This is a genomic window from Streptomyces sp. NPDC002701 (assembly GCF_042889045.1).
Lineage (GTDB): Bacteria > Actinomycetota > Actinomycetes > Streptomycetales > Streptomycetaceae > Streptomyces.
In genome coordinates this window covers 1-57,671 of sequence record NZ_JBIAQL010000004.1, presented here as the reverse complement: position 1 = coordinate 57,671, position 57,671 = coordinate 1, and the positions used below count along the sequence as shown (strand labels likewise).

General features: G+C 68.0%; 47 protein-coding genes and 7 pseudogenes (1 of these 54 running past the window's edge). 28 read left to right on the top strand and 26 right to left on the bottom strand.

Features of this window, described 5'->3' with window-relative positions:
* The 3 genes and pseudogenes from ACFYXC_RS12705 to ACFYXC_RS12695 form a co-directional block, all read left to right on the top strand.
* On the top strand, positions 1-46 hold the 3' portion of the coding sequence (locus tag ACFYXC_RS12705) for a helix-turn-helix domain-containing protein (RefSeq protein WP_389550190.1). 878 nt of this gene lie to the left of the window's left edge; only the last 46 of its 924 coding nucleotides appear in the window; its start codon lies off the left edge, out of view; the stop codon is at positions 44-46.
* An 89-nt stretch (positions 47-135) separates the two neighbouring features.
* Positions 136-1,128: an aldo/keto reductase gene (locus ACFYXC_RS12700; protein ID WP_389550187.1), complete on the top strand. Its 993-nt coding sequence runs from the start codon at positions 136-138 to the stop codon at positions 1,126-1,128.
* A 142-nt stretch (positions 1,129-1,270) separates the two neighbouring features.
* Positions 1,271-2,448: pseudogene (locus ACFYXC_RS12695) on the top strand (IS701 family transposase).
* Positions 2,449-2,696: 248 nt separating this feature from the next.
* On the opposite strand, the gene ACFYXC_RS12690 reads toward ACFYXC_RS12695, so the two are convergent.
* A complete protein-coding gene (locus ACFYXC_RS12690) occupies positions 2,697-3,977 on the bottom strand; it encodes an ISAs1 family transposase (RefSeq protein WP_389550184.1) in 1,281 nt (426 codons plus the stop codon).
* Positions 3,978-5,452: 1,475 nt separating this feature from the next.
* On the opposite strand from ACFYXC_RS12690, the gene ACFYXC_RS12685 reads away from it, so the two are divergent.
* The 3 genes from ACFYXC_RS12685 to ACFYXC_RS12675 all read left to right on the top strand — a co-directional run bounded on the left by ACFYXC_RS12685 (position 5,453) and on the right by ACFYXC_RS12675 (position 12,661).
* Positions 5,453-5,617 (top strand): MbtH family protein, encoded by a 165-nt coding sequence (locus ACFYXC_RS12685; RefSeq protein WP_389550181.1) that lies wholly within the window; start codon positions 5,453-5,455, stop codon positions 5,615-5,617.
* A gap of 81 nt (positions 5,618-5,698) precedes the next feature.
* A complete protein-coding gene (locus ACFYXC_RS12680; protein WP_389550178.1) occupies positions 5,699-11,449 on the top strand; it encodes an amino acid adenylation domain-containing protein in 5,751 nt (1,916 codons plus the stop codon).
* Between the two features lie 372 nt (positions 11,450-11,821).
* Entirely contained in the window at positions 11,822-12,661 is an 840-nt protein-coding gene (locus ACFYXC_RS12675) for an alpha/beta fold hydrolase (protein WP_389550176.1), read from the top strand.
* Between the two features lie 179 nt (positions 12,662-12,840).
* Here ACFYXC_RS12675 and ACFYXC_RS12670 read toward each other — a convergent pair.
* Positions 12,841-13,644, bottom strand: a pseudogene (locus ACFYXC_RS12670) (IS630 family transposase); the annotation flags it as partial.
* A gap of 646 nt (positions 13,645-14,290) precedes the next feature.
* On the opposite strand from ACFYXC_RS12670, the gene ACFYXC_RS12665 reads away from it, so the two are divergent.
* Positions 14,291-15,367, top strand: coding sequence for a sensor histidine kinase (locus ACFYXC_RS12665; protein ID WP_389550173.1), 1,077 nt, complete (start codon positions 14,291-14,293; stop codon positions 15,365-15,367).
* Entirely contained in the window at positions 15,364-16,047 is a 684-nt protein-coding gene (locus ACFYXC_RS12660; protein WP_389550170.1) for a response regulator, read from the top strand. Before ACFYXC_RS12665 ends, ACFYXC_RS12660 begins: the two co-directional genes overlap by 4 nt.
* Positions 16,048-16,138: 91 nt before the next feature.
* Here the strand turns inward: ACFYXC_RS12660 and ACFYXC_RS12655 are convergent.
* Positions 16,139-17,646 (bottom strand): annotated as a pseudogene (locus ACFYXC_RS12655) (ISL3 family transposase).
* Between the two features lie 393 nt (positions 17,647-18,039).
* Between ACFYXC_RS12655 and ACFYXC_RS12650 the strand changes: the two are divergent.
* Entirely contained in the window at positions 18,040-20,307 is a 2,268-nt protein-coding gene (locus tag ACFYXC_RS12650; protein WP_389550168.1) for an MMPL family transporter, read from the top strand.
* A 96-nt stretch (positions 20,308-20,403) separates the two neighbouring features.
* Here the strand turns inward: ACFYXC_RS12650 and ACFYXC_RS12645 are convergent.
* Together ACFYXC_RS12645 and ACFYXC_RS12640 are read right to left on the bottom strand one after the other, a co-directional pair.
* A pseudogene (locus ACFYXC_RS12645) lies at positions 20,404-20,724 on the bottom strand (aldehyde reductase); the annotation flags it as partial.
* Between the two features lie 338 nt (positions 20,725-21,062).
* Positions 21,063-21,323: a hypothetical protein gene (locus ACFYXC_RS12640; RefSeq protein ID WP_389550165.1), complete on the bottom strand. Its 261-nt coding sequence runs from the start codon at positions 21,321-21,323 to the stop codon at positions 21,063-21,065.
* 44 nt (positions 21,324-21,367) lie between these two features.
* Between ACFYXC_RS12640 and ACFYXC_RS12635 the strand changes: the two genes are divergently transcribed.
* Positions 21,368-22,078, top strand: a complete 711-nt coding sequence (locus ACFYXC_RS12635; RefSeq protein WP_389550162.1) for a Tn3 family transposase — start codon at positions 21,368-21,370, stop codon at positions 22,076-22,078.
* Between the two features lie 22 nt (positions 22,079-22,100).
* Here ACFYXC_RS12635 and ACFYXC_RS12630 read toward each other — a convergent pair whose 3' ends face one another.
* On the bottom strand, positions 22,101-22,985 hold the full coding sequence (locus ACFYXC_RS12630; protein ID WP_389550159.1) for a DMT family transporter: 885 nt from the start codon (positions 22,983-22,985) through the stop codon (positions 22,101-22,103).
* 139 nt (positions 22,986-23,124) lie between these two features.
* Between ACFYXC_RS12630 and ACFYXC_RS12625 the strand changes: the two genes are divergently transcribed.
* From ACFYXC_RS12625 to ACFYXC_RS12600, 6 genes are all read left to right on the top strand, one after another.
* Complete coding sequence (locus tag ACFYXC_RS12625; RefSeq protein ID WP_389550156.1) at positions 23,125-24,048, top strand: LysR substrate-binding domain-containing protein; 924 nt, start codon at positions 23,125-23,127, stop codon at positions 24,046-24,048.
* An 84-nt stretch (positions 24,049-24,132) separates the two neighbouring features.
* Complete coding sequence (locus ACFYXC_RS12620; RefSeq protein ID WP_389550154.1) at positions 24,133-24,417, top strand: cupin domain-containing protein; 285 nt, start codon at positions 24,133-24,135, stop codon at positions 24,415-24,417.
* An 8-nt stretch (positions 24,418-24,425) separates the two neighbouring features.
* Positions 24,426-24,671, top strand: coding sequence for a hypothetical protein (locus tag ACFYXC_RS12615; RefSeq protein WP_389550151.1), 246 nt, complete (start codon positions 24,426-24,428; stop codon positions 24,669-24,671).
* A gap of 664 nt (positions 24,672-25,335) precedes the next feature.
* Positions 25,336-26,157 (top strand): ParB/RepB/Spo0J family partition protein, encoded by an 822-nt coding sequence (locus ACFYXC_RS12610; RefSeq protein ID WP_389550149.1) that lies wholly within the window; start codon positions 25,336-25,338, stop codon positions 26,155-26,157.
* 296 nt (positions 26,158-26,453) lie between these two features.
* Positions 26,454-26,651, top strand: a complete 198-nt coding sequence (locus ACFYXC_RS12605) for a hypothetical protein (RefSeq protein ID WP_389550146.1) — start codon at positions 26,454-26,456, stop codon at positions 26,649-26,651.
* Positions 26,652-26,791: 140 nt separating this feature from the next.
* The gene (locus ACFYXC_RS12600; protein ID WP_389550143.1) at positions 26,792-27,277 is read left to right on the top strand and encodes a hypothetical protein; all 486 of its coding nucleotides are present in this window, start codon (positions 26,792-26,794) and stop codon (positions 27,275-27,277) included.
* On the opposite strand, the gene ACFYXC_RS12595 is transcribed toward ACFYXC_RS12600, so the two are convergent.
* On the bottom strand, positions 27,262-27,447 hold the full coding sequence (locus ACFYXC_RS12595; protein ID WP_389551683.1) for a hypothetical protein: 186 nt from the start codon (positions 27,445-27,447) through the stop codon (positions 27,262-27,264). The genes ACFYXC_RS12600 and ACFYXC_RS12595 overlap by 16 nt on opposite strands.
* Positions 27,413-27,853 carry a replication-relaxation family protein gene (locus ACFYXC_RS12590; RefSeq protein ID WP_389551603.1) on the bottom strand — a complete coding sequence of 147 codons (441 nt, stop codon included), beginning with the start codon at positions 27,851-27,853 and terminating at the stop codon, positions 27,413-27,415. Before ACFYXC_RS12590 ends, ACFYXC_RS12595 begins: the two co-directional genes overlap by 35 nt.
* A gap of 226 nt (positions 27,854-28,079) precedes the next feature.
* Between ACFYXC_RS12590 and ACFYXC_RS12585 the strand changes: the two genes are divergently transcribed.
* Complete coding sequence (locus tag ACFYXC_RS12585; protein ID WP_389550140.1) at positions 28,080-28,907, top strand: alpha/beta fold hydrolase; 828 nt, start codon at positions 28,080-28,082, stop codon at positions 28,905-28,907.
* An 84-nt stretch (positions 28,908-28,991) separates the two neighbouring features.
* On the opposite strand, the gene ACFYXC_RS12580 is transcribed toward ACFYXC_RS12585, so the two are convergent.
* The 5 genes from ACFYXC_RS12580 to ACFYXC_RS12560 all read right to left on the bottom strand — a co-directional run bounded on the left by ACFYXC_RS12580 (position 28,992) and on the right by ACFYXC_RS12560 (position 34,152).
* Positions 28,992-29,969, bottom strand: coding sequence for an ABC transporter permease (locus tag ACFYXC_RS12580; RefSeq protein WP_389550137.1), 978 nt, complete (start codon positions 29,967-29,969; stop codon positions 28,992-28,994).
* Positions 29,966-30,967, bottom strand: coding sequence for a hypothetical protein (locus ACFYXC_RS12575; protein WP_389550134.1), 1,002 nt, complete (start codon positions 30,965-30,967; stop codon positions 29,966-29,968). Before ACFYXC_RS12575 ends, ACFYXC_RS12580 begins: the two co-directional genes overlap by 4 nt.
* Entirely contained in the window at positions 30,964-31,860 is an 897-nt protein-coding gene (locus ACFYXC_RS12570) for an ABC transporter ATP-binding protein (RefSeq protein WP_389550132.1), read from the bottom strand. Before ACFYXC_RS12570 ends, ACFYXC_RS12575 begins: the two co-directional genes overlap by 4 nt.
* Positions 31,857-32,252 carry a GntR family transcriptional regulator gene (locus ACFYXC_RS12565; protein ID WP_389550130.1) on the bottom strand — a complete coding sequence of 132 codons (396 nt, stop codon included), beginning with the start codon at positions 32,250-32,252 and terminating at the stop codon, positions 31,857-31,859. The genes ACFYXC_RS12570 and ACFYXC_RS12565 overlap by 4 nt, the downstream gene beginning before the upstream one ends.
* Positions 32,253-33,549: 1,297 nt before the next feature.
* Positions 33,550-34,152 carry an RRQRL motif-containing zinc-binding protein gene (locus tag ACFYXC_RS12560; RefSeq protein WP_389550127.1) on the bottom strand — a complete coding sequence of 201 codons (603 nt, stop codon included), beginning with the start codon at positions 34,150-34,152 and terminating at the stop codon, positions 33,550-33,552.
* 264 nt (positions 34,153-34,416) lie between these two features.
* Here ACFYXC_RS12560 and ACFYXC_RS12555 point away from each other — a divergent pair, with 264 nt between their 5' ends.
* Positions 34,417-34,950 (top strand): EF-hand domain-containing protein, encoded by a 534-nt coding sequence (locus ACFYXC_RS12555; protein WP_389550125.1) that lies wholly within the window; start codon positions 34,417-34,419, stop codon positions 34,948-34,950.
* A gap of 148 nt (positions 34,951-35,098) precedes the next feature.
* Here ACFYXC_RS12555 and ACFYXC_RS12550 read toward each other — a convergent pair whose 3' ends face one another.
* The 7 genes and pseudogenes from ACFYXC_RS12550 to ACFYXC_RS12520 form a co-directional block, all read right to left on the bottom strand.
* Entirely contained in the window at positions 35,099-36,004 is a 906-nt protein-coding gene (locus ACFYXC_RS12550; protein ID WP_389550122.1) for a class I SAM-dependent methyltransferase, read from the bottom strand.
* A 79-nt stretch (positions 36,005-36,083) separates the two neighbouring features.
* Positions 36,084-37,190 (bottom strand): NAD(P)-dependent alcohol dehydrogenase, encoded by a 1,107-nt coding sequence (locus tag ACFYXC_RS12545; RefSeq protein ID WP_389551600.1) that lies wholly within the window; start codon positions 37,188-37,190, stop codon positions 36,084-36,086.
* 2 nt (positions 37,191-37,192) lie between these two features.
* A complete protein-coding gene (locus tag ACFYXC_RS12540; protein ID WP_389550120.1) occupies positions 37,193-38,596 on the bottom strand; it encodes an aldehyde dehydrogenase family protein in 1,404 nt (467 codons plus the stop codon).
* 8 nt (positions 38,597-38,604) lie between these two features.
* The gene (locus tag ACFYXC_RS12535; RefSeq protein ID WP_389551597.1) at positions 38,605-39,360 is read right to left on the bottom strand and encodes a (5-formylfuran-3-yl)methyl phosphate synthase; all 756 of its coding nucleotides are present in this window, start codon (positions 39,358-39,360) and stop codon (positions 38,605-38,607) included.
* A gap of 560 nt (positions 39,361-39,920) precedes the next feature.
* Positions 39,921-41,010: pseudogene (locus tag ACFYXC_RS12530) on the bottom strand (IS701 family transposase); the annotation flags it as partial.
* A gap of 373 nt (positions 41,011-41,383) precedes the next feature.
* A complete protein-coding gene (locus tag ACFYXC_RS12525) occupies positions 41,384-42,370 on the bottom strand; it encodes an NAD-dependent epimerase/dehydratase family protein (RefSeq protein WP_389550117.1) in 987 nt (328 codons plus the stop codon).
* A 512-nt stretch (positions 42,371-42,882) separates the two neighbouring features.
* Entirely contained in the window at positions 42,883-43,620 is a 738-nt protein-coding gene (locus ACFYXC_RS12520) for a class I SAM-dependent methyltransferase (RefSeq protein ID WP_389550114.1), read from the bottom strand.
* 413 nt (positions 43,621-44,033) lie between these two features.
* Here ACFYXC_RS12520 and ACFYXC_RS12515 point away from each other — a divergent pair, with 413 nt between their 5' ends.
* Complete coding sequence (locus ACFYXC_RS12515) at positions 44,034-45,002, top strand: AraC family transcriptional regulator (protein WP_389550111.1); 969 nt, start codon at positions 44,034-44,036, stop codon at positions 45,000-45,002.
* Positions 45,003-45,044: 42 nt separating this feature from the next.
* Entirely contained in the window at positions 45,045-45,290 is a 246-nt protein-coding gene (locus ACFYXC_RS12510; protein ID WP_389550108.1) for a transposase, read from the top strand.
* A gap of 626 nt (positions 45,291-45,916) precedes the next feature.
* Here ACFYXC_RS12510 and ACFYXC_RS12505 read toward each other — a convergent pair.
* Positions 45,917-46,885, bottom strand: coding sequence for a LysR family transcriptional regulator (locus tag ACFYXC_RS12505; RefSeq protein ID WP_389550105.1), 969 nt, complete (start codon positions 46,883-46,885; stop codon positions 45,917-45,919).
* Positions 46,886-46,977: 92 nt separating this feature from the next.
* Here ACFYXC_RS12505 and ACFYXC_RS12500 point away from each other — a divergent pair, with 92 nt between their 5' ends.
* From ACFYXC_RS12500 to ACFYXC_RS12475, 6 genes and pseudogenes are all read left to right on the top strand, one after another.
* Positions 46,978-47,823, top strand: a complete 846-nt coding sequence (locus tag ACFYXC_RS12500) for an alpha/beta hydrolase (RefSeq protein ID WP_389550102.1) — start codon at positions 46,978-46,980, stop codon at positions 47,821-47,823.
* Positions 47,820-49,229 (top strand): MFS transporter, encoded by a 1,410-nt coding sequence (locus ACFYXC_RS12495; protein ID WP_389550099.1) that lies wholly within the window; start codon positions 47,820-47,822, stop codon positions 49,227-49,229. Before ACFYXC_RS12500 ends, ACFYXC_RS12495 begins: the two co-directional genes overlap by 4 nt.
* A gap of 67 nt (positions 49,230-49,296) precedes the next feature.
* Positions 49,297-49,599 (top strand): annotated as a pseudogene (locus ACFYXC_RS12490) (IS5/IS1182 family transposase); the annotation flags it as partial.
* Positions 49,600-49,934: 335 nt separating this feature from the next.
* Positions 49,935-50,582, top strand: a complete 648-nt coding sequence (locus ACFYXC_RS12485; protein WP_389550096.1) for a hypothetical protein — start codon at positions 49,935-49,937, stop codon at positions 50,580-50,582.
* 362 nt (positions 50,583-50,944) lie between these two features.
* Positions 50,945-51,598 (top strand): DUF1963 domain-containing protein, encoded by a 654-nt coding sequence (locus ACFYXC_RS12480; RefSeq protein ID WP_389550093.1) that lies wholly within the window; start codon positions 50,945-50,947, stop codon positions 51,596-51,598.
* 139 nt (positions 51,599-51,737) lie between these two features.
* Positions 51,738-52,220 (top strand): annotated as a pseudogene (locus ACFYXC_RS12475) (transposase); the annotation flags it as partial.
* Positions 52,221-52,411: 191 nt separating this feature from the next.
* Here the strand turns inward: ACFYXC_RS12475 and ACFYXC_RS12470 are convergent.
* A complete protein-coding gene (locus ACFYXC_RS12470) occupies positions 52,412-52,762 on the bottom strand; it encodes a winged helix-turn-helix transcriptional regulator (RefSeq protein ID WP_389551594.1) in 351 nt (116 codons plus the stop codon).
* A 107-nt stretch (positions 52,763-52,869) separates the two neighbouring features.
* Here ACFYXC_RS12470 and ACFYXC_RS12465 point away from each other — a divergent pair, with 107 nt between their 5' ends.
* Complete coding sequence (locus ACFYXC_RS12465) at positions 52,870-53,706, top strand: enoyl-CoA hydratase/isomerase family protein (protein ID WP_389550090.1); 837 nt, start codon at positions 52,870-52,872, stop codon at positions 53,704-53,706.
* Between the two features lie 191 nt (positions 53,707-53,897).
* A complete protein-coding gene (locus ACFYXC_RS12460; RefSeq protein WP_389551591.1) occupies positions 53,898-54,122 on the top strand; it encodes a transposase family protein in 225 nt (74 codons plus the stop codon).
* A gap of 307 nt (positions 54,123-54,429) precedes the next feature.
* Here the strand turns inward: ACFYXC_RS12460 and ACFYXC_RS12455 are convergent, their stop codons facing one another.
* The 4 genes from ACFYXC_RS12455 to ACFYXC_RS12440 all read right to left on the bottom strand — a co-directional run bounded on the left by ACFYXC_RS12455 (position 54,430) and on the right by ACFYXC_RS12440 (position 57,586).
* Positions 54,430-54,993, bottom strand: coding sequence for a YcxB family protein (locus ACFYXC_RS12455; RefSeq protein WP_389550087.1), 564 nt, complete (start codon positions 54,991-54,993; stop codon positions 54,430-54,432).
* Positions 54,994-55,069: 76 nt separating this feature from the next.
* Positions 55,070-55,426 (bottom strand): hypothetical protein, encoded by a 357-nt coding sequence (locus ACFYXC_RS12450; protein WP_389550084.1) that lies wholly within the window; start codon positions 55,424-55,426, stop codon positions 55,070-55,072.
* A 401-nt stretch (positions 55,427-55,827) separates the two neighbouring features.
* Positions 55,828-56,631 (bottom strand): class I SAM-dependent methyltransferase, encoded by an 804-nt coding sequence (locus tag ACFYXC_RS12445; protein WP_389550081.1) that lies wholly within the window; start codon positions 56,629-56,631, stop codon positions 55,828-55,830.
* A 340-nt stretch (positions 56,632-56,971) separates the two neighbouring features.
* A complete protein-coding gene (locus ACFYXC_RS12440) occupies positions 56,972-57,586 on the bottom strand; it encodes an IS630 family transposase (RefSeq protein ID WP_389551588.1) in 615 nt (204 codons plus the stop codon).
* Between the last annotated feature and the right edge of the window lie 85 nt (positions 57,587-57,671).

The following is a 57,671-nucleotide window of genomic DNA, read 5'->3' as shown; positions in this document are numbered from 1 at the left end:
CTCCCGCCGGCCTGACCCGCCAGCGGGGGCCGGTCCTCCGGCTTGACTTCGAGCGCGCTCCAAGTCCTAGCGTCGGAGGCGTTCGTCAGCCCTCGAGGTACCGCCCGGTCCGCTGGGCAGGAGGAGTATCCGCGCATGATCACCCGAACCACGCTCGGCTCGCCCGGTCTTACCGTCAGCGCGATGGGCCTGGGGTGCATGGGGATGAGCGAGAGCTACGGAGCCGCCGACTGGGACGGCGGCCTGGCCACCATCAACCGGGCCCTGGAGCTGGGCATCACGTTCCTGGACACCGCCGACGCCTATGGCACCGGGCACAACGAGGTGCTGGTGGGCCGGGCCATCCACGGCCGCCGGGACCAGGTGCAGCTGGCCACCAAGTTCGGCATCGACCGCAGCGCCGGTGACCGGGCACGCCGCATCCGCGGTGCCCGGGACTACGTGCTGCGCGCCTGCGACGCTTCGCTGCTGCGGCTGGGCGCCGAGGTGATCGACCTGTACTACGCCCACCGCCCGCCCCAGGACGTGGAGATCGAGGAGACCGTCGGGGCGATGGCCGAGCTGGTCGAGGCGGGCAAGGTCCGCCATCTGGGCCTGTCCGAGATCGACGGCGAACTGCTGCGCCGGGCGCACGCGGTGCACCCGATCACCGCGGTGCAGAGCGAATACTCGCTGTGGACCCGCGACGTCGAGGCGGTCACCCCGGTGATGGCCGAGCTGGGGATCGGGCTGGTGCCGTACTCGCCGCTGGGGCGGGGGTTCCTGACCGGCACCCTGGACCGCTCCACGCTGGGCGAGAAGGACTTCCGGCGCACCAACCCCCGCTTCGCCGGCGAGGCGGGCGAGGCCAACGAGAAGATCGCGCAGACCGTGCGCGAGGTGGCCGACCGGCTGGGTGCAACCCCGGCCCAGGTGGCGCTGGCCTGGGTGTACGCCCAGGCCGAGCGGCTCGGGGTGGCGGTGGCGACCATTCCGGGCACCCGCAGCCCGGCCCGGCTGGAACAGAACGCGGCCGCGCTGGAGCTCACCCTGGACGCCGAGGCACTGGCCGCGCTGGACCCGCTGAGCGACCAGGTGATGGGCGAGCGCTACACCCCCGCGCACACCGCTGAGGTCGCTCGGGGTTAGGACTCCAGTCTGACTTGGCGATGTTGTCGCGGACCCGGCCGGGAACGGGTGCGGCCACCGCGTGATCATCGGGGTTGTGTGGACTCCTGAAGATCGTGCGGTGGCCGCGGGCCATAGCGTAGACGCTGACCGCTGGTGGGCGATGTTCGACCGGGTCACGGCCCGGATCGCGGGCCGGTTCGGGCGGGTTGAGCCGCAGAGGACGGCCCGCGCCTATCTGCTCGGGCTGTTGTCGGGCGTTGAGCGGAAGAACTGCTGGCAGCTGGCCGAACAAGCCGGTCACGTCCGGCCCGGGCCGATGCAGCGCCTGCTGCGCTTCGCCCGCTGGGACGCCGATGCCGTCCGCGACGACCTGCGCGCCTACGCCGCCGAACACCTCGGCACCGATGGCGGCGTCCCGGTCGTGGACGAGACCGGCTTCGTGAAGAAGGGGTCCGCCTCGGCGGGTGTGGAACGGCAGTACACCGGCACCGCCGGACGCATCGAGAACAGCCAGGTCGGTGTGTTCCTCGCCTACGCCACCCGTCGGGGACGAGCGTTGATCGACCGCCGCCTCTACCTGCCCGAGCACTCCTCGTGCACCGATCCCGAGTGCCGCCGGGGTACCCGACGAGGTGGACTTTGCCACCAAGCCCCGCCTGGCCGGTGAGATGATCGCTGCCGCGCTCGACGGCGGTATCACCGCCTCCTGGGTGACCGGCGACGAGGCATACGGCCAGGACCCGCAGCTGCGAACACCCCTGGAAAAACGTGGCATCGGCTACGTCATGGCCATCGCCTGGTCGATTCGGGTCCGCATCAACTGCGGCCGCACTCCCCTCCGCGCGGACACCATCGCTGGCCGTCTGCCCGCCATGGCCTGACACCGCCACAGCGCCGGCAATGGAGCGAAAGGCCCGCGCTACTACGACTGGGCCTGGAAGCACATCGGCGCCAGCAGCCGCCGCCACCTGCTCATCCGCCGCAACCGGACCACCGGCGAACTCGCCTTCTACCTGTGCTGGTCACCCGCCCAGGCGCCCCTGTCCGAACTGGTCCGCGTCGCCGGAGCGTGGAGGAATGCTTCCAGGCCGCCAAGGGCCAGGTGGGACTCGACCATTACCAGGTCCGCAACTGGACCTCCTGGCACCAGCACGTCACCCTCGCCCTGGCCTTCCTGACCGCCCTCGCCGCGGCCCCCGACCGGCCCGCCGATCCGCACCATCCCGCCCGCAGCCGAGACCCTATCGCGCTGACCGTCCCGGAAATCCGCCATCTGCTTGCCGTCGTCTTCCACCTACCGGCCCTGTCAGTGGCCAAGTGCTGCACTGGTCCACCTGACGCAGACACCACCAGGCAACAGCCCGGCGCAGCCACTACCGACGACGGGCCACCGACGAGCCAGCTGGATAGATCACGAAATGGCACTGGAGTACTAGCGCGTTCCGCGCTCGCGGCGGCGGGTCCGTAGCCGGGCGGCAAGGAACCGCAGGGTGGAGCTGGACACGTCGGTACCGGACGGGTAAACAAGCGCACGAAGCTCCTGGTGAAGAAGATTCTCTTGGTCGAAAACCCACCTACCAGGGGCTTCACCTGCCTGTCAGCCCAACTGCCCAGCTCAGCCAGCAGGCTGAAAACAGCTGACTGGCACACCACGGCCTCCGGGCAGACCCGCAGCAGGGCGGCTTCAAGTTCCCGGTAGGAGTGGGCTGTCGGTGATGCCCTAGGTCCAGAGGGCGTGTTCGGGTGCGTCCCGGATGGCTCGGGTGGTCTTGGCGATGTTGTCGGCTCCCAGCAGTCGCAGTCTGCCGATGGCCAGGTTCCGCAGAGCGGTCATCGCCCGTGGCGCGTTGCCGGTGTGGACGGTGGAGGCGTCCTCGGCGAACACGACATCTCTGACGTGGTGGCTGAAATTTTCGATTCCCCCAGTGCCCGCGCACGTATCCGCCCAGGTCGGCAGGGGTGGCCTGGTGGGTGTCGAGGCTGGTGACGGCGTAGACCGTCTCCCGGGTCTGTCGCTTGCCGCTCTCCTGGCGGCGCCGGTGGCTGCGCAGGGCCAGCCGTGCTTCGGGGAAGGCGATGCCACCCAGGTTCGCCGCTATGGCCATGGTCTTGACCGAGCGGGACTCCCGCCGGCCGTGCCCGGTGCCGGAGACGGTGCGTGCCACGGGCACCTGTTCCCACGGCAGGGCCTTGAGCTGGGCCGACGCGATCGGCTGGTTTCCCTTGATCACCGCGATGTGGTGGGCTTTCTTCTCTTGTACCAGCCAGCGCACCTGGTCCACGCTGTGCAGGGCGTCGAAGGTGACCACGGTGCCGGCCAGGTCGAGAGGTTCCAGCAGCGGGCGGAAAGCGGCGGTCTCGTTGGTCTTGGCCCTCACCTCGCGCTGGGCCAGGGTCACGGCGGGGGCGTGGGTGACGGCGGACAGCAGGTGCCGGTGGCGCTGCTGCCGGTGCGCGGAGCCTGACAATGCCTTGCCATCCACCGCGATCGCCGGCCGCGGCGCCAAGCCGGTGCCGGTGTGGTTGTGGTTATGTCCGGCCAGGTAGGCGCCGATCGCGGCGTCCAGGGCATCGCCGTCGAGAGCGGCCAGGAGCCGGGTGAAAGTGGCATGGGACGGGGCGCGCCGGCGTCCGGGCAGATGGCGGCGGATGCCGAGGTGTTCCAGCACCGTGGTGGTGGCGCGCTGTCCCCACTCGCAGATCTCGGTGATGGCCCAGGCGCCGGAGACGACTGCGCAGGCGCAGATCAGCAGCAGGCCGACCTGGGGATACCACTGCCCGCGACGCGAACGCAGGTCGGGTACGCGCTGGAGGTGGGCGCGCAGGCGGCCGGTGTCGTTCTGGTGAAGGGGGCCCAGTTTCGCCAATACGGCAGGGACCGGGGAGCGGCAGGCACGGGACCTGGATGTGATCAGCTGGCGTAGACACCCTGATGATCACCGGTCTCGTGCCTGTGCTGTTGCTGCGTCAACTCCCGCTGGAAGCGGACGATCTACCCGATCCCGGAACTTGCAACCGTCCTGGACCCGCAGGCCGAGAAATACACCCAGCGCGGTATGCCGAGTACCGCGTCTGCGTGACGACCAATAAGTGTCACGTGCTGGAAGGTAAGACGCATCGGATCCCACCAGCGGCCCTCGTATTGTTTGACGGCGATTTTTCCGCGACCGGAGGCCGCATGGATGAGAAGGTGACATCAAATAATTTATATGGGTCGATTTTGACATGTGTTATCGCACACCTTATACGGGAAGGGATTGTTTAGTGCGCGTCGAGTTCAAGGAGGATTTGAATTTAACCGTACTCAGTAGCGCTCATTTGGAAGTTATTCGTCCGGATGGACTGCCGGACGTATGGAGTGTCTGCGACGGTCGTGTGGAACACTCCCCGCCGAAACGACGGAGATATGGAAAGGGCATTCATGCAAATCGCAGAACATCGGGAAGAAGATTTCGAGGTTCGCGTAGCAGTGTCCGAATGGGTTGTGAGATGGACTATGGTGGGACTGGTAAGTGTACTCCGGAATGGTTCAGTCGAGGGAAGTTCCTGACGGGTGATCTCGAATTAATTACGAGCCTGCGTCGGATTTTGAATGATGCATCCGTTTTCCCTGAGTCGTTGCTCTTTGAGTGGAGGAGCGTCTTGCGCGCGAAAATAGGTGTGTATGGCGTTCGCGGAGACTAGGCCCTCATATCTGATGCAGCAGTACGGTGTATCGGATAAACGAGATCACACAGATGTCGATCTCGCACGCAAAAACACAGGCAGCCGCCTTCTTGTATTCGTCTCGATCCGTCACCGCTGCATCTCGCGATGCACAGAAATTCAGACACTCTGTCGCCTTTGTCATGCCCTGCGGATCTCGGTGAACTCAATCATGCGCGGGTCAGGTGCTTTCGGAGGGGTGTTATGTGTGCAACCATTTCGTGCGAAGAAAGGTGACAGTCCGCGAATGGGCGCCCTTGTTTGGCCGGGTGAATGACATCACCCTGAACACGACTCCAACCGGCAACCCGACCGCGACTGTCAGGTAGTTAAACCAATTTCGGGTCCGGAAATCAGCAGATAGTCTCGCTCCTCGGGGGGGCTTACATAAATCTTGCCGATTTCTCATAGCCGTCTGTACCTGACTGACGTGCGCGGCACTTTTTGGCGGATCATAGCCTTCCTCCCCTGCCACGCCAAGTGGCTCACTGGCACCCAGTTCCAGGTCAACGGCGACACCATCCCCGTCATTTGAACCGCGCTCCAACACACACTTCGTGGCCCTTTTTGCTGTCCACAAAGGACTTCCCTCTTCCGCACTGCCTTTTTCGGCAGTCAACACCCCTGCGAGGCAAGAGTGCTGAACCCATTTGACAATCCCGACGGACGCTTTCTGGTCCTGGTCAACGAGACCGGTCACCAGTCGCTGTGGCCGGTCACCGTTGAGGTCCCGGCCAGCTGGGCCGTCTTCTTGGCTGAGAGCAGCCGGGACGCCTGCCTCGCAGCCGTTGAGGAGCGCTGACCTCCGGCCCTGGAGCCGCCTCCACACATGCCATCAGTAGCCGGGCATCGGCCCGTTCTTCCGTTTTTGAGGAGTTCCGTCGTGCACACACCCTCCACCGCCCCAGCCCTCGCCTCGTCCGTGCCTTTTCCGCTCACCCGCGCGCAGACCGGCATCTGGTATGCCCACCATCTTGACGCGACCCGGGTCGCGCACAACGTGGCCGAATATTTGGAGATCACTGGCCCTCTTGATCTGGCCCTGTTCGAATTGGCGCTCGGGCGGCTGGTGGCCGAGGCGGAATGCCTGCGGCTGAGGTTCACTGAGAGTGACGAGCACGGTGTGCGCCAGTTCGTCGAGCCGGTGGTGGAGTGGTCGCTGGACGTCGTCGATCTGCGGGACCGGCCGGAGACGCGGGACGAATGCATCCGCGCGATTCTGGAGCGTCCCTTCGACCTCACCGAGGGACCGCTGTTCTCCTTCACCGTGTTGCGGCTAGCCGATGACCTGAACCTGTGGGTGCACATGGACCACCACATCGTCGTGGACGGCTACACCGGCGCACTCCTCGCCCGGCGCGCCGGGGAGATTTATACGCGCCTCGCGGCCGGCGAGGACCCGGGGCCGACCCCGTTCGCGCCGCTGTCCGCGCTGATCGCCGCAGACGGCGCCTACAAGGCGTCCGAACGGGCATTTCGCGACCGCGCGTTCTGGTTTGAGTACGTCAACGCGCTCCCCGAACCTGTCAGCCTCTCCGCTCGTCCGCCCGCGCCCGCCCAGCTGTCCCTGCGCACCACGAGTCACGTCGGACCGGAGACCACCGACCGCGTCGCCGCCCTGGCCAGGAACGCGCGCACCAGCCCCGTCGCGGTGATCGTTGCCGTCGTCGCCGCGTTCCTGTCCCGCATGACGGGATGCACGGAACAGGTCATCGGTCTGCCCACCGCGGCCCGCCGCACCGACGAGGAGAAGGCTGCGCCGGGCATGTACGCCAACGTGGTCCCCCTCCGCCTCACCCCGGACCCGAGGATGACGGTGCCCGAACTCCTCGCTCACGTCTCCACCCGGATGAAGCGCGTCCTCGCACACCAGCAGTACGACTACGCCAACCTGCGCCGCGACCAAGGCGCACTAGCCCGGGAGAACCGGCTGTTCACCAGCCGCGTCAACGTCATGCGGTTCACCTACGACGTCACGTTCGGCACCTGCCCGGCGAAGGCGCACTACCTCTCCGGCACTGCGACGGACGACCTTTCCGTGATCGTCTACGACCGGTCCGACGGCCATGGTCTGGAGGTCACCCTTGATGCCAACCCGCTGCTGTACACCGAGGCGGACGTCGCCGTCCTGGAACAGCGGTTCCACCGGTTCCTGACCGCGCTCACGCTCCTCGGCGACGAGCCCCTCGGCCACGCCGACGTCCTCAGCCCTGCCGAGCGCACCCGACTCCTGCCCGCCCCATCCGCGCTGCCGGCGGCGTCCACGGCCGACACCCTCGCCGGCCGATTCGCGGCACGGGCCGATGAGCACCACGACCGGATCGCGGTCACCTACGAGACGCACTCACTGACCTACCGGGAACTGTCGGAGGAGACCAACCGGCTGGCCCGCTGGCTGATATCGCTGGGGATCGGCCCCGGCGACCTCGTCGCCCTGGCCCTGCCCCGGTCCGTCGACATGGTCACCGCGATGCTCGCCGTCGTCACCGCCGGCGCCGCCTATCTCCCCCTGGACACCACCTACCCGCAGGAACGCCTCCGCGCTCTCCACGACGACGCCCGGCCCGCCCTCGTCCTGTCCCACGACGACGTGCTGCCCGGCGCGAAGTCCCTGCTCGCCGAGGACACCCGCAGGGCCATTGCCCGGCACCCCGCCACCCCGGTCACCGACGCCGACCGGATACGGCCCCTCACTCCCGCGCACCCCGCCTATGTCATCTACACCTCCGGCTCCACCGGCCGACCCAAGGGAGTGCTCGTACCGCATCACAACGTGGTGCGTCTGTTCGCCGCCACCGACCGCCAATACGGCTTCCGCCCCGACGACGTGTGGACGATGTTCCACTCCTACGCCTTCGATTTCTCCGTCTGGGAGATCTGGGGACCTCTCCTGCACGGCGCCCGACTGGTCGTGGTGCCGCACTCGGTCACCCGCTCCACCCCCGATTTCCTGCGGCTCCTCGTGGACGAGCAGGTCACCGTGCTCAGCCAGACCCCCTCGGCCTTCTACCAGTTGATGGACGCCGAACGGCAGGACCCCGACCTGGGCGCCCGACTGGCGCTGCGCACAGTCACGTTCGGTGGTGAGGCACTCGACCTCACCCGGCTCAACGACTGGTACGACCGCCATCCCGAGGACGCTCCGACCCTCGTCAACATGTACGGCATCACCGAGACCACCGTCCACGTCACCCAGCTCGCCCTCGACCGCAACGACTGTGTACCCGGCGCCGGCGGCCTGATCGGCCACGGTCTGGACGACCTGCGGGTGTACCTGCTCGACGAGTCCCTGGCCCCGGTACCGCCTGGTGCCACCGGCGAGATGTACGTCGCCGGGCCCGGCGTCGCCGACGGCTACCTGAACCGGCCGGCGCTGACGGCGACCCGCTTCGTGGCCTGTCCCTACGGCAACCCCGGCGAGCGCATGTACCGTAGCGGCGACCTGGCCCGCTGGACCGACGACGGCTCCCTGCAGTACCTGGGCCGTGCCGACGACCAGGTCAAGATCCGCGGCTTCCGTATCGAGCTCGGCGAGATCGAGTCCGCGGTGGGCCACCACCCCGGCATCGCCCAGAACGTCGTCGTGGTGCGCGAGGACACCCCGGGCGACCGGAGGCTCGTCGCCTACGCGGTTCCCGCCGAGGGAGTCACCCTCGACCCGGCCGCGATCCGGCAGACCGCGACGCACCTGCTCCCCGAACACATGGTCCCTGCCGCGGTGGTCGTGCTGAAGCGGATGCCGCTCACGCGCAACGGCAAGGCCGACCGCCGCGCCCTGCCCGCACCCGACTACGGTGCCGCGGCCGACCTCTCTCGCACCCCGCGCACCGACCGCGAACGCCAACTGTGCGCGCTGTTCGCCGATGCCCTCGGCCTCGAGGCAGTGGGCGTCGCCGACAGCTTCTTCCACCTCGGCGGCGACAGCATCATCGCGATCCAACTGGTTTCCCTCGCCCGCACCGCCGGACTGCAACTCACCCCCCGCGACGTGTTTGTCCTCCGCACACCCGAGGCCCTTGCCCGGGTAGCCACTCCCATCATCGGCATCCGCGACGGCGACGGCGACGATGCTACTGGCGCCATCCCGCTCACTCCGGTCCTCCGCGCACTGGCCGACCGCGACGAGCCCGTCGACCAGTACCACCAGTGGGTACTGCTGCGCACCCCCGCGGGCCTGGACCGCCACCGCCTGCACCAGCTCCTCCAGGCGCTTGTGGACTGCCACGACCTGCTCCGCGCCCGCCTCGACGCACCCTGGAGCCTCCACGTCGAGGACACCGGTTCCGTCAACCTCCAGTGCGTAACAGGCGACCCACTCGCCCACCGAAAGGAGGCGGCCACCCTCCTGGACCCTGCGACGGGAGACGTCCTGCGCGCGGTCTGGCGCGAGGGAGCTCCGGACGAGGAGGGAAGTCTGCTGCTCGTCGCCCACCACCTCGTGGTCGACGGCGTGTCCTGGCGGGTCCTGAGCACCGACCTCGCTCAGGCATGGGCCGACGGCGCGACCTCGCTTCCCGTCCCGCCGACGTCCTTCCGTCGCTGGGCCACCGCGCTCACCGCCACCGACCGTACCGCCGAACTGCCCCACTGGGAGCGCGTCCTCGACGCCGATGACCCCCTCCTCGGCGCCCAGACCGGCGGCACCGGCCGAGGAGAACTCACCGTCGAGCTGCCGGCCAACGTTACCGAGCGCCTACTCACCACCGTCCCCGACGCCTTCCACACAGGCGTCGCCGACATCCTGCTCACCGCCACAGCACGTGCCGTCGATGCCTGGCGCGGCATCCGCGGCGCCCCGGTCCTGATGGACGTGGAGACCCATGGACGAGAGGAGTCGGCCGTCGCCGGAGCGGAACTCTCCCGCACGGTGGGATGGTTCACGAGCATCTACCCGGTCGCGCTCACCCCGGACGACGACCCGGCCACCTCCGTCAAACACATCAAGGAACAACTCGCCGCGACCCCCGGCGGCGCCCTTGGATACGGACTGCTGCGTCATGTCCACCGCGCCCTCGACGGACGACCCACTCCGCAGATCCTCTTCAACTACCTGGGCCGCTTCGGCGTCGGCGGCGGAACCTTCGCCGTCACCGCCTTCGGGGGAGCCCGCGACCCTCGTATGGCGGGCGCGCACACCCTCGAACTCAACGCCCTCACCGAGGAGCGGCCGGACGGCGCCGTCCTCACCGCGACCTGGTCGTGGGACCGCTCCCGCCTCACGGACGCAGACGCCGCGATGCTGGCCAACATGTGGATCGCCGCGTTGCGTGGCCTGTCCTCCCTCGGACGTGCCGACGGGGGCCACACCCCGTCCGACTTCCCACTGGCCCGCGTCGAACCGGAACAGCTCGAGGCCCTGGAATCCGCCTACGCGGATCTGGTCGACATCCTGCCCGTCACCCCGCTTCAGCAGGAGATGCTCCAGCACACCCTGCGCACCGGACATGGCCCCGATGTCTACACCGTCCAGACGGTCCTCGACCTCGATGGCGACCTTGACCCCGACCGCCTCCGCTCCGCCTGTGACCACCTCCTGCACCGTCACACCGCCCTGCGGTCCTGCTTCCCCGCACCCGGCCTTCAGGTCGTCGTCGACCACGTGGATCTGCCCTGGCGCATCAGCGACCTCTCGGCGGGAGACGACGCCTCTCAGGCCGCCCAGCTCGCCGCCGCCATCGCCGAGGACCGCGCCGATCGATTCGACACGGCACACCCGCCCCTGCTGCGCGCCCACCTCTTCCGACTCACGCCGCGCCGCCACACCCTGCTGCTGAGCATGCATCACGCAGTCGTCGACGGCTGGTCCCTGTCCCTCCTCCTCGGTGAAGTGTTCCGCCACTATTCGGACGGGCACGCGCCCTTCCACCCCGCGCCCGGCTTCCACCAGCACCTGGACCGGCTCAGCAGCCAAGATCGCACCGCAGCGCTGCACAGCTGGACCACATCACTGAAGGACGCCGAGCCGACCCTCCTCGCACCCGCCGTCGCGGCCGACCCCACTCTCTTGCCGGACCACCACGCCTTCCGGCTGCCCCAGGAGCAGACCGATGCCCTCCTCGGGCACGCCCGCGAGCGGGACATCACACTCGGATCCATGATCCGCGCCGCTTGGGCGCTGGTCCTGCGGGACGTCACCGGCAGTGAGGACCTGCTGCTGGGAGCCACAGCGTCGGTCCGTTCCCCTGACGTGGCGGGCATGGCCGACATAGTCGGGCTGCATACCAATATCGTGCCGGTCCGGGTGCGCCTCGACGCGGGAACGTCCATCGCCGAGCTGGCGGTGCGTCTGCAGAAGGAATACGCGGAAGAGGTACCGCACCAGCATCTGGGATGGCCCGCGATCGCTGCGGAACTCGGCCACGACCAACTGTTCACCGCGCATGTGGTGTTCCACAACTACCCCCTGGACACCGCCGCGACCACGCAGCTGGGTGAGGCGGTGGTCCGCTCCGTCACGGTCCACGACGGAACCCATTACCCGCTCTCCCTGGTAGTTCGCCTGGACGGACCGGAGCTGGCCCTGCGCGTGGACCACCGCCCGGACGCCGTCACCGCGCCCGAGGCAGCGGAGATCGCCACCGCGCTACGGCGCCACCTCCTCGAACTGGCCGGAGAACCGCAGCCGCTCGACTGAGCGACGGCGGGGGCGAGGTGGAGGAGGACAGGAGATCTCCCAAGTAATTCCTGTCCTCCGCTCCCGCCCTGCCCGTCAACCGGGGCCGGAGCACGGCCGGCCGACGGATGTGCTGGATTCCGAGAGCGCTCGATCGGTGCTGAACACGATCGACGTGACGGACCTCCCGCAGGTGAAAGCGCCCCACGCAGCGTTCGGGTGCAAGGTCTGGCGGTTGGCGCCATCACGGCGAGGATCCAGCAGGTCTGCCCGTCGGAAGGGGCCTGACCTTTCGAGGTCAGGCCCCTTCCGACGGGCACTGTCGCGGGGACAGGGTCCTGCTGGCAGCTCATGCTCAAACCGTTTTATCCTCAGACCACTTGGAGATTCGTCATGCTTTCACGTCGAGTTCTGCACACCTCGCTGGGCACCGTCGCGGTGGCAGGTGTCGTCTTCGGGACGACACTGACCCCCCTGGCGAGTGCCGAGTCCAGCTCACACTCCACAAAGCCTGGCCCCAAGCCCACCGTCGTACTGGTCCACGGTGCCTTCGCGGACGCCTCCAGCTGGAACGGCGTTGTCCAGCGTCTCCAGGCGGACGGCTATCCGGTGAAGGCGCCGGCCGTTCCACTGCGGGACCTGCCCGGTGACGCCGCCTACATTTCGAGCGTCCTGGCCAATACGGAAGGCCCCATCATTTTGGTGGGCCACTCCTACGGCGGTGCCGTCGTCACGAACGCCGCAGCCAGTGACCCGGACGTCAAGGCCCTGGTGTATGTGGCAGCGTACGTTCCGGACGCCGGCGAGAGCCCGGCGGAGTTGTCCGAGCGGAAGGTCGATCACCCCATCGACCCGCTGCCCGTCCAGCCGACTCCCTACCCCGCTGCCGACGGCTCTATCGGTGTGGACCTGTACCTCGACCCCGCAAAGTACCGCAGCGCCTTCCTGAGCAACACGGTCTCCCGTGACACTGCCGCGGTCCTGGCCGCGACGCAGCGGCCGATCACGGCCGCTGCTGTGAACGGCAGGACCACACATCCGGCCTGGAAGAAGCTGCCGTCCTGGTACCTGGTGGCACGCCAGGACAACACCATCGCTGCGGACCTGGAGCGCTTCATGGCCAAGCGCGCCGGTTCGACAACCGAAGAGGTCAACGCCTCCCACCATGTGATGCTGAACGCGCCTGTCACGGTTACGCGCCTGATCGAGAAGGCCGACAAGATGACCCGCTGATCCACCTGCGGGTCGCTGTGATGGGGGATGGGGCCTCGCAACGCGTGGCGGAGGTCTCATCCCTTCGCAGTATCGCTGAGCAGACCGGTCAATGACCGGTCGGTCGGGCGTCAGGCGGGTCTGCTTGCATCACCTCACCTGAAGGGCACGCGGTGAGGCTCGCTGCGGATGCGGGCACGCTATCGGCGTTGGGCGGCGAGTATGTCGGGGTGGCGGGCGTTGGTGTTGCGTCAGCGCAGGTAGCGGTGCAGGGCCTGGGTTTGTGCGGGATGGCTGCGACGGTGGGAGTTGGGCACGGTGAACTGGCGCAGCGGGCCGAAGTGGGCCTCTATCGGGTTGGCCCAGGAGGCATAGGTCGGGGTGAAGCACAGCTCGACCTTGTGCTTCTTCGCCCAGCGGCGGATGTCTGCACCGGTGTGGGCGGAGAGGTTGTCCAAGATGATGTAGATCGGGGCGCCGTCGGGTCGGGCCGCCCGGATCGACTTCAGCGCCGCCAGGGTGTTGGCGGTGCCCTTGCGACGGCGGTTGACGCCCCACAAACGGTCGTCGCCGGCGGAGTAGCAGCCGTGGAAGTAGGTGACGCCGTGGGTGCGGCGGTAGGTCGCCGGCAGCCGGTCGGGCTTGCCCTGCTTCGCCCAGCAAGAGCCCGCGGTGGGCCGGATCCCCAGCGGCCCGAACTCGTCGAAGGCGAACATCCGGTCGGGGAAGCGCCCCGGCACCTGCTCGATCCGGTCGAGCTTGGCGTCGCGGTCGGGGTCTGGGGACCCCTTCCAGGTCTTGGTGCGCTTGAAGGTGATGCCGCAGCGCAACAGCAGGCGCCGTAAGATTTCCTGGCCGATGCGGATGATGCGTCCGTGTACGCGGCGCAGGTAGGCGGTGAGTTTGCGGATCGACCAGCGGGTGCCGTAGGCGGTGCTGCCTTCGGGCCGGGGCTCATCGGCGAGCAGGTCGACGGCGTCCATGAGCCGGCGCAGCCCGTCGGCGTCGTCCTTGAGGAACCGGGCGGCCGCGTCGATGGCGGGCTCGTCCCAGACGATCGTGTAGGTCACCCGTGCTCCAGGCCCAGACGGGCACGGACGTCATCGTGGGGCACGGCTGTGCCGGTGTCGGCGTCGTGCCCAGTTGGCCAGTGGCATCGCAGCTCCTCGTGCGACCTGCAGGCGAGATCGTCGATCGCGTGCTGTGGGCGTGAGACTTGGCTGCCAACGAGCCATGCGAACTGACCACCGCAGTGCAATCTGTATGCCGAAAGCGACTGACCGTCACCCCGGCCTGGCCTTCGACTGCACACTTCGATCGCGGTGGTCCTTGCCGTGGCTCCTCCTTCTTCCGAAGTCGCATGATTCTCGCGGATTTGCGGACCGCGAGTTATGTCACATTGTCCTGTAGAACAATGTGCCATAGTGTGAAGAGCTGGCACTCACCGAGTTCACCGGTAGCGGGGACCTGCAGCCGGGCGATTGTTCTGCGGGACTCGCAACAGGTTCCGTCGCACCCGTGCTTTGCCGAGGTAGCCGGCTGACCTGTCGTTTGAGTACGAACACGGAGTGATCACTGGTGCGATCGGACCGATGGGCGATCGGAGGCATGCTCGCGGTTGTGGCTTCCTTGATCGTGGGTGGAGCGGCCGTGGTCATCAGTGACCCTCCAGGCTCTGCGACTTTGTGGATCATCCTGGGCGTAGGGGCGGTGGGCGCCGTTTCGGCGGTGCGGGCGTCGAGCCTTGCCGTTGTCGTAGCCGCGCTGTTGGCCGGGTTGGAGCTGCGCGATCCGTCGCCGTGGGGCACCTGGGGGGTTGCCGGGGGGCTGTTGTTCCTGTTCGCGCTGCGCCGCCCACGCTTCGACGCGGTCGCCGCCGGCGTGTTCGTCGCAGCGACTGTCCTGTTTGCAGCGTTCGTCCCTTTGTGGGGCAGCTCTACCAGTGGGGCGTTTGGGCTTGTGGCTCTTGCTACCGCGGTGGTGGGGGTGGGGCAGTGGGTGCAGGCGCAGCGGCGTTATGTGGCGGCGGAGGTGGGTCGGCGTCGTCAGGAGGCGGAGCGCAGGCGGCAGGAGGTGGCTCGTCATGTGGCGGAGGAACGGCTGCGGATCGCCCGTGAACTGCATGACAGTGTCGCCCATCATCTTGCGGTGGTCAGTGTGCACACGAATGTCGCGAGGATTAATCTGACGCGTTCGCCTCAGGTTGCCGAGCATGCACTTGAGGATGTGCAGGCTGCCACGCACTCGGTGATGGAGGAACTGGGCATCATCTTGAGTGTTCTTCGTGCCTCGGAATCCGAAGTGGTTCCTTCCACTCCTGTTGATGCAGCCATGATCGAGGATCTGCTGCTGAGTTTCGAGGGCATCGGTCTGAAGGTTGAGACTGACGGTCTTGATCACCTGCTTGCGCTTGCACCGGTTGCTCGTACTGCCGCTCAGCGGCTTCTCCAGGAGGCTTTGACCAACGCGCAGCGTTATGGCGATGGCGGGGTCACGGTGGTCGTCGATGCTCCTGTCAACGGGTACGTCACGTTGTCGGTCCGCAATCCCTGGGTGCCGCGTGAGACGGTGTCTGCGGGCAGTGGGCTGGGGCTGGTGGGTATGGAGGAACGGGTTCATCTGCTGGGTGGCACGTTCTATGCGGGGCCGGACACGGAGGAGGGGTTCGTGGTGACCGCGCAGCTTCCGGCGGCCGCGCCCCGATCTTTGAAGGAGACGCCTGTATGAGCGGCGTACGTGTACTTGTGGTCGATGACCAAGTCATGATTCGCTCCGGGATCCGTGCGCTGCTGGAGGCCGGTGACGGCGTGGAGGTCGTCGGCGAGGCGGGCGATAGACGTCAAGCCGTCGCCACGGCTCGTGCTCTGGTGCCCGATGTCATTTTGATGGATCTTCGGATGCCGGTGCTCGACGGTGTGGGAGCGGTCGTCCAACTGCGTGCCGACACCACCACCGCGGAAATCGGCATTTTGGTGCTGACCACTTTCGACACCGATGAGAATGTGCTCGCCGCCCTTCAGGCCGGAGCCAACGGCTTCCTCGGCAAGTCGGCGGACCATGAAGAACTTATGCAAGCGATCGGACGCGTCGCCGCCGGAGGTACATCCCTCTCCGCTGTCGCAACCGACACGGTCGTCGCCCACCTGACCAGCACTGCACGCCGATATCGAACCAACGAAACGGCCTCTTCCGAGGAACTGCACAGGGCTGCATCCCTGACCTCGCGTGAACGGGAGGTCGTGATGTTTGTTGCCCAGGGGCTGAACAACGACGCCATCGCGGAGCGCTTGTTCATATCCCCACTGACGGTAAAGACCCACGTAAACCGATCCATGAGCAAGATGCACGTCCGCACCCGGGCACAGCTCGTGGTCGCCGCGCTCGGCGCGGGCTTGCTCGACGACTGATTTCTGATGCCATCTGTCAGAGCGACAGGTGAAGCGATCGGGTGTAGATCGTTAGGGTCTGTTCCGTAGTCGGTGGTGACGGGGGGTGTCGTCAGCCCAGGAGGACGCGGTGGCGGAGGAGAGGGAAGCTCGCGCGGCCGTACATCTGGCGCTTGATCAGCTTGGTTTTGTTATTGACGGCCTTCGGTGCCGCCGTTGTGATGCGGCAGGGTGAGGGCGGCGTCGACTGCGACTCGGTCCTTCTCGAGGCCACGGATGAAGGCATGCAGGTGGGGCAGGTCCTCGGCCCGGGCCGAGGTGATCCAGGTACTCAGCAGGGTGGCATCGCCGTCGGTGGGATTCAGCAGCACGGCGACGTGGTGGATGAGGTCGGCCAGGACGGTCATCTCGTGGCAGGCGGTGCGGGCGGCCTCGATCCGTTCCCGCTGGTGGTCCTTGAGGCGGTGGGGACGGGTGAGCAGGTAGCGGGCGAGCCGTCGGGGCGAGAGTGCGGGCCGGTCGGCCTCGACGCGGCCCTGGTTGATGTAGCGGACGAGCAGGTTCGAGCTGCCGGTGTAGCTCAGTTCCCTGATCTCCTGGAGGAGATGGGTGACGGGGACGGCCGGGTTCTCCAGCCGGCGTCGGCGCAGGTGATCGCGGTAGGGATCCACGAGGGTGGGCCGGTACTTGGGGGCGCGAATGAGGCGCTCGGGCTCGGCGACGCGGTCGTAGCGCTTGACGGTGTTGAGAGCCAGGTTCAGGCGGCGCGCGCACTCCAGAAGTCCGACTCCGCGCTCGCGCAGGGCGTGGACCTGCTGCCAGCGCTCGCGGGTAGTGGCGGCCTGTTTACGCCTCGGCCGGAGGCGGGCCCGCTGTAGCCCAGCAGGTGCTGTGCGCGGCGACTTCTTTGCGGACGGCCTCGGCGAGGTTGTGCCACAGGTGCCAGCGGTCGCTGATCTGGGCCGCGTCGGGCAGAGCCCGGCGGACCGCCTCGGCGTAGGTGGCCGATCCGTCCCGGCACACGGCCTCGATGCCCGGATGTCCGCGCAGCCAGGCTTCCAAAGCGGCGGCTTCGCGGCCGGGCAATACGTCGATTCGCTCACCGGTCTCGACGTTGATGATGATCGTGGCGTAGCTGTGCCGGCGCCGCAGGGCGAAGTCGTCGACCCCGATCACTCGTGGAATCCACACCTCCGGCACAGGCACCCGCCGTAGCAGCCGCAGGGCAGACGCGTACGACACGGGCACGGCCAGAGATCGAGTGAGTCGGGCGGACGCCCGGCCGCATAACTCCTTGACCAGCTCGGAGAGCTGGCCGGTCAGACGTGTGATGCGACGCTGATGGCGCTCCAGGAGCCCGGGGACCTGTTCTCGGAAGGTCTGTCGCCTACAGCTCAGGACCGGACGGACCAGGCGTCGTATCCTCACCCGGACCACGACCTGCCGGCCGTCGACCGGCACATCCCGCACCGTCCGGCCGTGATACCCGTGGACCCGCCCCGTCACCACCCCGCACACCGGACAGGGAACAGGAACATCCCGGGTCCGAGCCGAAACCCGGACCATCTCAGCACCGTCCGCCACATCCTCGATGACCAATGCTGACAACCCCGGAAACACCGCTCCCACAAGCGTGATCGCATCATGCACGCTCAATGATCACAGGCGAGGACTCACCGTCACCACTGACTACGGAACAGACCCGCTCATTTGACAGACCCCAATGAGGGACTACAGACCCCAATGAGGGACTTACGCGGGTGAGTTGATACCCCGCACACCTACCTCAACAGCACGGGTGCCTCGTGCGTTGCGCATACCGACTCCGTCACTCCATGGGTAGCTAGCCACTCTGAAGACGCTGGCTGGTGGTGGGTGTGTGGGGGAGTACACCGAACGCGGTATGTCGAGTACCGCGTCTGCGCGACGACTGATGGGTGTTGTGTGCTGGAAGGTAGGGGCCGTCGGATCCGCACCGACGGCTTTCTCACTGCCTTCATTCTGGAGTTTTCCATGTCTCGATTGTTGTCCAGGGTAGGCGCGTTCAGCGCCGGCCACAGACTGGTCGTCGCTGGCGCGTGGTTCGTGCTGACGGCGGTCTTTGCCGTCATGACGGTCAGCGGGGCGAAGTTCTCCGATTCCGCGTTCAGCATTGCGGGTGCCGAGTCGACCACTGCTCTGGCCACGATGGACAAGGCGTTTCCTGCACCGCCTGGCCCTGAGGCGGGCGAGCTGATGCTGGTGGTCGAGGCGCCTGACGGGACGTCCTTGACCGATCCGGCGGCCCAGAAGCGGGTTACGGACCTCGTGTCACGCGCCGCTGACGTCCCTGACGTGCTGTCGGCTGCGGATCCGTATGACGAGAACCGTCCTTATGTGTCTGAGGACGGTTCGGTGGCTGTGTCGACCTTGAGTGTCGACCTGGAGGCGGACCAGCTTGTCGTGGAGGACAACCTGCGCAAGGCGGCGTCGGGGCTGACGGAAGGGGGGTACACGGTCGAGCTCGGTGGGGCGTTGGATGACGGGCCGCCCCAGATCGCGAGTATCACCGAGGTTGTCGGTGTCGTGGTCGCCTTCGTGGTGCTGCTGTTGACGTTCGGTTCGCTGGCTGCGGCCGGCGCGAACATGCTGACCGCTCTGGGCGGCGTCATCGTGGGCATCGTGGGCGTTCTCGCGTGGTCGTCGATCGGCGAGGGCATCCAGTCCACCACGCTCATCCTCGCGTTGATGCTGGGTCTGGCGGTCGGTATCGACTATGCCCTCTTGATCCTCTCGCGTTTCCGCGATGAACTGCGACGCGGGGTTGGTATCGATGCTGCGGTGGCGCGGGCTGCGGGCACGGCCGGAACCTCTGTGGTGGTGGCAGGAACCACCGTGGTCATCGCCCTGGCAGGGCTGTCGGTCGTGCAGATTGCGTTCATCACCGAGATGGGACTGGGTGCGGCGATCGCAGTGATCGTGGCCGTGGCTGCCTCGCTCACCGTCGTGCCGGCGGTGCTGAAGACCCTTGGTTACAAGGCGCTGCCCCGCAAGGAACGCCCGAGCGCCGACACTGACGCTGACGGGTCTGCTTTCGGCGAGACGTCTGCGGCTGCGGCTGTGGTGGTGTCGGAGGATCGAAAGAAGAAGTCGAAGCCCAACCTGCTGGGCCGGTGGGCCCTGCTGGTGGTCAACCGGCCCGTTCTGACGATCCTTGGTGCCACGGTCACGATTGTTCTGCTTGCCCTGCCGGCTCTTTCGCTCAAGACCGAACTGGATCCGCCGGGCGGCCCGGACCCGGCCAGTTCCCAGCGTGCGGCCTACAACACCATCAGTGACGCTTTCGGCGCCGGCGAGCAGAATCCCCTGATCGTGCTCTTCGAGGGTTCGAAAGCGGCCGACACCGCCGGCGCTACGTCGAAGAAGATCGCCGCGGTGGACGGCGTGGTCGATGTCAGCCCCGTCCAGCCCGCCGAGAACGCGGACATCGCCTTCCTGGCGGTCACGCCCAAGCACGGCCCGGCCGACACACGCACCAGCGATCTCGTGAACGCCCTGCGCACCGCGATGGACGACGTGAAGGACGCGAAGGTCTCGGTGACCGGGCAGACCGCGGTCGACGTGGACGTCAACGCGCAGCTCTCCTCCGGCCTCATCATCTACCTGATCGCGGTGGTCGGGCTCTCACTGCTCCTGCTCACTCTCGTCTTCCGCTCCATCATCGTGCCCCTGCTGGCCACGTTCGGCTTCCTGATGTCCTTCGCCGCGGGCCTGGGAGTGACGGTGGCGGTCTTCCAGTGGGGCTGGGCAGGTGGCCTGGTCAGCCTGGACGAAGCCCGGCCACTGGCCAGTCTGATGCCTCTCATCGTGGTGGGTGTGCTCTTCGGCCTCGCCATGGACTACCAGGTGTTCCTGGTCTCCCGCATCCACGAGGCACACAAGAACGGACTGCACACCCGGGCAGCAGTACTGCAGGGCTTCGGACAGGCATCACCCGTCGTCGTCGCGGCGGCCACCATCATGGCGGCGGTGTTCGCCGGCTTCGCCTTCAGCGGCGGCGACGCGATGGTCGCCTCCATCGGACTGGCCCTGACCGTCGGCGTCCTGGTCGACGCACTCATCGTGCGCATGATCCTGGTGCCCGCAGCACTGCAACTCCTCGGCGAAGCCAGCTGGTGGATCCCCCGCTGGCTCGACCGCATCCTCCCCAACGTCGACACCGAGGGCACAGCCCTGGAACACGAAGACGAAGAGCTTCCCAAAACACACGAAAAGCAGGAAGAACTCGCCGCAACCCCCTAGGTATAGACACACAATGTCGGGCTGCTCCCCAAATTGGGGAGTAGCCCGAACCCAGCAACACACTGCAATTTCGCATTATAAGAGCTCGTAACAGGATCATGAAGGGACATCGACGATCCCGACCGTGGCTCGCGGCAGCACAGGGATGCCTCCGTCGAGCAGGAGCGCGATCGACCCCACGGAGGTGCCGTAGTCGCTGCTGAGTACCGGCCCGAGTATGCCGGTCGGATTCACGACTGCCAGCTCGAGGCCCTCACGCTCCGCGAAGTCCCACGCGGCCCGCTCGGCGAGCGTCTTCGACTTGGCGTACGCAGTTACGCCGCGGCCGGTGAGGTCAGTCCAGACCGTCTCGTCGTAGGGCGTGGTCGTCGGCGCGTGCCCGTAGTCGATCGCTGCCAACGACGAGGTCCGTACGACCCGCTTGACGCCACCGCCCCCACCCGGCGCTCCTCCTCGTTCACCGCCTCATGCAGGTTGTTCAAAAGCCTCTGGACCATCCACCCACGCTTCCGTCGTGGCCGTGCAGCACGGCGGCACCGACCGCACCCTGCGAGCGTAGTGGTCAAAACACACCGTGTGACAAGCCGTCAAGGAAAACGCCCCGGAACGCCACTGCCGGCCACCACGGCGCCTCAGCAGCGGGCAGACACCCGCCATGACCGCGTACGACCCTGCGGCCATCGATCAGAAAGGAACGAACCACGACACGCACGGCGCGCGGCCGGGGAAGCGTCGTCCCGTACGCCGGAGAGCTGTCAGAAACCCGCCAGGAGGCTCTGGCTGAGGTTGATCCGTGGTGGTGTCCGATGGCCTGGGAAGTCGGCTGGCAGCGCTGCTACCGGCTCACCCTCGCCCACGTGAAGGCGGGCGGCGCCCTCCCGGCCGCGGCGGGCGAGCTGGTCGTGCAGGGCGAGGACCTCGGAGCCTGGATCACCGCGCAGCGGGCGGGGTGGGATCGGCTGGTGCCCGCGCAGCACCTGCTGGAGATGCTCGGCATCGAGCCGCCCGCGCAGCACGGAGATCAGCGCCGACCGGGCCCCAGCACCCGCTGGTGGTCTATATGGCGTTCGGTCTGTACAAGACGCTGGGCTTCCGCTTCGCCTCGCGCTTCTGTCACCTGGCCAATCAGTGGTTCTGGCGCGCGAACCTGGTCGAGAGTGAGGAGTCGACCGCCGGGTGCGGGCCGCTGGAGGCGGTGGCCTGCAGCAAGGTCAATCTCAAGAAGATGGCCACGCACTGGCCGGACCTGCTCCGAGTGGCGGGGTTGCTCATCACCACCAAGTCCGGGCCTGTGACCTGCTACGGATGTTCGGCTGCGGAGGGCCATCCGGCCCCCCCCTGTGGGGGGCGCTCGCCAGGTACGGGCGGATCGATAAGACCATGCACCTGCTGGTCTTGGTCGACCCGGTCAACGACACCTACCGGCAGCTGGCCGTGCAGGAGTCTCGCCACGGCTCGCCCGCGCGATCTGCCACGGTGGCCGGCGCCAGATCCGTCTTGCGTACGGGACGGTCAGGAGGATCAGCTCGCCGCCTTCGGCCTGGTCCTCAACGCCGTGGTGCGGTGGACAGCGCACCACCTGGACGCCGCCGTCGCGGTGTTGTGCGCTGAGGGTCAGAAATCAGGGAGGAGGACGTCGCTCGTCTCTCCCCGCTCAGTGACCGGCACATCAACTTCCTGGGCCGCTACCTGTTCAACATCAAGGCCAGCGGCCCTGGCCGGGGTCTGCGCCCTTCCGGACCGGGACGCCGTCGAGGAAGACGAAGGCTGACGCGAGGGGCGCTCAAGGAGCGTCATCTCTGTCGCGAGTCGCTGCTTGTTTCCTGCCCGAAGGCCGAGGTCCCTGGCAGTGTGCTGGGCGCCTGCGGCGGTGTCGGGCGGGCGCCGGCGCGGGTGGCGCCGATGCCGGCGATCACCACGAAGGCGACGCCGACTGCGGGTGCCGGGCCCGGAACTTGGCCGAGCACGAGGAGACCGATAAGCAGGGCGACGGCTGGTTCCAGGCTCATCAGAGTGCCAAAGGCGGAGGTGGTCAGGCGGCGCAGAGCGAGAAATTCGAGGGCGAAGGGCAGCACGGGGCTCAGGGCGGCCAGGAGAAGCATGATCCACAGGGATGACCAGGTCACGTGGGCCGACACAGGGCGGGCCGCGATGAGCATGCCGAGGATTCCAGCGACGGCCATGGACAGGGCCAGCCCCTTCAGGCCGGTGACGCGGTCGCCGACGCGCTGGGTCAACAGGATGTAGGCGGCCCAGCAGGCTGCGGCGGCCAGCGCGTATCCCGCACCCAGCGGGTTGAGGCCGCCATGCCAGGGCTCGGTCAGCAGCACGACGCCGATTGCGGCCGCCGCGGTCCACACCTTGCGGCCGCGCCCGGGCCCGTACAGGGAAAGGGCCAGAGGGCCGAGGAACTCCAGGGCGCTCGCGGTGCCCAGCGGCAGGTGGGCGAGGGCGAGCATGAAGAAGATCATCATGCCCGCGGTCACGGCACCGAGCACCGTGCAGGCCAGCAGATCCCGGCGGGTGAAGTCGCGTCGCCGCGGCCGGACGAGGACCAGGAGGAGCACACCTGCCCAGCCCAGGCGTAGTCCCGCCGTGCCCAGTGCGCTGAGCTGGGCGAACAAAGGCACGGTGAGGGCGGAGCCGAGCTGGACGGTGGACATGGCGGCGACTGCCATGAAGAAACCGGTCTGGGCAGGCATTGGCCGCGGCCGGTGTGGTGGCTTCTGACTCATGAGCTTCAGTAGAGAACTTGGAACCGTTCATGTCCACGTGCCAATAATTGATGTTCTGTTCGCTCATCATGGACAATGAAGCATGGAGACGCGGCGCCTTCACCTGCTGGTGGAACTGTCCAGGCTCGGTTCGATGCGTGCGGTCGCCGACACGGTGGGCACCACTACGTCCACTGTCTCGCAGCAACTCGCTGTCCTCGCCCGGGAGGTGGGCGCCGCCCTGACCGAGCCGGACGGGCGGCGGGTGAGGCTGACCCCCGCGGGCCGACGTCTGGCCGAGCACGCCGCGGTGATCCTCGCAGCCGTCGAGACCGCACGCTCGGACCTCGCCCCGGACACGGAGCCGAACGGGACCCTGCGGGTGGCTGGCTTCGCCACTGCCATCCGCCTTTACCTGCTGCCGCTGGTCACCAGCCTGGCCGCCAGTCATCCGCGGTTGCATGTCCTGGTCCGCGAGCACGAACCCGCCGAGGCATTGGCCCTGCTCGCAGCGGACGGGACGGACCTCGCACTCACCTACGACTACAACCTCGCCCCAACAATTACCGATCCCGCTGTGCACACCACCGCGCTCTGGACGGCCCCGTGGGGTCTGGGTGTTCCGGCCTGCGCCGATGTACCCGATGCGGCGGACAGCCCGGGTCTGTTCGCCCACTTCCGCACACAGGACTGGATCGTCAACTCGCGCAACACCGCCGACGAGACGGTCGTCCGCACCCTGGGTTCGATGGCCGGGTTCACGCCCCGCATCACGCACCAGGCCGACAGCCTCGAACTGGTCCAGGGCATGATCACCGCAGGGCTCGGCGTGGGACTGCTGCCGATCGGCACTCCCACTTTCCCCGGAGTCCGTCTAATGCCGCTCATCGGCCCTCAGGTGCTGCTGCGGGCCTACGCCGTCGCACGCCGCGGCCGCCTCGCCTGGCCCCCGCTCACCCTGGTAACCGGCCTGCTCGCCTCGCGAAGTGCGACCACATCCCCAAACGGCCCTCACCTGCCCCCGTAGCAGGCGGCGATTAGCCTGCCACCTGGGATGTTGCTGCACAGGTCCGTAGTACAGGGGCAGCGAACAACGATGAGGAGATCACACATGACCACCACCGCCCGCGCCACTGTGCAGTACGAAAACGAACGGGTACGGGTCACCCGCTGGGACTTTCAGCCGAAGGAGAGCACCGGCCGCCACGTGCACGCGTACGACTACGTCGTGGTGCCTGTCACTGACGGGTGCACCGACGTGATTACCCCCGACGGCACCGTTACCTCCGCGCAGCTGCGGGCAGGCGAGTCCTACGCCCGCCCGGCCGGCGGCGAACACGAAGTCGTCAACGCCGACACTGTCCCGCTCGCCTTCGTCGAGATTGAATTGAAGTAGCAGGCACCTTGAAGTCAACAGAATCCGTCGAGCGCGCGGCAACCTCGTGCGGCTACGGTACGGCGAAGACCAGCGCCTACCGCCCAGCCCGGGTCGCCACCCATGCGGACATCGACGCCGCCGTCTCCACGATGACCACCGCCTTCATCCACGACCCGCTGTGGGGCCCGGCCTTCCCCGACGCATCGCGGCGCGCCGAGCAGGCGGCGGCCATGTGGCGCCTGCACGTCACCTACGCCCTGCGCTATTCCTGAACACTCGTGACGCCGGGTGTGAAGGCCGCAGCCGTGTGGATCCCGCTGGGCGACCGAACTCACCCCCCCGGGAAGAGAGCGGCCTGCAGGAACTGTTGGCACAGGCCGTGAGCTCGGACGTGGCCACGGCGATCATGGGAATCTACGGTCAAGGAAACGGTGCTTCCCGGGGAGCCGTGCTTTCACCTCATCCTGCTCGGAGTGCACGACGACCACCGCGGCAAAGGGCTCGGCATGGGCCTGGCTGCCGAGAGCCTCGCCCGGATCGACGTCCTAGGCCACGATCCCGGTACCGGCCGACCGGGTCCGCAACCTTCGCAAGCTCGCCTCCCGCGGCGGTCGGCCACCCAAGTTCGAGAAGGTCGACTACCGCGAACGCCATGCGGTCGAATGCAGCATCAATCGGCTCAAGGGACACGGGCCGTCGCCACCAGATACGACAAGCTCGCCTGATCGGTCTCATAGGGCCTCTCAAAGACCAGCGTGAGGCGGTCAGGAACAAGAGGCTCTCGTGGTCTATGCGCCCGCGTCACAACAGGTCAAAGTCACCCGCCGTATCGCCCGGGAGATCGTGTGACCAGTTGCAGCGCAGCAGAACGAGTCGGCGCCGCCATGTTCAGCAGCCCGCAGAGCAGCCGCGGACGGATGATCGCCGCCATCGCCGGTGACCCCGCTGCCGCCCACCTCCGTGCCCTCCAGCACGGTTTGCCCTGCCGACGTCAGCTTCAAGCCCGACAACCCCCGCGAGGAGATCGGCGACGTCAGCGACCTGGTCGTGAGCCTCAGCGAGGTCGGGCAGATCGTCGCCATCACCGTCGCGGCCAAAGATGCCTACCTGAAGAGCCGACCAGAGCGGCAGAGCGACCTGGAGCACGGCGCCAAGTACGTCGACGTCGACGGCAGCCGACGCCTGAAAGCCGCACGCGAGGCCGCACTGCCCACCAGCAAGGTCATGCTCGGTGACGAGTTCTCCAGCACAGACGAAAACCGCCTTGAGGCAGCGTTCATCGCCAACGCCACACGCAAAGACCTGAGCGAACTCGAAGAAGCGCAGGCACTCCAGCGCCTCGTGACGTCCTACGGCTCGCAGCACCAGGCCGCGAAGCGGCTCGGGATGAGCCAGCCCCTGATCAAGCAGAAGCTGTCTCTGTTGGCTCTCACCCCAGACCTACAGGCAGACCTGGAAGTCGGCCGGTGCAACGTCTCCCACGTTCGGAACATGACGAAGGTTCCTGCAGAACAGCAGCGACACCAGGCAGACCGCCATGCGGCTGCTGATACAGAAAGGACGAAGCAGCGAGTCTCCAAGCGCTCGGCTCCGGACCCAGCAGGTGATAGCTCAGTTATCACCCCCCAGGCCCCGGCACCCGTACAAGCCGATACACCTGGCCTTCCCTGGAAGAACCCCCAGACGAGCAACCGGATCCTCCGGGATCACATGACCGAAGGAGACCGACTCACCTTGGCCAAGCTTCTCTCCCAGTGAGTACCCGTACTCGCTGACGGTGTCGCCTCAGCCGGAGCAGGGCGCGCCACTGGGGTACGTCTGCTGTTCCCGTCGTACGTCACCGCGGTGACGTACGACGCTTTGCGATGTGTGAGCCGCGCGACAGGCATGACTGCAGTGCCATGATCGAGCGAAGCGCAAGCCTGAGGTTCCGGCCGTTCCTGCGTGCTTTGTTGCCGACCGCTTCTATCTGCGCTGCCCTCGCCGTACGTGCCCGCTACACCTGAATCAGAAGTGTGCGGGCAAAGGAGGGGCTCATAGTTCTGACGAGCAATGTGGCGGTTCTTCTGGCGGTTCATCATCGTGGTCAGGCTTCGGCGCGCCGTACGCAGGTGCGGAAGCGGTCGGACGCACAGGTGACCGTTCTCATCGCGCTGGTCTTCGGCATCCTGGGCGCCCCCACCGCCTTCGGGCAGCGGATCGCCGATGTCACAGGACGGTTTGCCGAGGACATCACGCGGTCTGGCCGCTAAAGTAATGACCGAACTCGCGCGAGATCAACACGGTGACGGTTTTCTGTAGGGGGTATAAGAAGTCAGCGCCGGAATCGCCCGCACGTCCAGGCCCCTGGCGCTCACGTGTGATGCCCGTGCTCGCTTTCGTCGGGGGAACCATGCGCATTATGACCTTATTTGCCCTGCTCGGTGCGTTGCTGGCAGGCCAGCCAGCCATCTTGCACGCCGCGTCCGCAGTTGATCCTCAAACTGCGGAACCGGTTCGGTCCACTGAAATTTCACGCACCGCTGGGGCGGGGGTGGTCGCTCTCCCTGCTCGCGTTTCTGGCGGTTCAAGTACTTCTGGCGGGCCGGGCAGCATGAGCAGTGCGGGCGGCATGGGTGTGATGGGCATGACGAGCGGCATGAGCAGCGCGGGTAGCACGGGTATGACCACCGGCATGACGACTGGCATGACGACTGGCATGACAAGCGGCGTGGGCGGCACGGTTTCCACGGGCGGCACCGATGGCACACAGGTGTCGCTGGAAGCCGCGTGGTGGGTTGTGCCCGCCATACTGGGGGTCGCTTTCGCGCTGTTCGCCGTGTTCTTCGTGAAAGAAAGCTGGCGACGCAGGCGACGCAAGAATCAGCTGGAGTACTGATCCGTCGCCTCGGACACGCTTCGCACGGTCACGGCATCATCTGCGGGCCGTTGGCACCCCTCATCCTCGTCGCCGTCCGCATTACCGAACTCGTCCTGGTCCAGCTCGTCAGGAGTGAACCAAACCCGCGACGGCTCAGGCACCACAAGAAGAAAGACCAGCACGATCACGCCCACAATGGACGGGAACGCGAGCACGAACGCTGCAACCCGGGCACCACGATTGCCTTGCCACAGCCCAAGAGCCACAGAACCTGGCAGGAGCGCAGCGAGGCCGAGCGCCGACGCGCCTGCGATCGCAATGGCTACTGGCGCGGTCGAATTCCACGAACGCCCGCAGCATCACCCCGCCCTCGTCACGGTCGGCTTCGCGGGTGCGGTAGTACACCAGCGCATCCGGGATCACCGCCTCTCCACTGCCGAGGGGATGGTGGACCTCGGGGACCCAGTCCAGCGGCCGGCAGATCTCCCCGCGCCGCCGGGCGTCCTGCACGAAGGCGAGCCCGACCTCGGTCACGGTCAGACCGTGACCCATCTTCAGCCGCACCGCGGTCCGGTCACCGGCATACCACCGCACGGGCTTTCGCTGCCTCAAGCGTTTCGTCGCGCGCGAGGTATACCACCACCTCACCAGCGCATTCAGCGGCGCACCCGGGCCGTCTCCCACGGCTTGACGATCTATAGAAGCTTCAGCGTCAAGTTAGGGTCTGTGGCGCAAGTAGAATTTTGGACGTGAACGATCACGTGCCCTTAGCCAGTAGCCTCCCGGGAGTCAACGTTCCGCGGCTTCAGGAGGATGGCCCATGTCAGCGGTGCACGTGACCGTGTGGGACGACCGCGATGGGGTCGGAGGGGACCAGGAGCAAGTGAGGGCGGCCGCTGCCCTCTTCGTCCACAACATCTTTGCCTGGGGCAGCGACTCCACCTACGGGTTTGCCGGGCAGCGGCCCCTCGCCGGCGGTCGGCGACTGCTGCTGATGGATCGCCGGGGTTACGGCGACAGCCCGGACACCGCTCGCAGCGACTTCGACGTCGACGCCGAGGACGTCGTGGAGATTCTCGCCGCCGGGACCTTCACCGCAGGGCACGGCGGTACCCACCTTGTCGGGCACGGGAACGGCGGCGTCGTTGCACTCATCGCCGCCGCCCGCCGACCCGACCTCATCCGCTCCCTCGCCCTCATCCAGCCCTCCGCCTTCACTGCCGCCGCCGACCGTCCAGTGGTCGCCGAACTCCTCGAGCGCGTGCGCGACGGTGCCCCCGGTGTCCCGGACGGCGTCACGCCGGAGCAGTACCTGTGGGCGTCCACCGAGGGGTTGGGGATGACTGCCCCCGATCCCACTCCGCGCCGGCTGCGTGCCGTTGCCACCGCCATGGGGGAGCGGCCCGTCTGGGAGGCGCAGATCCCGCTGGAGGCGATCCGGGATGCCGCCCTGCCGGTTCTGGTGATCTGCGGGACCTGGGAGCAGGCACCGGCGGCGTACCGCGAGCACGTGGGGCTTCCCCTTATGGCCGTGGCGGAGTCCCTCACGGACTCCCTCGGGGGTCGTCTTGTGCAGGTACCCGGGTACTACCCCCATGTCCAGGAGCCCGCTGCCGTCAACGCCGCCCTGCAAGAGTTCTGGGGCTAGTCTTCTGAGTCAGGAATTCCGTTCAGAAGTGTAGGCTGTCAGTAGCCGGTCGGCCGGTCCTTCCTGTCTCTGGCCCCGTGCCGGTCAGGAGGAGGTTTTCCTCCTCAGGATGGTGTAGGTGACGGTCAAGAGGAGCGCGGTGAGCGCGGCCAGGACGCCGGTCTCGACGATCTGGAGCGGCCAGAAGTGCGCCGGTGGGTGGCCTTCGCGGTAGAAGCTCGTGATGTCGTGGTCGACCAGGCATGCCTGGTCGCCGTCACACAGTGGGTCCGGGACATGGGTGCCCGAGCCGGTGATCGCGCCCTCCGAGACCGTGACGCCGGAGAAGAAGGGGTAACCCTCGCTCACCGAGCCGGTAATGGTCACCAGAGGCCACAGGCTGTCGCGCCCCGTGCGGAGTGCGGCTGACACGATGCCCATGGCCAGCAGGGACAGGCCGAGGGCCGGCAGGGGACGGTGGACCAGGAACGCCACCAGTGTGCCTATGGCCAGGCCGAGCAGCGGGAGAACGACGGCGGTCGGGCCGAGGGAGTCATAGACTGAGGTGGACGTGTGCCACCTGCTCGACGCGAGGCCGCCCGAGGACGACGCCACCAGACGGCGCAGCAGGACAAGGGCGAGGATGCCAAGGACGAGGAGCGTCGCAGGCAGGGCCAGTTTGGCGGTGAGCCAGCGGACAGGGCTGACGGACTGGCTCCACGCCAACTGCGCTGTGCCGCTGTCCAGTTCGCGCCCGATGAGCGCGCCGCTGGCGAAGGCCGCGACCAGTAGCGGCACTACGTTGATCAGCGACTCGGTGACGCCGAGCAGGGAGTGGTATGTGCTCGCTGTGGGACCCTTGGCGGTGCACGCGTCCACCTCCGCGGAGGCGCAGTGTCCGATGCTGTCGAGTCCCGCCGTGCCGGGGCCCCACAGCCACAGCAGCAGAGCCGCGGTCACGGCGACGTAGCCGATCCACAGCCACAGGGCGCAGCGGTGGATACGCAGCACCGTCCAGGTCAGGCCGGTTGGGCCGGTGCCGCGGGTGGTGGGGGAGGGCGGTGACGTGGTGGCGGAACTCATGCGGCGGCCTTCTTCGTACCGGGCGGGTTGGGCTTGACGCGCGTGGGTTCATACCGGCGTAGAACCAGGAAGGCGGCGGCCACGGCGAGCACGGTAAAGCCGAGGAGAATGCCGGTCTCGGTGAGCTGGCGGGGCCAGTAGTCGGGGGAAGGCAGGTACTCACGGGTGAAGCCGGTGATGTGGTGCTGATCGAGGCAGCTCTGGTCCATAAAACAGTTGGGGTCGCGGATCTCAGCGCCGCCGGAGGTGATCGCCTTGCTGTGTACGGGGACTTCGGGTTGCTGGTATTGGCCCTGAAAGGGCCAGGAGTTGCCGCGGAACCGCCCGACCAGGAACTGCCCGGCCGCGGCGACCGCCAGCGCGGGCAGGGTGCGGCGCAGGACCAGCGCGGCGAGCACGCCGAACGCCAAGCCGAACAGGGCGTTCGCCACGGTCGCGGGACCGATCGAGAAGTTGAAGTCGCGCGGCCCGATGCCCGCCACGAGAAGATGGCCTCGGGCGTTCCACACGACCCGGTACAAGATGACGATCATGCCCGTCCCGACAGTGACGAGCAGCGCGGGCACAGCCAGTTTGGCAGCGAGCCAGCGGGCTGGCGACACGGACTGCGTCCAGGCCAGCTGCGCGGTGCCCTGTTCCAGTTCGCGGCCGATGAGGGGGCCGGCTGCGAAGACGGCGACGGCGTACGCAGCGATGCGGGTCAGCGTCAGCGGCTCGTAGAAGACGTCGTCGAAGGTGCCGACGAAGGGCAGGGCCGTGGACGGGCCCCGGTACGCCTGGTCCTGGCTGCCGTCGTAGCCCCACACGTCGAAGGCGTGCTGTGCGGTGGACGAGCCGGGGCCCCACAGCCACAGCAACAGGCCGAGGCTGACGACGGCGTAACCGGTCCACACCCACAGGGCGGTGCGATGCAGTCGCAGCACCGTCCACGCCAGGCCGTCCGGGCCGGGCAGGGTACGGCGCACCGGGGTGGACCGGTTGAGCGTGGGGGCACTCATGCGGTCACCTCCGTGCGGTGCGCGTTCGCGGTGGTGCTCGGAGTGATAAGGGGTGGGGCGTCGGGGGAGCGCAGGTGAGCCAGAATCAGCTCATCGAGGGAGGGTTCCTGCACCTGCCAACCGTCACCGAGCGGGCCGTTGCGGCGGATCAAAGCGGTGCGGCCCCGGCCCGAGGCCCGCGACTCGATGACGGTGTACCCGCAGAGGTCGCCCCGCCCGGTGACCAGGCTGTGTGCGCCGATCAGGTCGTCGATGCCGCCGCCGAGCCGGATGCGTCCGCCGCCCACGAGCAGCAGGTGGTCGCAGGTGTTGGCAAGCTCGGCCATGATGTGCGAGGACATCAAGACAGTCGTTCCGTGCTCGGCGGCGTCCGCCAACAGCGTGCCCATCAGTTCGTGCCGGGCCAGCGGGTCCAGGTCTGCCATCGGTTCGTCCAGGAGCAGCAGTTCGGGCCGCTTGCCGAGGGCGAGGGCGAGGGCGACGCGGGTGCGCTGGCCGCCGGAGAGCGAGCGGACCTTGGCCTTCGGGTCGAGGGAGCCTTGCTCGACGATCCGCGCGGCGTACGCGGCGTCCCACCGGCCGGGGTTCAGTTCGGCGCCCAGGCGCAGGGTGTCGGCAATGGACAGCTGGGGGTACAAGGGCTTGTCCTGCGCGAGGTAGGCGATCTTGGCGCGGGTTTCGCCGGGGACGGCACCCAGCACAGTGAGCCGGCCGGAACTCTGCCGCAGCAGTCCGGCGGCAATCATCAACAGCGTGGACTTGCCCGCGCCGTTCGGACCGACCAGGGCACTGATGCGGCCGGCGGGCAGCCGAAACGAGCAGTCGTCCAGGGCCGCTGCACCCCGCCTCCCGTAGCGCTTGACGAGGCCGCTCGCCTCGATGGCCGTACTCATGAAGTCTCCTTGGGGGCGGTGCTGAAGTGTTCTTCCAGCGCGTTGCCGAACAGAGCCGCGACGTCGTCGCGGTCGAGCCCTGCAGCCATCGCCCGTCTCGCCCAGTCGTCGAGCTCCGCCTTCAGCGGCGAGTCGGCCACGGCGGAACCCAGTGACCTGCGGACGAACGTGCCCACGCCACGCTTGGCTTCCACCAGCCCCGAACGCTCCAGCTCGCGGTACGCCTTGAGCACGGTGTTGGGATTGATGGCCGTTGCCTCGACGACCTCACGGGTGGTGGGCAGCTTGTCGCCCGGCTGGAGCATGCCCATACGCAGAGCCTGCTCGGTTTGATGAACGATCTGCAGGTAGGTGGCTACGCCGCTGTGGCGGTCGATACGGAACTCGATCACATGCTTAGCCTCGCGCTTGAACCCTTTAACTAATTAACTAGTGAAAGGTTGATGTGGAAGGGGGGTGCATGTCAAGTCATCCCGCTCTCTTTGAGGGAAACACCAGGTCAGGGCCTGATTCCATGCACCAGATCCGTCTCGCGTGGAGAGCGGCCCAGCCGCCCCTGCCCAGAATGGGCCGACTTGCCTCTGTAGGGCCAGGTCAACTGAGCAGACCTGCCGCCCGCCGGGATGCAGGTCAACGGCCATTTCGTTCTCCCCGTATGTGAGGTCCAGGGAGATGCTTGACAGGTCGGTCCCGGGGCTTGCTTGACGGTGTCTCGCATGATCCTTGACGGTCCCAGCTGATGGTTGACGATCAGTGGGGATCGGTTGCGATCAGTTCGGGTCGGACCAGGGTGAGATTCAGGGTCTCGCGGGTGCCCCACCCTGCGGAGAACGACCAGCCCGTCCACGGATGTTGTTCGGGTTCTGTCCAGGGTGAGGAGCCCGGCGATGGTGCGGCCGGCAGTGCGGGGGAGGGTGGTGGTGCGGCCGGTGTGCTGCAGACGTCCAGCGGTGTCGTACCTGCCGAGCAGGAGCGTGCGCGGCGCTGTGAGCGGGCCGGTGACCGCGCCGCCGAGGGCCTCGGTCGTCTCCCCGTACCTTGTACTTGGGACAGCCTCTGGCCGCGGGCTTGTACAGGCCGTCCAGTTTCTTGAAGACGATGCCTTCCAGGCCGGCTGTGGTCCACGATGTCGGACACTCATGGACGGTGTCGGGGTCGGTGGTCGAGGGGCACAGCGCCCACGGCGCTGTCAGCCGGTGTGCGCGGAAGAGCTTCACCACCGGCGGCCAGATAGCTCCCCGCCAAGTGGCCGCCGCTGAGGAATTCCCACTGACCGCCGAGACCCCGGAATGGGCGGCTTCGGTAGCCTGATTCCGAGGTGGGTTCCGGGTCAAGGTGGTCGCCACCACCTTGAGCACGATCAAGGCAGGTCGGTCGCCGCGCCTCGTCGGCTCCTGGGGCTCGTTCTCCATGGACAACACCCCGCCCGTCCCACTCGCCCCAGCAGTTCCGTTCGCCGAACGGTCACGGTGGCCGCTCTGCGAACGCTTCGGCGAACTTCCCGTTTTGGGCACTGGCGGGTTGGCCTGCGGCTTCTGGGTTCAGAAGCAGGCACTGACCGGCTCGCAGGACGGCGGCTGCGGTGCCGAGCGTGGCGGCGGTGGCTACGGCCAGGAGCACGGCGGCGTGGGTGTCCTCACCGTGAGGAGGGGGGAGGCGGGCAGACAAGGCCACGATGGCTCTCCTTGGTCAGGCGGCGAGGTAGCGGGCGGGACCGGCCGGGAGCGTGTAGGTGGCCGGGTCGGCGGGGGTGCCGTCGTGGCATTCCAGGCAGCTGCCGAGGGCGCGCAGCGGAAGACAGAACACGTACCGGCGCCAGCAGCGCGGGCAGCTCTGCCTGGCAGCCATCGCCCGGTCCAGCGCCCATTCCTGAGCGAGAGTGGGCACCCGCTTGGGCCGGGCCATGCGGACGTCGTAGAGCCAGGCGCGGACGCGGTGCCCGGGCAGGCAGGACCACTGCGGGGTGTAGCGGCAGCGCGCGCAGCGCAGGATGCCCACCGGTTCGTGTCCGCCGGGGCTGACACTGCGCTCTCTGAGCCGGCGCCGGGTGGCGAGGTGATGGGGGCAGGCGCCGCGGTCGTGCTCGGTCTGCTCCAGCGTGCCTGTCTCGTGCAGCGCCTGGGGCTCATCGGCGCGGGCCGCGATCCGCGCGGCCTCGCGGTGCTCGGCTTCCCGGGCGGCGGTGGCCACAGCTTCGGCGGCGAGCTCGGCTCGGACGACCTCGTCGACATTGGGGTCGTAGACGGTGCCCGACGCCGCGTCGGCGAGCAGCCGAGGCTCAGAAGTTGTCACCGGCGGAGTCGTATGAGCTGACGAACGGGATCGGTCAAAGCATTCTGGTTGTCGCAGGCGAGGCAGTCGACTTGTCACACACGCTCATTCAGCAGTCTTTCTGTCACCACAAGCGAAGATCGAGAGTCTGCGGCTCTTCACGGGGCGATTCTATGAGGCATGGCCGCTACACGCGCCGGTTTGGGTGTGTGTCCCACACGGTCAGGTAGAGGCACTCATTGGGCCGGCCCGGAACCGTCGGGTCACAGAAGACAGGTGATGGAAATGCGAACTGAGGCCGCCAAGCGGGTCGAACTGGTCTTCTCCCTCTTCGACGCCAATGGCAACGGAGTCATCGATTCCAAAGACTTCGACCTGATGACGGGCCGTGTTCTGGAGGCAGCAGCCGCGTCGGACGACGGCGCCAAGGCCGCCATCCGGGCCGCGTTCCGCCGCTACTGGACGACGCTGGCCACTGAACTGGACACCAACGGCGACGGTGTGATCACCCTGGAAGAGTTCCGTCCGTTCGTACTCGACCCCGAGCGTTTCGGTCCCACGATCACGGGGTTCGCCGAGGCGCTCGCCCCACTCGGCGACCCCGACGGGGACGGCCTGATCGAGCGCCCCCTCTTCGTGTCGCTGATGACGGCGATCGGCTTTGAGGAGGCGAACATCCACGCCCTCTTCGACGCCTTCGGCCCGGACGCCGAAGACCGCATCACCGTGGTTACGTGGGCCGCTGGCATCGAGGACTACTACGCGCCGGACCTGGCCGGAATCCCGGGCGACCAGCTCGTGGCTGCCCGGTCCGTCTGACACGGCCCGTCAGCGGCAGCGCCGGCGGGGCGGCAACCGCCGCGACGCAATCGCGCTGCCGCCTCCACTCGGGACGCATCCCACCGCGCGGGGCCTGGGACAGGCCCCGCCCAGCCCCGTGCGGACGTTGTCGTAAGCGCTGTGGGCGTCATGGCCGGGGCTTGTACGCGAACGCCCACCGGTTTCCCTCCAGCGCGTCGTTCGGCTCGGGGAGGGGGCCACGTCCGTGCCGACGGGTGAAGTCGAACGGCGTGTACATCGAGGTGGACCAGCCCTTGGCCGTGAGGGCGCCCGCGGAGTCGGGTCGTGCCCCCTTGTCGAAGAGGTGGAGCAGGTCGATGCCGGTCTGTTCTCGCGTGGCCGTGTAGATCGGGCTGTCGCGGTACACCAGCAGGTCCTTTTCCAGCTTGGCCTCGAAGGCCAGAGCGCTGCCTTTGGTGGTCAGCCGGTCCACCGTGTCGATGAGGTACGTCTCGGCAGGGGCGGGTAGGTAGAAGAAGAGTCCCTCGGCCAGCCAGACGCTCGGCGCGGCCGGGTCGAAGCCGACGGTGGTCAGCGCGCTGACCCAGTCCGCGCGCAGGTCGGCCGGTACGGGGACGCGCTTCACCTTCGGGGTGGCCGCCAGGTCCGTCAGCACCTGGTGCTTGAACGCCAGCACGCCCGCCCGGTCGATCTCGAAGACCTTGCAGTCGGAGGGCCAGTCCAGCCGGAAGGCGCGCGTGTCCAACCCCGCTCCCAGCAAGACCACCTGCCGGGGGCCCGTCCGCACCGACCGCAGCAGGAAATCGTCGAGGACCCTGGTCCGCAGGCCGAAGTAGCGGGTGAACCGCCCCCACAGCGGGTTGGCGTCCCCGTCAGGGACCTGCTGGACACGCACCGGCCAGTCCGCGGACGCCGGGGCGGCGCGCACGAAGTATTCCGCGTAGGCGTCCTGGGCCAGGCTGTCCTCGCGGTAGGTCTCGATCGCCCGTGCTGCGGCGACCAGGAGGGCGGTCAGGCCCACACCTCCGTCCACGCCTTCCACTTCCGTGTGCTGCGGCGCCGTGCCGGTCATGTCTCCTCCGTTGGCGGGAGTGGGGACCGCGAGCTTCGTGCTCGTCGGATGCGTGGGTCCGCGGTGCTGGGTGCCGCGCTCACCGGCTTCTTCCGGTCGGGAGCAGGACGGGCTTGACCACGCGGCCAGCGTCGCAGTCGCGCTCGGCCTCGTTGATGTCGGCCAGCGGGTACGTGCGGACGAGCTGGTCGAAGGGGAAGCGTCCGGCCTGCCAGAGCCGGGTAAGCAGCGGTATCAGCAATGCGGGGATGGCGTCCCCTTCGCAGATGTGGCGGATGCTCCGACCCCGGTCGAGCGTGCCCGGTTCGAGCGGTAGCCCGGTGTACAGCCGTGCCACCAGGCCGAGGACGCCGGTGGGGCGCAGTGCCCGGAGCGCGTCGTTGATGAGCGGGGCGGAGGCCGTGGTGTCGAGTGCGTACTGCGCGCCGCCGCCGGTGAGCCGCCGGATCCGCTCGGCCAGTCCAGCCGTTTTGGCGGGCAGTGGGGTCGCGCCGAACTGTTCGGCCAGGGCCAGCCGTCGGGGGTGCCGGTCGACGGCCACGGTCAGTGCGCCGGCGGCGGTGGCCGCCATCACCGCGGCCAGGCCCACGGCTCCCGCGCCGAGAACGACGAGGGTGTCGCCCGGGCCGGCGGCGAAGGTGTTCAGCACGGCTCCGGCGCCGGTGAGGAAGCCGCAGCCGAGGGGCCCGAGCAGCTCGATGGGCAGCGCGGGGGCGACCCGGACGGCGTTGCGGGCCGAGACGAGCGCGTACGCGGCGAAGGAGGACTGGCCGAACCACCGGGGGGCCAGCGCTTCCCCGGCCGCGTCGGCGAGTCGCGGCGCGTCCTCTTCGCGTCCCCCGAAGAGGTTGAGGGAGGCGAAGGAGTCGCAGTAGGCAGGGGCCGCGCCGCGGCAGTTGCGGCAGTGCCCGCAGGAATCGAAGCTCAGCACGACGTGGTCACCGACGCCGATCGCGGTGTCCGGGCCGCCGCCCGTCCGCACCACGACCCCAGCCCCTTCATGACCGAGCACCGCCGGCAGCGGGCTGCTGCCGGCCGATCGGCGGACCGCGAGATCGGTCCGGCACATCCCGCAGCCGGCGATCTCGACCAGGACCTCACCGGCGGCGGGTTCCGTCCGCAGAGCCACCTCCTCGAGCGTGAACGGATCCTCGTACGCGCGCAGTACGGCCGCCTGGAATCTCACCATCACGCCTCCCGCGGGCGGTGGACGACGAACGGCCGCAGGTTGCCGTACAGCCCCCACGGTCCGCCCGTCACGCCGACGCCGCTGTCCTTGACGCCCGCGAAGGGCTGGGCGAGGGACAGTTCGGCGTGGTGGTTGATCCAGGCCGTGCCGCATTCGAGCCGGTCGGCCACCGCCTCGGCCCGGTCGAGGTCGGTGCTCCACACGGAGCCGCCCAGTCCGAAGCCGGTGCCGTTGGCGGCGTCGACGGCGTCGTCGAGGTTCCGGTACGGCAGCACCGGCAGAACCGGCCCGAACTGCTCCTCGGTCACCATCGAGCTGTCGGGCGGGACGTCGGTGAGGATCGTGGGGGCGAAGAAGTAGCCCGGCCCGGTCGGCCGGTGGCCGCCGGCCGCCGCCTGGGCGCCGTCCGCCAGAGCCCGCTGCGTGAGCTGCTCGATCCGGGCCAGCTGGGTGGCGTTGTTGACCGGGCCTAGCCGGGTGTCCGGATCGATGCCTGGCCCGACGGCGACGGTCCTGGCGCGCTCGGCGAGGGCTTCGACGACCTGGGCGTGAAGCCGGGCCGGGGCGTAGACGCGTTTGACCGCCATACAGACCTGCCCGCAGTTGCGGAAGGCGGCCCAGAACAGCCGGTCCGCGATCCGGTCCACCTCGACGTCGTCCAGCAGGACGGCGGCGTCGTTGCCGCCCAGTTCCAGGGTGGCTCGGGCGAGCGAGGCTGCCGCCGCTTGGGCGACGGCCCGCCCGGTGGGTACGGAACCGGTGAAGGTGACGTGGCGGATACCGGGGTGGGAGGCGAGGCGGGCGCCGAGTGGTTCGCGGCCGGTGACGACGGTCAGTACGTCCTCGGGCAGGACGGTGGCCAGGACGGTGCCGAGCAGCCGGGTGGCGAGCGGGGTGAAGGGAGACGGTTTGAGGACCACGGTGTTGCCCGCCGCGAGCGCGGGCGCGAACTTCGCCGCCGCGAGCTGGAGAGGGAAGTTCCACGGCACGATCGCGGCGACGGGTCCGAGGGGTCGCCAGCGGATCTCGCTGTGCACGGACCGGCCGTCCGTGATCTGCCGGGTCCTGGGGGCGAGGTCGGCGAAGTAGCGCAGGCGGGCCGCCGTACGGACGATCTCCGCGTGCGACTCGGCCAGGGGCTTGCCCTGTTCCCGGGTGAGCAGCTGGGCGAGGTCGTCAGCGGCCGCCTCCACCGCGCCGGCCGCAGCACGCAGAGCAGTGGTGCGGGCGGAGGGATCGGCGCGCCAGCCGTCCCAGGCCCGGCGGGACCGGTCGACGATGGCGTCCAGTGCGTCCGGCTGCTGGTTGGGAGTTTCTTGGAAGACCTCACCGGTGGCCGGATCGACGACGGCGAGACACGGGGCCCGGCGTCCGGGGAAGCGGTCGGGCTCGGAGGTCGGCATACCGGCGGTCAGCTCACGGCGGTGACGCCGGCCGCGTGCTCCCGGGCCTGCCGGTCCATCTCCGCCCGGAAGGCGGCCACCATGTGCGGACGGATCCGTCCTGTGTTGCGGTCGCCGCCCTCGCAGACCGCTCCGCGCACCCCGACGATGTCCGTGCCGATGCGGGTCAGCGGGCCGAGGTCGGCCTGCTTGACACTGCCCGCGAGTGCGGCGAGCAGGCCGGCGGCGTGGGACAGCCGGACGAACTCGGCGCAGGCGTCCGGCGGCACGTGGTCGAACAGCCGCGTCCCGTCCTTGATCGCCGTGTCGAGCATGGCGGCGTCGGCGCCGGAGCGGGCGGCGATGTCGGGCAGGGCGAGCGGGTTGACGCAGCCGATCCGGTGGGCATCGGCGTAGCCGGAGGCGACGACGAGCGCTTCGGGGCGGTGGTCCTTCACCGCCCGGACGACCGCACGCATGACCTCGATGCCCTGGTCGGGCGTCGTGCATCCGTAGAGGCCGACCTTGATGTACATGGCGCCGGAGACGACCGCGCCGAGCGCGGCCTGCGCCACCGTGCCGGGCTTGTACGGGACATCCCCCAGGGTCGCGGACACCGGCTTGTCCGCCGGCACCGCGTCGCGGATCTCCCGGATGACCCAGGGGAAGTTCGCGCCGAGAGAGCCCTCGTCAGGTTTCTTGACGTCGACGATGTCGAGATGCTGCGCCGCCTTCGCACAGTCGAGAGCCTCGTCGACCCCGTCCGGGGAGATGAGAAGCAACACCGTGAACTCCTTCCGCCGCCAGTCCGCCCGGCCCAGGGACAGGGGACCGCGGATCATCTGGTTCATGTGCGGTGCGCTCATCATTTCCATCACTCTCGGCAACCGGAAGGGCGCATAGAGTGCCTATTGGCGCTCATGCCCACGCGTGATGCGCCGTACATAGCGGTTTAAACCATCCCCAATGGCAATATGTCGCCCGACTGGCGAATGTGCGAGATCAGTGATGATCAGAATGCCTACGATTATCGTGCTTCGGCTCACCGGATTGCTTAGTACTCCAGCAGGATTCCGCTGTCTGACCTGTGGGTTTGGCTGGGCGGCTGGAGCATAGCGGGCCGGGTCATGGTCAGGGACGGTCTCACGGAGGCCGCCCCTCGAACGTGCGACAACGCCGCCGGTAATGACAGCGACGAGCGACTGCCTGGCATCGTCGGCGCCAGCTCGACCAGTTCACTGCGTGGTGTCTGCCTCGGTGTCCGCGCAGGTGCGGGGGCTGGGGACGACAAGCTGTCAGGAGTCGCCGAACTCCGCCACTGTGAGCGCGATGACCCCGGCCCTTTCATCGGTTGCTCCCCCTTTTCGTCGGCCTGGTGGGCCGTGGCCGCCAGGAGGGCATGGGCGAGCATGGCCAGGGTGACGTGTCGATACCAGCCCACGTAACGGCGGACTTCGTACTGGTCCAGCCCGCACTCGTTCTTCGCCGCCTGGAAACACTCCTCGATGGCCCAGCGCGACCCGGCGACCCGCACCAGCTCCCGGCCGGTGACCCTTAAGGAGGTGTAGGCGAGGTAGTAGGCGATCTCGTCGGGGCGGGAGATGCTGCGGCGGGCCAGCACCCGCCGCATCCGGTGCGGGACTTCGCCCTGGTAGTCGAACTCGGCAACGGCCGGCAGCCGCACCGCCGCCCAGTGGTAGACGCGCGGCCCCTTCGCGCCGTCGCCGCAGGAGAGCTTCTCCCACGCCTCGGCGGAGGCGGCCGCGAACAGGCCGTCGATGCAGGGACGGCCCACGGTGAACTGGGACTTCGGCACCGCCAGCACATAGCCGACGCCGGACTGCTCCAGCATCCGGCAAAGGCGGCTTTCCTGCCCGTAGGCGGCAATCCGCGGTGAACCCAGGCGATGGGCAGCGCTGAGGCGAGGGCACGCAGCACCATGCGCCGAGCCAGCTCACCCTTGGTGGCGAACGCCTGCTCGTCGGGGATCTTGGCCGCGCGGCAGCGTCCTTGGTCCTCGGCCCAGACTTGGGGATATGCAACGCCCGGTCCGCCAAGGCCCGACCGCGGCCGCAGGCATAGGCGGCGAAGACGCCGATCTGGCAGTTCTCGGTGCGGCTGGCGGTGCCGGAGTATTGGCGCTGGATCCGGGCGGAAGTGGTGCCCTTCATGATGAAGCCGGTGTCGTCGATGATCAGGACACCGTCGTCCTCGCTGAGCCTGTCAGCGACGTATTGCCGCAGGTCATCTCGAATGTCGTCGGGCTCCCATTTCGCGCCGGCCAGCAAGTGCTGCAGGCCGTCGGGAGTGGCGTGGCCCGCCTGTTCGGCCAGCTGCCGCAGTTCTTCGGTCCGACGTTCGACAGCAGCCCGAGCGTAGGCGCGGGCCGCCGCCCGGGGCTCAACTCGCCCGACCCGGCCCGCGATCCGGGCCATAACCTGGTCGGACCCTGCCCGCCAGCGGGCAGGGTCCACGCTATGGCATGCGGCCACCGCCCGATCTTCAGGAGTCCACACAACTCCCGATGATTACGCGGTGGCCGTACCGGTTCTCGTTCGACGTCTCCTTCGGCGCCGCCGAACTCGCCGACGCCTGACCGTTCCTCACACCCGGTGCTCCTCACACCCGAGGGGACACCCGGCCGTTCGTCGCCGGCTGTCCCCCCGTACCCGTCTCGTACACGTTCTCGTACGCGTCGTTCCCCGGGGCGCGTGGCGGCCCGGTCGGTCGGGCCCACCACGAGATCGCGAAGTCAGAATGGAAGGCGCCTGTAGAGACGCTCGAGTGTGCGAGACCGGTCCAGCGCCGTCAGCCGAGGGCGTCGAGCAACTCGCGCTCGCGCTGCGCGCTGAGGCCCGCGCGCCTTTCCCGATCCAGCCCCTGCTCGCTTTCCCAGCGCAGCGTGTCGGCCAGCATCTCCGCCGGGGGCCGGTGACGCAGCCCCGCGGCACGCGCCGCAGAGCCATCCCGGGCCGACCATCCTTCCCAGCCCGGCTCGACCAGCCACATCGGCAGCGACTCCGGCCCCATGTACTGGGCCACGCCGTTGGCGAGCAGCCACGCCGATTCGGCGGTGACCACCGGACCGGTGTGCCCGCCGGCGGCGCGGGACAGCTCGATCCATTCTTCGAACGGAACGATCGGGCCGACGGCGTTGTATGGGCCGGTGGTTCCCGTCTCCGCGGCCTCGAGCAGCCAGGAGGTGAGGTCCCGCACGTCGACCACCTGGGTGGGTATGGCCGGTGTGTCGGGGACCAGCATCGGGCCTCGCGGATCGCGGGCGGCGCGGGCGACCCAGTAGCCGGAGCGCTCGCTGTGATCGCCCGGGCCGCCGATGAGCCCGGCTCGTGCGATGAGGAGGCGGTCGCCCACAGCGGCCGTCGACGCCTGTTCGCAGGCGACCTTCGCCTCGCCGTACAACTTGCGGTCGACCTCGCTCCGGTCGGTCGGGGCGAGCAGGGCCGCGGACTCATCCGCCCCGAGCGTGGCGTGGGAGGCGTAGGCGTTGCCGGACGAGACATACACCCAGTGTCCGGCCTTGCTGCCCAGCACGTCGAGTGCTCCACGAACGAAGCCCGGCTGCCATGACACCTCGACGACCGCGTCCCACACGCGGTCGAGCAGGGGCTCGTACGCCGACGGATCGCGCCGGTCGGCGGCGATCAGTGTCGCTCCGTCCGCGACTTCTCCGCTCTCGCCACGCGCGAGGCAGGTCACCCGATGACCGCGTTCGATCGCACGCCGGGACAGCTCCCGAGCCACCCATGCCGTTCCGCCCAGAACCAGGATCTCCATACCGACACACAAGCACCGGGTTCACCGCTCGGCCAGGCGGATTCGCTGACGGCAGATGGCCAGCTGTCAGATTGATCTGAACCCTCGGGTAGTGGTGGCCACTTGGTGAGCGCATATCTTTGGAAGGCGCGGACGTGCCCCCGCTACAAGTAGCGGTAGCAGACCCGCGCTGGGGCGCCAGCTCCCGGCCGAAGCTGAACTTGGGTTGCGCTGCTCCTCCAGGGCCACGTCGATGTCCCGGCGCTTTGGGGTGCCGCAGTCCTCCCGGACGACCCACGACCGCACGTCCAGCACGATGCCGTTCGAACCGCGCACCCTCATGGGCGAACGCCCTCGTTGCCCAACTGAAGCCGCCGTTGGGCGAGTTGCGTCGATGTCAGCTTGAAGTCGATGTCACCGCGAGTTCCAGCTTCTCCGCCGAGCGACGCTACCAGGCCACCGCACGCCGCAGCCACTACCAACGTCGACTCGCCGAGGCATCCAAACACTTGATCACGAAGTCGAGCTGGCCACTAGCGGTGGCCCCAGAACAGGCGGCAGGTCTGCGGGATGCGGTACGAGCCGTCCGCGGCGCGGTGCGTGGAAAGGCGCTCGGCGATCCGTTCCTGCACCTTCTTGGTCTCATCGTTGTCCAGCGTGGCGACGGCGGCGCCGAACGGTGGAGCGGCCAGCACTTCAAGAACGGCGGCGAAGTTCGGCAGCGTGTACTCCCACGCGAACAAGTCGGTGTTGACCGAGGTCATCCCTGCGTCCCTGAGCCACCGTTCCCTACGGGCGTCCGACGAGACTTCGTCGAAGATTCCGAGGTCCGGCACCTCGTCGGCCACCGAAGACTCCTTGAGGACCGTGAAAAACGTATGGATCACCGTATTCAGTTCCGACCTGTCCCACACCGCTACGGCGTAGCGGCCGCCGGGCCGCAGGACGCGGGCCGCCTCCGCCGCGGTGTCGCTGACACTGAGGAAACCGAAGCGCGAGGTCAGGATATCCACCTCGCCGGTGCGGATGGCGAGGTTCTCCATCGGCATGACCTTGAACTCCACATCGGTCAGGCCATCGCGCCGTGCCTTCGCACGGGCCATCTCTATCATCGGCTCCGAGGTGTCGATACCCAGGAGGCGGATGTCGGGGAATGCGGCCTTTACAGTGAAGCCCGGTTCACCGGTACCACATCCGAGGTCGAGCACCAGAGCGCCCGGGGGCGCCGTCGGAAGGCATCGCACGATCGCAGCCGATACCGGCTGCGGCATGCTCTGGAGACGGTCCCAATCGGGGGCCGCTTGGTCGTAGTCTGGTTGAGACATGACATTCCTCGGGATTCCGGAGTCGGGAGTCGGGGCCCGGGGGTGGGAGTGCGGGTGCGACTGTCGGCGCAGCGGCGGCCGGAGCCCGGCATCCGGGGCTTGTCGCGATCAAGGATGATCGGCCGGTGCCGCACCGAATCCCTCGGCCGTGAGGTACGGGTTCCGCAAGGCGAAGGCCCCGTCCTAGCGCACCGCGCCCACGCCTGTTCCGTTCTTCGGCGTGGGTACGCAGGCCCCTGTAAACGATCACGACGTCGACTCAATCACCGGACGTGCATGCGGGACCATACGAGAGCTCCGCTGGTCCATACGAGAGCGTGCGCCGGAGCCCGCGAGCATCCGCCGATAGCATCGGACGCATGGACCTGATGAGCGAAGTGATCCGCACCGTCCGGGTCGGCACCGCCGGCGCCCGCCTGATCAGGCAGCCGAGCTCCCAGGGAATCCGGTTCCCCGACTTCGACGGCAGCGGGTTCCATATCGTCGTGCGAGGCACATGCTGGCTGATCACCGAGGACGAGGAACCGGTCGCCTTGGGGCCGGGCGATATCGTGCTCACCTCGTCCGGTGCCGAGCACGGCTTCAATCATGTGCGATGTGCGCTGAAAGACTTGCCACCTGTGGTGAAGGGCCCGGCTCCGCCGACACCAGGGCCATTCGACTTTGAGTTCCTCTGCGGTGCCTATCTGCTCGAACGTGGCCGCGCACCGCAGTATCTCCGCGCGTTGCCCAAGCTCATCACGGTGTCACCGGACTATGACCGCTACCCCCAGATGCGAGCGCTGGTCGATCTCCTCTGCGCGGAAGTATCCGGGAGGCAGATGGGTACCGAGGCGACACTGCCCGCGGTGCTGGACCTGATCCTGGTCAACGTGCTGCGGCAGTGGTACGAACAGCACGGTGCGGCCGGGTGGCCGACGACTGACGACCCGGCGATTGCCGCAGCTCTGCGTGATATCCATGAAAACCCACGGCAGCAGTGGACGATAGAGCGGCTGAGCAAGGCTGTAGGGATGCCCCGCACGGCGTTCTCAAGGCGCTTCACCACGGTCGTGGGTCAGCCGCCGATGAGCTATCTGATCAGCTGGCGGCTGGGTCTTGGTGCCCGGCTGCTGCGGGAGACCGACGCCACGCTGGCAACGATCGCCCGCGAGGTCGGGTACTCGACCGAGTTCGCCTTCTCGGGCGCGTTCCGCCGCGAGTATGGCGTGTCGCCGAGCCACTTTCGCCGCGCTCCGGCAGCCGCTTGCGCCGCGGACGACGCCTCTTCCGAACCTGCGAGTGAGGTTCCCCCTGCCGGCCGGACATCTTGGGACTGGGAAGGATGATCCCGGAGGAAGCGGTCACAAGTAGCGGGTAACAAAAGCAACATGAGCAAGCGGGACGCGGTCGCCTTGGCGTTGTCCTCGGGGAAGACAGCCACTGAGGTCGCGCGGGATCTGAGTGTGAGTCCGGAAAGGCTGCGCGGGTGGGTGAAGCAGGCGAAGGTCGACCGCGGTGAGGGAGTCCGTAGCCCGAGGCGGCATGAGCGACAGGCGGTGATACCCATGCTCGGGCGATGCGGTCGTCTGTCCGGTCGGGGCCGGAAGGGCCGGATCCGCTCCTATCTGGCATAGGTACCAGGCGGCATCGACCTATCCGTGGTCCTCCATCTTTTCTGTCACTTGCCGGTCCGGCAGCCGGACCGTACTTCCGGTCGTGGGTGTCGACGGGTGCGTGTGCCGATGTTGTATGGCCGCATGCTGCTGTGGTCGGGCAGAGCTCTGTGCAGAGGCCCGGGGGAGTTCACATCTCCGGCCAGGAGTACGTAGGGGGTACTTGTAGCCGCAGGTGGCAGTTGTGCCGGTGTCTATCGTCGCCGTCTGCGCCGCGAACAGAGTGAAGTGAACGGGTACGAAGCGCAGCGCGGCGGGCAGGGCGGCGTCGAAGACTGTTATCACGAACCCGTGCAACGCCTCGCCTGAGAAATCCGGATTGTGACGCTTCCACCGGCTTGGAACCTCGCGCCGACACAACAAGCGTGGTGCCCAGTCCGCTCGATGACGGTGCCAGCGGCACCGCGTCCAGGTCGAGATCCTCGTAGGCACGGGCCAACTGCTTACGCCCGTATAGGTGCCAGTCAGTCCATCACTGGTGACCCCTGGATATGAACGTGTGATGGGGTTCTGGTTCAGTCGTGCCGGCAGCGGGGCGAAGGTCGGGAACGGAGGCGAATTCCTCCCCCTCGTCCGGTGAGACAGGGTCAGGTAGGAGTCGGGACGCCGTCGCCTTCTTCTTGTGGTCCCGGCGGGCCGAGCCGGTGGTCGAGCGCGGCACCGACGTCGGGGCAGTTCGTGCGGATGATGTCGAGGAAGGCGTTCAGTGCCGGGGAGCGGTCCCGGGCATGGAAGGACAGGACGAGATCGGGCAGAGGCGTGCGTGGGGTCACCTCGCAGAACCATGTGCCCTGTCGTGGGGCCGTCAGCATGCGGGAGGGTCCCAGGCCGACGCCCATCCCGCAGGCGGCGAGGCCGATGATGGTGTGGATGTCCCTCGCGACGGTCGCGCCGGCGAGTGCTGGGGAGTCCTTGCCCAGGAGGGTCCGCAGGCCGGTGACGACGGCGGGTTCGTCCTCGCCCGGCGCGACGATCAGCGGCTGTCGACGCAGCCGGGCCACGTCCACAGACGCCTGGCCCGCGTAGGGATGCGTGCTGCTCACGACTGCGACGACGTGGTCGTGTCCGATCGGGACCGACACCAGCTGCTCGGCTCCTATGCCCCCTGGCCGGCCGAGGCCGATCGCCACGTCCAGCTCGCCGGCGACGAGTGCGGCCGTGCTGCGCCTGGTCGCCATCTCGTGCAGTTCCAGCCGCACGTCGGGCCGTTCGCGGCCGAACCGGCCCAGGACGTCCGGCAGGGGTTCGAGCAGCGCCGAGGCGATGAACCCCAGGCGCAGCCGTCCCGTTTCGCCGCGCGCGGCCCTGGCCGCGTCGACCGAGGCCGCCGCCATTTCGTCGATCGCCTTGCGTGCCCGGGAGAGGAACGCCGCGCCCGCAGCTGTCGGGAACACCCCTTGGCGGGTGCGGTCGAACAGGCGGGCGCCCACTTCCCGTTCAAGGTCGGCGATCTGTTTGGACAGCGGAGGTTGCGCGATACCCAGTGCACCGGCCGCCCGGCCGAAGTGTGCGTGCTCGGCGAGGGCCAGTGCGTACCGCAGGTGCCGTGCCTCCATGCCGGCCTCCCATCCATATCTCGCAGGTATCGTCAGCCAGCTTGTCAGATCTTTCGGTGGATGATGAGGGCCGGGTGGCGTGGAATGCGGTCATGACCGATTCTTCTTACTCAGGCTCCGTCTTCGTCTTCGTGCACGGGGCCTGGCACGGCTCTGGGCAGTGGGCGGCGACGCAGCGCGCACTCGCCGCACTCGGTGCCGCGAGCATGGCCGTCGACCTGCCGGGACACGGTTTCGACGCGCCATTGCCCAGCGGATACCTCCAGCCAGGCCAGCCGGGCCTGCTGACCGAGAAGTCCGCACTCGCCGACGTGACGATGGACGACTGCGCCGAGGCCGTGCTGGACTCGCTGCGCCAGGCCCGCCACCACCGTCGTGTCGTCCTTGTCGCGCACAGCGCGGGCGGCGGCCCCGCGTCACTGGCCGCCGAGCGCGCACCCGAACTTCTCGATGAGATCGTCTACCTCTCTGCCTTCGTGCCTGTTGGACGGCCGCGGTTCTTCGACTACCTCGGCTCGTCCGAGAACGCCACAGCGAGGGGTCAGAGTCTGAACCTCGGCGACCCCGGGCATCTGGGCGCCGTGCGGATCAACCCGCTCTCACAGGACCCCGCCTACGTCGAGGAACTGCGGGAGACGCACTACCACGACACCGCACCGGAGCGCTTCGACCGCTGGCGCTCGGCACTGAGCCCCGACCTGCCGCTGTCGATCCCCACCACCCCGGTCATCGTGACCGCGCAACGCTGGGGGCGCATCCCGCGGACCTTCCTGCGCTGCGCGGACGACCGGGCGCTGCCAACGGCCGTGCAGGATCTGATGATCGCTGAAGCCGACCGGGCCATGCCCGGCAACCCGTTCACCGTGCGCACCCTCCCAGGCAGCCACAGCCCGTTCGCCGCCCGGCCCCGTGAGCTCGCCGCGGTGCTGCTGCCATGAGCGGCGGACGCCTCATGCTGCCGGTGGTGCTCAGTGCCACGTTCGTGCAACTGCTCAACGTCACGGTCGCCCAGGTGGCCGTGCCGACGATACAGACCAGCATGGACGCCTCTTCCGGCGCCGTGCAACTTGTCCTCGCCGGCTACACCCTGACATACGCGTGCCTGCTCATCCCCGCCGCACGGCTCGGCGACCGGTACGGCTACCGCCGCCTGTTCGTGACGGGCACCGTGGTCTTCATCGCGGGCTCGGTGGCCGGCACGTGCGCCCCCGACGTCGCATCACTGATCACCGCCCGCCTGGTGCAGGGCGCGGGCAGCGGCCTGGTCGCCCCCCAGGTCCTGTCGATCATCCAGGTCGCCGTCCCGGCGACACGCCGAGCGCGTGCCCTCGGCCTGTACGGCGCCACCATGGCCGTCGCCTCACTGGCCGGGCCCCTGATCGGCGGCCTCGTACTCAGTGCCGATCTCTTCGGCCTCGGCTGGCGGCTGCTGATGCTCCTCACCGTGCCCGTGGCGCTCGCCTCGCTGGCCGCGGCGACCGCGCTGCCCCGGACCCGCAAGGCGGCCGAACTCCGCGTCGACAAGCTGGGCGCGTTGCTGGTCACCGTGGGAGCCGGCACGCTGGTCCTGCCCCTGGCGCTGGGGCGGGAAGCAGGCTGGCCCTGGTGGACATGGGCCGCATTCGCCGTGAGTGCCGTCGCCCTCGGCCACTTCGTCCACAGCCTCCCGCACCGGCCCGACCCGCTGATCCATCCCGCGGTGCTGCATGACCGGCCGGCGCGCAGGGGCACGCTGCTGGTGTTCGTGTTCAACACGGGCGTGCCCTCCTTCACCTACCTTCTCTTCCTCCACCTTCAATCCGCCGTCGGATACTCAGCCTTGACGGCCGCGCTGACATCAGCACCGTTCGCCGCCACCGCCGTCATCGGCAGCAGAGCCGCGCCCGCTCTCACCCGCCGGCACGGGCCGGCGGTGCTCACCGTCGCGTCCCTGGTCCTGGCCGGGATGTGCCTGGCGCTGGCCCCGCTCATCGGCTCGGCAGCGGGACGCCAGACGGCACTGCCCGTGCTGGCCGTCGGTGGAGCCGCGTTCGGCGCCTTCACTGCCTCAGTGTTCACGCTGGTCCTGGCCCAGGTGCACGGCCCCGCCGCCGGTTCGATCTCCGGACTGCTGCCCACAGCACAGCAGCTGGGCGGATCCATCGGAGTAACCGCGGCCGGACTCGCCTACCACGCCCCTGCCGCCGATGCGGACACCGCGTTCCGGCATGCCATGCTCTACCAGGCCGCCGCCTTCACGATCACCGCGCTGATCAGCCTCCGGCTCCGCGACCGGCCTGGCACCGAGCCAACTGCGCCCGTCACGACTGACGCCGGAGGGTTGTCATCGTGCAACTTGCGATAGCCGCAACTGCCAGCATCCTCTGCGTGCACGGTTGCCTCGAGGGTGGGCTTGCCGGGCGCAAGGTGTGCGTGATCGTCACGACGAGTGGACCCGACTCGGCGTCTTCGCCCGGCTCAGGCAGATCGGGCTGAAGTCCTATGCCCGAATCGTTGACCTCGTCCTCGACCGCACAGCAGTGAACGGCTCCATCACCAAAGCGTCCGGAGGCGGCGAGGCCGCAGGCCGGTCACTGATGGACCGCGGCAAACAGGGCGCGAAACGCTCCGGTATGACGGACGGATACGGCATTCCGCTGGGCCGCGTCCTGGCCAGAGCCAACCACCACGACTCCCCGCTACTCGCTCCGACCCTGGACCACCTGGACGGTCTCGTGATCGACGACCAAGCGCCCCACAGCTTGCTCGTCGCGATGACCGGAGCCGAACCAAACGCGTGACCCGCAGCTGCGCGTACAGCGACAGGCGGCCGGACGCAGTGCCCCCCACCGAGTTCGCCGCTCAGCACGGCGAGCACGTGTGTTCGTCGGATGCATCTCGTCGTTCCGAATTACCGCCGAAACAGGCCCAGTTGAGGGATGAGGCGAAAGGGGGGCTACGGTAACCGTCGTCATTCCCTGATCGGGGCATTGCCAGACGCAGGTCCTCTCGGCGTCACCTGCGGCACCGCTGCCGGGGAGGCCACACGCGCCACTGAGGAAAGAGGTCCATGATGCCCACGCCCGGCTTCCCGCCGCATACGCTCGATCCCGAAGGAATGCCGATATGGATCACTGGTCTGGCCTCCGACGACCCGTACCACATCCTGCACGTCGTGCACGGCATCGAACCGGCGGAGGCGCTGGAAAGGCTCGGCGCCAGGACGAAGTTGATGCAGCCCTGCGAACTGCCCGACAGCAGGCCGGACGAGTGGACGTCACTGCCGTGCGCGGCTCTCGGTATGGACCCGGGATCGTCCGCGGCGCTGTTGGCGGGACGCGTCGGCGAGTGGACCTTCGTCTACGACGACTCCGGGTTCACCTTCGAGGACGCGGCGGAGGCATTGTCCGCCGATGGACGGACGGGGGCCACGAGCGTGTTCAGCATCAACGGGGACGCCAGCCTCACCTATGCCGTCGATGGCAAGCAGGTCGCATGGGTCGACGTCGGCGGTCTCGCCCTGGAGGAGGATCTTCCCCGTATGCCCGCCGAACTGCGCGCGGCATTCGAAGCCGCCGGCACCGTGGAGGAGGAAGGCATCGAGCCGGGCGAGGCCGACAGCTCCATCGCTATGCGTGCCGTCTGCGCTCTGGCCGGCCTCCCTCTCACCTTGAGCGCCCTGCGTCAGGTTCCGCTGGTGGTCCTGCCGTTCGGCTGATGGTGCGTCGGTCGGGCGAGCGGCACCGTCCGACCGCCGGGGGAGCATTCGGGGGTCGGCTCGTGGCGCCCTGTCGTCGACCCGCCAACGGGTGTTTCCTGCAAGGGATATGCGTCAATGCCGCCCTCCGCTTCGTTCGGTACGGTGCGCCCATGACGTCTGCGATAGGGGACCGGTTCCGTCCCTTCCGTGAAGAAGCCGAGGTCCGAGGCGTGCCGGCCGACGATGTGGAGCGGTGGCTGGCCACAGCCCGTCCCTGCGCCACCCTGACACTGTCCGACGACGACACTGGACCGGTTGTGGGACGGTTCGGCGGCCCCCTGCTGCTTCCGGCCGAGACCCCGGATCCCGGACACCCCTTCGTGTCCTCGGTCGACCTGGCCGCACTGCCGGCCGGCGCGACAGACCTCCTCTTGCCGCCCGACGGCCGGTTGCTGTTCTTCGCCCTGCCCGAGGCTGGGGACGACACCTCCATGGGTACGGTGGTCCACCTGCCGGCCGACGCGGCCGTCACACGTCGGGATTCGTACGCCTGGAACTTGGCGAACATCGCCGAGTACGACAGGTTGTTCGCGAGCTATCCGGAGGGACCGCTCCGGGCGCGGACTGACGTGTCGCTCCCTCACCACAAGTTCATCGTTCCCGCCGGTGAGGAGGAAGCCGTATACCGTCCCGGGCATCCCTACTGCTCCGAACTCGTCGAGATATGGGAGGACACCAAGGATCTCATCGCTCCCTCGGCGCAGATGCAGTTCGGAGGGTACGCGGACGAGGAGGCCGTGGAGTTCGACCCGGTCGATGTCGCGGCGTCCCTTGCGGCTCAGGCGGCGGACGCTGGTCACTGGGACGGTCCCGTCTCGGACGATGTGGCCGACTGGGTGCTCCTCGCCGACTGGTACGCCGGCAGGGACGTGGAGAGGCGGGAAGGCGCGACCGTCCACTGGGTGATCCAGCGCGAGGACCTCGCGGCCCGACGCTTCGAGCGCGTGTTCACCACCGTCTTCTGGAACCCCTGAGCAGGCCATGACGGGGGGTGAGCCGGAGGGGCAGGCCACCGGCCTTCGACCATGAGGGCGTACAAGCGGCGCATGAGACTGCCAAGGAGCTGTCCGGGCGATCATGTGACCGTCCCGTTCCTGGTTTGTTGTTGTGGGCATGGGGCGGGGCAATCTGACGGATGCCGAGTGGGAACGGCTGCGGCCGTTCCTGCCGGTGAGCAACGGCCGTTGTGGCCGGTGGCGGGACCATCGGCAGGTGATCGACGGGATCCTGCACCGGGTGCTGCGGACCGGGGTGCGGTGGCGTGATCTTCCCGAGCGCTCCGGCCCGTGGAAGACCGTGTCTGTATGCCACCGGCTGTGGTCGGCCGACGGGACGTGGGAGCGTCTGTTGCAGCAGGTCCAGGCCGTCGCCGAGCCGCGGGCGAGATCGACTGGGACATCTCGGTGGACTCCACCATCGTGCGGGCCCATCAGCACACGCCGGTGCCAGGACGGAACCGCCGCCGGCGCCCGCGTCAAAGGGGACCGAAGGGGCGGAACACCAGGGCGGAACGCCGTGGAAGAGCCTGCTCGCCCGGCTGGTGGAGGTGGTGCGGCAGGTGAGAGCCTGGGCCGCTCGCGGGACGGGTTCACCAGCACCGAGCCCGGCTCACCGGGGCGCGTCTCTAGCCAATGAAGTGGATGAAGAGTCTGCGTCTCGGCCCCGTCCGCGGCTCTTCCCCGTAGCTCTTTGCCTCCGAACACCGACTTCTGTGGGGAAACGTTCCCACGACAAGAGGGTTCCGCTTCGGTCGCGTTCACCATGCACGGACGGTGTGGGCCTCGGCTTCAACTGCGCGTATGCCGCTGGTCGTAGCGGGAGCGGGAGGCGTCCACTGTGTCGAGGTGATTGCCCACCCACCTCAGCAGGGTCTGCAGAGGGTCCTGGAGGGTGCGCCCCAGAGGGGAGATGCGGTACTCGACCGCCACGGGCTCGGTGGACAGGATCACTCGCTCGATCACGCCGTTGCGTTCCAGCCGCCGCAGGCATGCCGTCAGAGATTTCGGGGTGACCGCGGGCAGGTGCTGGCGAAGCTCGTTGAAACGCCGGGGGCGATCGCACAAGGCGTCCAGCACCAGTAGCGACCACTTGTCGAAGAGCTGGTCGAGTAGTTGTCGACCGTTGTCACCGAGCTCCATGTGGGTCACGCCGGTCTCCTCGGGGATACCTGATTTCGTTGCAGTATAGCGGAACTACTAGATATACGTTAGATATCTAGTAGTTCAATCCGTGAGGAAGGCTCCCGATGGCCGACACCTACTCGACCCTGCATGTCTCTGTCAGTGACGGTGTGGCGTATGCCATCATCGACAATCCTCCCGTCAACCTGCTCGATGCCGCCCTCATGACGGACTTGGACCGGTTCACGGGCGCCATGTCCGCCGCCGACGTCCGAGTGATCGTTTTCGACAGCGCGGACCCGGACTTCTTCATCGCGCACGGAGACATGCGCATCGCCGAGGACCCTCAGTCGTTCGCGGCGCTTGATGTCGCCTCGGAGCAGGACCCCTCCTTGAATCCGATGATGCGCCTGCACGAACGCATCCGGACCCTGCCGCAGATCACCATCGCCAAGCTGCGGGGGCTGGCACGCGGAGGCGGTGCCGAACTGCTGTCCGCGATGGACATGAGGTTCGCGGCTCGTGAGCATGCCGGCTTGGCTCAGCCGGAAGACACGATGGGCATCATCCCGGGCGCGGGAGGCACCGTCTATCTGCCCGGCCTCGTCGGCCGCGCACGCGCGCTGGAGATCATTCTCAGCGGCCAGCTGGTCGATGCCCCGACCGCGGAACGGATGGGTTGGGTGAACCGGGCCGTGCCGGCTGCCGAGCTCGACCACGTCGTCGACACCCTGGCCGCCCGCATCGCCAGCCTGGCGCCCGGCGTTGCCCGCGCCACGGTCGAGGCGGTGGACGCCGCAGCGGTGTCCACCTCCGGTGGCCTGGCCACGGCGAACGAACTGTTCGGCCAGCTCTTCAGCACTCCCCACGCGGGCCGCCGCGGAGAAGCGGCACTGGCCGCCGGGGCGCAGACCCGGGACGGAGAACGCCGCCTTGAGGCCCTGATCGACGGCCTCGCCTGAAGCAGCTTTAGTGAACCTTTCTCATCCTGGGGTCTGAGGCTGATGACGAAGGGCTGATGGGAGTGCGTGGCGTGGCAGGGCTCCTGGTCGTTCGGTTGGTGATCTGACTCATCAACGTCTCGACACAGGAGCCCTGTTGTTCCCGTATCGAGCCATGCTCGACATCCCGCACAGGTGGTTGAGCATGTCTCCTGGCTCACTACGCCCGAGAGCGTGAACTGCGTTCGCGTTGGCGGCGGCTGAGCTGCTTCCAGCAGGCTTTCCTTGTGCTGGTGCAGCTGCGCAAGAACGAGACGCTGCACCAGGTGTGCGTCGGGTTCGGTGTCTCCACCACCACCGCCACCGCCGGACGGTACGTGACCGAGGCCGTCGACATTGTGGCCCACCAGGCGCCCGCCCTGCTGGACGCGCTGTGAGGCCATGACCCGAACGAGTTCCTCATCCTTGACGGCACTCTGATCAGGACCGACCGGGTGGCCGTCGACGGGCCGTACTACTCGCAAAAGCACCGCCACCACGGGATGAACGTCGCGGTCCGATACTGCGCCCGCAGCCGACGACCCTTCTGTCGACATCGGCGCCCCAGGCGGCGGCGTTGGCTGAGTTCTTGATGCCTTGTGCAGCGCCCACCCCTGGCGGTCGGTTCGGGCCTGCGGCCCTCGTCCTTTCGGACGCGGTGCCGCAGCCGACCGCACCACCTGTCGTCACCGCGGCGGACATCTGTCACACGCGAGGGGTGTACTGGTCCAGGATCGCTCGTAGCCGCTGAAGGTCCCTGGCCTCATGGGCGCCCCGCTTGGGCAGGACATCGAGGCACATGATGTTGGGATCCCGGCTGAGCAGGACAAAGTGATCTGACGTTTCCCGGTAACCCTGGAAAAAGGACCATTTCTGGATCAGTGTGGCGTGGTCGTTACGGCAGCGGATCCCGGCCGGAGACACGGTGACACGGTACTCGCCCTGCCATCCCACGAGCCGCTGCACCTGGGCGGCTTGCAGCCGCGGGTAACCCCACAGCATCAAGACGACCAGTAGGAGGACAGCCGTTGAGAACACGTCGACACCGCCGCGGACGACGGTGGAGAATAGCCATTGGCCTATTGCCAGGAGGAAGGATGCTCCCCGCAGGAGTAGCCCGGCTCTTTTGATCCGCCCACGGACGTGCAGGCCAACCAGGGTGTCGGCAGACTGGGGCCGATACGTCAGTTCAATTACAGTCCGTTCGTCCACGACATCGTCAGAGGCTTCCGCCTGGTTCGTTCCTTGGTCGCTCTGGCCTTCGGCCATGGTCCCTCCCCGGTACATGAGCGACGGTCTTCGACCGGGCTCAGCGTGAACTTGAGTTCGTCATGTTCCACATGCCCTATACGTCGAGAATGCCCCCGTCGCATCGGGAGTCCTGGCCTTTGACGGGGCGACGCAGTCGGCGCTCCGGGAACCGAGTGATCGTTGCAGCCGCTGCCAACCCGAGCGTGACACCGACGGCGGCGGCCAGGGTTGCCGCCCAAGCCGCGTCGAGGGAGCCGGGCAGGACCGTGCTGGTGAGCGGGCTCGCTCCCCACAGGAGCGCCACTGCCGCCAGTGCGGCCGGCCAACGGTGCCGTACCCCATCGTTGATGTCGTCGACAACATGGAGAAGGAGCATCACCCCCATGGGGTGGAAGCCCTCTAGCTCATCGGCCCAGCCGAATGCGGTGAATCCGGCGCCGAAAGCAAGCATCGCCAGCCAGATTCCTACCAGCCGCCTGACAGGCGTAGGTGGCTGTCGTCTCTCACCTCGCGGAATCCAGAAAAACCGTGTGACGCGCGGATCGACCGCGTATTTCCACATGACTCGCGTTCCGTTCCCCCCGTGGCCGGCTCCTGCCGACGCGCTCAGTACTTGGACGCTCGGGAGGCCGCCACGGTTGTGAAGTGTCACCGGATGGAGAGCCGTCTCAGACGGCCAGGCGCTTTCGATCTTCCGGATCTGTGAACAGGACGACGTCCGTCGCCCCTGCATCCTGTGCGGCCCTACTCGCCTCGACCGTCACAGAACCGCTTCAAGCGCTGTCCACTTCGCGATGAACCCGCTGCAGGCGGTCGCAAGCTGGCAGGTCGGCAACGACGACGAAGGGCGGATCAGCGCGCCGGCTCAGACGTGCCGCGCGCCTGGTCGCGGCCGGCGACCACCAGGTATCCATCGCTCTCGGGGTCGAAGGTGGTGGACTGCACCGTGAGCCCGACACTGCGCAACTGCGCCACGAGGTCCTCGTACCGGTAGGGCCAGATGGACAACCGCTCCGAGCATGCTCGCACTGCCCCATCCGGCTCGATCTGGGCGACCACGATCTCGAGGAAGTGTTCCTGCTCCCAGCGCTGCCCGATCTGCCAGTAGTAGCTGACGACCGCATCGCGGTCGTTGCGGCGGATGAGTCGATCACGGACGTCTACCCGTGAGCCGGCGGAGCGCACGAGTTCCCAGTTGCGTGAGTGGAGCACAAGGCGTCCGCCCGGATTCAGCAGCCGCGACATCGCTTCCAGGGCGGTCAGGCGCCCGGCTGCGCCCTCGGCGTGCCCGAGCGAGTTGCCGACGCAGAACACCAGATCGAACGTGGAGCCTTCCAGGTGGTCGGGCAGTTCGTCCCAGCTCGCGTGGAGGGCTCGAAGCGAGACACCCTGCTCGTCGGCGGCCTTCTCGGTCCGGCGAACCATCCCGCTGCTGGCGTCTGCGGCGACCACGTCAAGGCCAAGACTCGCGAGACCGACGGCGAGCTGGCCGGTTCCACACGCGCAGTCGAGGACGCGTGTGTTGGGCGGCACAGAGCCCACGACATCGCTGTAGTAAACTGCGGCTGCCTGGGCGTGGGTCAACCTGTCGTCCCCGATCAGCCACTCGTATACGTCGGAAAGCGCACCGTAGCCAGCCACCGCGATAACCTCCATCACTCGACGACACGCGGGCTCCGTGCCTGCGATTCGGACGTTGCGCCTCGCACTGTGCCGGGCCGTGTGAGCGAAGCATTGAGCAGGACCCAACCACTTCCGGACGTTGAGACTCCACCGGATTTCGTGGGAACCGCGACTGTCCGCACCGACCGTAGGTCCCCACTCCACCGGCGCCCCATCGGCCACGGGACCGCGGCCGGCAAGCGCGCGTTCACTGCGGAGCGCTTTACTGAGTTCGGCGCTTCAGGGTGGCGATGGTGGGCCGGGGGAGACGCGCCTGGCGCGGCGCTCAGTCCGCCTCGGCCTGGCCGAGGTGCGCCTTGCGATGGTGACTCAATTACTGATCTACTCGGGGTGTTGTCGGAGGGCGGGTCAGTTGTAGCCCGGTGCCGGTGAGGCAGCCATCGATCAGGTGTGGGCGGCTTTGGATGTATCGCAGGCCGCGGCGAAGGGTGTGTTCGAGGTGGTCGTCGTCGGCGAAGGCGATGTTGGCCAGCGGGCCGCGCCGCAGCAGTGACCACACGCCTTCCACTGGGTTCAGATCCGGGGCGTAGGAGGGCAGCTGAACAATGGTGAGCCACTCGTGCCGGTCCGCGTAGTGACGCATCCCCGCGGCTCGGTGGGTGTTGAGATTGTCCCAGATGAGGACGATGGGGGCCTTGAGCTGGATGTGGGCGCGCACGATCAGGTCGCGGTAGTCGGTCCAGGCGAAGCTGTTGCGTCCCTTCCCGCGGTACTTGGGGTGGCGGCGCGGCCGGTAGATCAGCCGGGAGGACTCGCCGGGCCGGTAGCAGCACAGGGCGGCGATCGAGTAGCGGCGCCAGGACCGGCCGCGCACCCGCACCAGCGGTGTCTGCCCGCGTCGGCCCCAGGTCCGAGCTCGTGCCGCAGTCATCCCGAACCCGGCCTCGTCCTCGAAGACGATGAACGCTCCCAGCGCCGCCGCAGTCATTCCGCCTGCGGCCACACGTCCTTCTTCCACAACCCGACAGCGTCCTCGTCGCGTTCCAGAGCCCGGCGGGTGGGCGACTGCCAGG

Excerpts from the sequence above, each read along its gene's own strand:
- ACFYXC_RS12700 (WP_389550187.1), top strand. The coding sequence starts at position 136 with ATGATCACCCGAACCACGCTCGGCTCGCCCGGTCTTACCGTCAGCGCG.
- ACFYXC_RS12675 (WP_389550176.1), top strand. The coding sequence starts at position 11,822 with ATGCTTTCACGTCGAGTTCTGCACACCTCGCTGGGCACCGTCGCGGTG.
- ACFYXC_RS12660 (WP_389550170.1), top strand. The coding sequence starts at position 15,364 with ATGAGCGGCGTACGTGTACTTGTGGTCGATGACCAAGTCATGATTCGC.
- ACFYXC_RS12650 (WP_389550168.1), top strand. The coding sequence starts at position 18,040 with ATGTCTCGATTGTTGTCCAGGGTAGGCGCGTTCAGCGCCGGCCACAGA.
- ACFYXC_RS12635 (WP_389550162.1), top strand. The coding sequence starts at position 21,368 with ATGGCGTTCGGTCTGTACAAGACGCTGGGCTTCCGCTTCGCCTCGCGC.
- ACFYXC_RS12630 (WP_389550159.1), bottom strand. The coding sequence starts at position 22,985 with ATGGCAGTCGCCGCCATGTCCACCGTCCAGCTCGGCTCCGCCCTCACC.
- ACFYXC_RS12625 (WP_389550156.1), top strand. The coding sequence starts at position 23,125 with ATGGAGACGCGGCGCCTTCACCTGCTGGTGGAACTGTCCAGGCTCGGT.
- ACFYXC_RS12620 (WP_389550154.1), top strand. The coding sequence starts at position 24,133 with ATGACCACCACCGCCCGCGCCACTGTGCAGTACGAAAACGAACGGGTA.
- ACFYXC_RS12600 (WP_389550143.1), top strand. The coding sequence starts at position 26,792 with ATGCGCATTATGACCTTATTTGCCCTGCTCGGTGCGTTGCTGGCAGGC.
- ACFYXC_RS12585 (WP_389550140.1), top strand. The coding sequence starts at position 28,080 with ATGTCAGCGGTGCACGTGACCGTGTGGGACGACCGCGATGGGGTCGGA.
- ACFYXC_RS12580 (WP_389550137.1), bottom strand. The coding sequence starts at position 29,969 with ATGAGTTCCGCCACCACGTCACCGCCCTCCCCCACCACCCGCGGCACC.
- ACFYXC_RS12575 (WP_389550134.1), bottom strand. The coding sequence starts at position 30,967 with ATGAGTGCCCCCACGCTCAACCGGTCCACCCCGGTGCGCCGTACCCTG.
- ACFYXC_RS12570 (WP_389550132.1), bottom strand. The coding sequence starts at position 31,860 with ATGAGTACGGCCATCGAGGCGAGCGGCCTCGTCAAGCGCTACGGGAGG.
- ACFYXC_RS12555 (WP_389550125.1), top strand. The coding sequence starts at position 34,417 with ATGCGAACTGAGGCCGCCAAGCGGGTCGAACTGGTCTTCTCCCTCTTC.
- ACFYXC_RS12550 (WP_389550122.1), bottom strand. The coding sequence starts at position 36,004 with ATGACCGGCACGGCGCCGCAGCACACGGAAGTGGAAGGCGTGGACGGA.
- ACFYXC_RS12540 (WP_389550120.1), bottom strand. The coding sequence starts at position 38,596 with ATGCCGACCTCCGAGCCCGACCGCTTCCCCGGACGCCGGGCCCCGTGT.
- ACFYXC_RS12525 (WP_389550117.1), bottom strand. The coding sequence starts at position 42,370 with ATGGAGATCCTGGTTCTGGGCGGAACGGCATGGGTGGCTCGGGAGCTG.
- ACFYXC_RS12520 (WP_389550114.1), bottom strand. The coding sequence starts at position 43,620 with ATGCCGCAGCCGGTATCGGCTGCGATCGTGCGATGCCTTCCGACGGCG.
- ACFYXC_RS12515 (WP_389550111.1), top strand. The coding sequence starts at position 44,034 with ATGGACCTGATGAGCGAAGTGATCCGCACCGTCCGGGTCGGCACCGCC.
- ACFYXC_RS12510 (WP_389550108.1), top strand. The coding sequence starts at position 45,045 with ATGAGCAAGCGGGACGCGGTCGCCTTGGCGTTGTCCTCGGGGAAGACA.
- ACFYXC_RS12505 (WP_389550105.1), bottom strand. The coding sequence starts at position 46,885 with ATGGAGGCACGGCACCTGCGGTACGCACTGGCCCTCGCCGAGCACGCA.
- ACFYXC_RS12500 (WP_389550102.1), top strand. The coding sequence starts at position 46,978 with ATGACCGATTCTTCTTACTCAGGCTCCGTCTTCGTCTTCGTGCACGGG.
- ACFYXC_RS12495 (WP_389550099.1), top strand. The coding sequence starts at position 47,820 with ATGAGCGGCGGACGCCTCATGCTGCCGGTGGTGCTCAGTGCCACGTTC.
- ACFYXC_RS12485 (WP_389550096.1), top strand. The coding sequence starts at position 49,935 with ATGATGCCCACGCCCGGCTTCCCGCCGCATACGCTCGATCCCGAAGGA.
- ACFYXC_RS12470 (WP_389551594.1), bottom strand. The coding sequence starts at position 52,762 with ATGGAGCTCGGTGACAACGGTCGACAACTACTCGACCAGCTCTTCGAC.
- ACFYXC_RS12465 (WP_389550090.1), top strand. The coding sequence starts at position 52,870 with ATGGCCGACACCTACTCGACCCTGCATGTCTCTGTCAGTGACGGTGTG.
- ACFYXC_RS12455 (WP_389550087.1), bottom strand. The coding sequence starts at position 54,993 with ATGGCCGAAGGCCAGAGCGACCAAGGAACGAACCAGGCGGAAGCCTCT.
- ACFYXC_RS12450 (WP_389550084.1), bottom strand. The coding sequence starts at position 55,426 with ATGCTTGCTTTCGGCGCCGGATTCACCGCATTCGGCTGGGCCGATGAG.
- ACFYXC_RS12445 (WP_389550081.1), bottom strand. The coding sequence starts at position 56,631 with ATGGAGGTTATCGCGGTGGCTGGCTACGGTGCGCTTTCCGACGTATAC.
- ACFYXC_RS12440 (WP_389551588.1), bottom strand. The coding sequence starts at position 57,586 with ATGACTGCGGCGGCGCTGGGAGCGTTCATCGTCTTCGAGGACGAGGCC.